General features: G+C 67.0%; 46 protein-coding genes, 2 tRNA genes and 1 pseudogene (2 of these 49 cut by a window edge). 18 read left to right on the plus strand and 31 right to left on the minus strand.

Annotated features, from left to right (window positions below):
* Both GTK09_RS13500 and GTK09_RS13505 read left to right on the plus strand, forming a co-directional pair.
* Positions 1-8,565 carry the 3' portion of an apolipoprotein A-IV repeat region-like domain-containing protein gene (locus GTK09_RS13500; RefSeq protein ID WP_163463696.1) on the plus strand. The gene continues 66 nt to the left of window position 1, outside the view, so 8,565 of the gene's 8,631 nt are visible here — the last part of the coding sequence; the start codon falls outside the window, past its left edge; it ends in the stop codon at positions 8,563-8,565.
* A gap of 406 nt (positions 8,566-8,971) precedes the next feature.
* A complete protein-coding gene (locus GTK09_RS13505) occupies positions 8,972-10,696 on the plus strand; it encodes an extracellular solute-binding protein (RefSeq protein ID WP_163463806.1) in 1,725 nt (574 codons plus the stop codon).
* 223 nt (positions 10,697-10,919) lie between these two features.
* Here GTK09_RS13505 and GTK09_RS13510 read toward each other — a convergent pair whose 3' ends face one another.
* Positions 10,920-12,023: a ribonuclease T2 family protein gene (locus GTK09_RS13510; RefSeq protein ID WP_163463697.1), complete on the minus strand. Its 1,104-nt coding sequence runs from the start codon at positions 12,021-12,023 to the stop codon at positions 10,920-10,922.
* Between the two features lie 205 nt (positions 12,024-12,228).
* Here GTK09_RS13510 and GTK09_RS13515 point away from each other — a divergent pair, with 205 nt between their 5' ends.
* Together GTK09_RS13515 and GTK09_RS13520 are read left to right on the plus strand one after the other, a co-directional pair.
* Positions 12,229-13,185, plus strand: a complete 957-nt coding sequence (locus tag GTK09_RS13515; RefSeq protein WP_163463698.1) for an alpha/beta fold hydrolase — start codon at positions 12,229-12,231, stop codon at positions 13,183-13,185.
* 109 nt (positions 13,186-13,294) lie between these two features.
* The gene (locus tag GTK09_RS13520) at positions 13,295-13,747 is read left to right on the plus strand and encodes an MgtC/SapB family protein (RefSeq protein ID WP_163463699.1); all 453 of its coding nucleotides are present in this window, start codon (positions 13,295-13,297) and stop codon (positions 13,745-13,747) included.
* A gap of 99 nt (positions 13,748-13,846) precedes the next feature.
* On the opposite strand, the gene GTK09_RS13525 is transcribed toward GTK09_RS13520, so the two are convergent.
* From GTK09_RS13525 to GTK09_RS13535, 3 genes are all read right to left on the minus strand, one after another.
* Complete coding sequence (locus GTK09_RS13525) at positions 13,847-14,809, minus strand: COG3904 family protein (protein WP_163463700.1); 963 nt, start codon at positions 14,807-14,809, stop codon at positions 13,847-13,849.
* Between the two features lie 60 nt (positions 14,810-14,869).
* Positions 14,870-16,189: a hypothetical protein gene (locus GTK09_RS13530; protein ID WP_163463701.1), complete on the minus strand. Its 1,320-nt coding sequence runs from the start codon at positions 16,187-16,189 to the stop codon at positions 14,870-14,872.
* Between the two features lie 660 nt (positions 16,190-16,849).
* A complete protein-coding gene (locus GTK09_RS13535) occupies positions 16,850-18,052 on the minus strand; it encodes a pyridoxal phosphate-dependent aminotransferase (RefSeq protein WP_163463702.1) in 1,203 nt (400 codons plus the stop codon).
* Positions 18,053-18,332: 280 nt separating this feature from the next.
* On the opposite strand from GTK09_RS13535, the gene GTK09_RS13540 reads away from it, so the two are divergent.
* Complete coding sequence (locus GTK09_RS13540) at positions 18,333-19,409, plus strand: histone deacetylase family protein (RefSeq protein WP_163463703.1); 1,077 nt, start codon at positions 18,333-18,335, stop codon at positions 19,407-19,409.
* 75 nt (positions 19,410-19,484) lie between these two features.
* On the opposite strand, the gene GTK09_RS13545 is transcribed toward GTK09_RS13540, so the two are convergent.
* The 5 genes from GTK09_RS13545 to GTK09_RS13565 all read right to left on the minus strand — a co-directional run bounded on the left by GTK09_RS13545 (position 19,485) and on the right by GTK09_RS13565 (position 23,456).
* Entirely contained in the window at positions 19,485-19,826 is a 342-nt protein-coding gene (locus tag GTK09_RS13545) for a hypothetical protein (protein WP_163463704.1), read from the minus strand.
* 187 nt (positions 19,827-20,013) lie between these two features.
* Positions 20,014-20,622, minus strand: coding sequence for a GNAT family N-acetyltransferase (locus tag GTK09_RS13550; protein ID WP_163463705.1), 609 nt, complete (start codon positions 20,620-20,622; stop codon positions 20,014-20,016).
* Between the two features lie 14 nt (positions 20,623-20,636).
* A complete protein-coding gene (locus GTK09_RS13555) occupies positions 20,637-21,050 on the minus strand; it encodes a ketosteroid isomerase-related protein (protein ID WP_163463706.1) in 414 nt (137 codons plus the stop codon).
* A 179-nt stretch (positions 21,051-21,229) separates the two neighbouring features.
* The gene (locus GTK09_RS13560) at positions 21,230-21,718 is read right to left on the minus strand and encodes a hypothetical protein (protein WP_246217897.1); all 489 of its coding nucleotides are present in this window, start codon (positions 21,716-21,718) and stop codon (positions 21,230-21,232) included.
* A gap of 190 nt (positions 21,719-21,908) precedes the next feature.
* A complete protein-coding gene (locus GTK09_RS13565) occupies positions 21,909-23,456 on the minus strand; it encodes a bifunctional aminoglycoside phosphotransferase/ATP-binding protein (protein WP_163463708.1) in 1,548 nt (515 codons plus the stop codon).
* A gap of 136 nt (positions 23,457-23,592) precedes the next feature.
* Between GTK09_RS13565 and GTK09_RS13570 the strand changes: the two genes are divergently transcribed.
* Positions 23,593-23,946 carry a c-type cytochrome gene (locus GTK09_RS13570; protein WP_163463709.1) on the plus strand — a complete coding sequence of 118 codons (354 nt, stop codon included), beginning with the start codon at positions 23,593-23,595 and terminating at the stop codon, positions 23,944-23,946.
* Between the two features lie 58 nt (positions 23,947-24,004).
* On the opposite strand, the gene GTK09_RS13575 is transcribed toward GTK09_RS13570, so the two are convergent.
* Positions 24,005-25,915: an ABC transporter ATP-binding protein gene (locus tag GTK09_RS13575; RefSeq protein ID WP_163463710.1), complete on the minus strand. Its 1,911-nt coding sequence runs from the start codon at positions 25,913-25,915 to the stop codon at positions 24,005-24,007.
* A complete protein-coding gene (locus tag GTK09_RS13580) occupies positions 25,912-27,789 on the minus strand; it encodes an ABC transporter ATP-binding protein (RefSeq protein WP_163463711.1) in 1,878 nt (625 codons plus the stop codon). Before GTK09_RS13580 ends, GTK09_RS13575 begins: the two co-directional genes overlap by 4 nt.
* 464 nt (positions 27,790-28,253) lie before the next feature.
* Between GTK09_RS13580 and GTK09_RS13585 the strand changes: the two genes are divergently transcribed.
* The 5 genes from GTK09_RS13585 (at position 28,254) to GTK09_RS13605 (ending at position 33,843) form a co-directional block, all read left to right on the plus strand.
* The gene (locus GTK09_RS13585) at positions 28,254-29,843 is read left to right on the plus strand and encodes a peptide ABC transporter substrate-binding protein (RefSeq protein WP_163463712.1); all 1,590 of its coding nucleotides are present in this window, start codon (positions 28,254-28,256) and stop codon (positions 29,841-29,843) included.
* A 116-nt stretch (positions 29,844-29,959) separates the two neighbouring features.
* The gene (locus tag GTK09_RS13590; protein ID WP_163463713.1) at positions 29,960-30,883 is read left to right on the plus strand and encodes an ABC transporter permease subunit; all 924 of its coding nucleotides are present in this window, start codon (positions 29,960-29,962) and stop codon (positions 30,881-30,883) included.
* Entirely contained in the window at positions 30,880-31,803 is a 924-nt protein-coding gene (locus GTK09_RS13595) for an ABC transporter permease (protein ID WP_163463714.1), read from the plus strand. Before GTK09_RS13590 ends, GTK09_RS13595 begins: the two co-directional genes overlap by 4 nt.
* Positions 31,804-31,820: 17 nt before the next feature.
* Complete coding sequence (locus GTK09_RS13600; RefSeq protein WP_376768004.1) at positions 31,821-32,843, plus strand: ABC transporter ATP-binding protein; 1,023 nt, start codon at positions 31,821-31,823, stop codon at positions 32,841-32,843.
* Positions 32,836-33,843, plus strand: coding sequence for an ABC transporter ATP-binding protein (locus tag GTK09_RS13605; protein ID WP_163463716.1), 1,008 nt, complete (start codon positions 32,836-32,838; stop codon positions 33,841-33,843). Before GTK09_RS13600 ends, GTK09_RS13605 begins: the two co-directional genes overlap by 8 nt.
* A gap of 61 nt (positions 33,844-33,904) precedes the next feature.
* On the opposite strand, the gene GTK09_RS13610 is transcribed toward GTK09_RS13605, so the two are convergent.
* From GTK09_RS13610 to GTK09_RS13635, 6 genes are all read right to left on the minus strand, one after another.
* Positions 33,905-33,979: transfer RNA gene (locus GTK09_RS13610), tRNA-Gly, on the minus strand.
* 72 nt (positions 33,980-34,051) lie between these two features.
* On the minus strand, positions 34,052-34,696 hold the full coding sequence (gene eda, locus GTK09_RS13615; protein WP_163463717.1) for a bifunctional 4-hydroxy-2-oxoglutarate aldolase/2-dehydro-3-deoxy-phosphogluconate aldolase: 645 nt from the start codon (positions 34,694-34,696) through the stop codon (positions 34,052-34,054).
* A 135-nt stretch (positions 34,697-34,831) separates the two neighbouring features.
* Positions 34,832-35,941, minus strand: a complete 1,110-nt coding sequence (locus GTK09_RS13620; protein ID WP_163463718.1) for a cell wall hydrolase — start codon at positions 35,939-35,941, stop codon at positions 34,832-34,834.
* A 176-nt stretch (positions 35,942-36,117) separates the two neighbouring features.
* On the minus strand, positions 36,118-37,581 hold the full coding sequence (gene der, locus GTK09_RS13625) for a ribosome biogenesis GTPase Der (RefSeq protein WP_163463719.1): 1,464 nt from the start codon (positions 37,579-37,581) through the stop codon (positions 36,118-36,120).
* A gap of 44 nt (positions 37,582-37,625) precedes the next feature.
* Complete coding sequence (locus GTK09_RS13630) at positions 37,626-38,813, minus strand: tetratricopeptide repeat protein (protein WP_163463720.1); 1,188 nt, start codon at positions 38,811-38,813, stop codon at positions 37,626-37,628.
* A 116-nt stretch (positions 38,814-38,929) separates the two neighbouring features.
* The gene (locus GTK09_RS13635; protein ID WP_163463721.1) at positions 38,930-39,502 is read right to left on the minus strand and encodes an NnrU family protein; all 573 of its coding nucleotides are present in this window, start codon (positions 39,500-39,502) and stop codon (positions 38,930-38,932) included.
* Positions 39,503-39,651: 149 nt separating this feature from the next.
* Here GTK09_RS13635 and GTK09_RS13640 point away from each other — a divergent pair, with 149 nt between their 5' ends.
* Entirely contained in the window at positions 39,652-40,068 is a 417-nt protein-coding gene (locus GTK09_RS13640) for an MAPEG family protein (protein WP_203561026.1), read from the plus strand.
* 88 nt (positions 40,069-40,156) lie between these two features.
* Here GTK09_RS13640 and GTK09_RS13645 read toward each other — a convergent pair whose 3' ends face one another.
* The 3 genes from GTK09_RS13645 to GTK09_RS13655 all read right to left on the minus strand — a co-directional run bounded on the left by GTK09_RS13645 (position 40,157) and on the right by GTK09_RS13655 (position 44,950).
* Positions 40,157-42,262: a molybdopterin-containing oxidoreductase family protein gene (locus GTK09_RS13645; RefSeq protein WP_163463722.1), complete on the minus strand. Its 2,106-nt coding sequence runs from the start codon at positions 42,260-42,262 to the stop codon at positions 40,157-40,159.
* A 179-nt stretch (positions 42,263-42,441) separates the two neighbouring features.
* Entirely contained in the window at positions 42,442-44,214 is a 1,773-nt protein-coding gene (locus tag GTK09_RS13650; protein WP_163463723.1) for a CHASE2 domain-containing protein, read from the minus strand.
* A gap of 178 nt (positions 44,215-44,392) precedes the next feature.
* The gene (locus GTK09_RS13655) at positions 44,393-44,950 is read right to left on the minus strand and encodes a FecR domain-containing protein (protein WP_163463724.1); all 558 of its coding nucleotides are present in this window, start codon (positions 44,948-44,950) and stop codon (positions 44,393-44,395) included.
* 316 nt (positions 44,951-45,266) lie between these two features.
* On the opposite strand from GTK09_RS13655, the gene GTK09_RS13660 reads away from it, so the two are divergent.
* Positions 45,267-46,805 (plus strand): undecaprenyl-phosphate glucose phosphotransferase, encoded by a 1,539-nt coding sequence (locus GTK09_RS13660; RefSeq protein ID WP_163463725.1) that lies wholly within the window; start codon positions 45,267-45,269, stop codon positions 46,803-46,805.
* 170 nt (positions 46,806-46,975) lie between these two features.
* Entirely contained in the window at positions 46,976-47,176 is a 201-nt protein-coding gene (locus GTK09_RS13665; RefSeq protein ID WP_163463726.1) for a hypothetical protein, read from the plus strand.
* Positions 47,177-47,266: 90 nt separating this feature from the next.
* Here GTK09_RS13665 and dusA read toward each other — a convergent pair whose 3' ends face one another.
* Complete coding sequence (gene dusA, locus GTK09_RS13670; protein WP_246217905.1) at positions 47,267-48,265, minus strand: tRNA dihydrouridine(20/20a) synthase DusA; 999 nt, start codon at positions 48,263-48,265, stop codon at positions 47,267-47,269.
* 518 nt (positions 48,266-48,783) lie between these two features.
* On the opposite strand from dusA, the gene GTK09_RS13675 reads away from it, so the two are divergent.
* Together GTK09_RS13675 and GTK09_RS13680 are read left to right on the plus strand one after the other, a co-directional pair.
* A tRNA-Ile gene (locus GTK09_RS13675) sits at positions 48,784-48,859 on the plus strand.
* A gap of 414 nt (positions 48,860-49,273) precedes the next feature.
* A complete protein-coding gene (locus GTK09_RS13680; protein ID WP_163463728.1) occupies positions 49,274-49,492 on the plus strand; it encodes a hypothetical protein in 219 nt (72 codons plus the stop codon).
* A 309-nt stretch (positions 49,493-49,801) separates the two neighbouring features.
* On the opposite strand, the gene GTK09_RS13685 is transcribed toward GTK09_RS13680, so the two are convergent.
* From GTK09_RS13685 to GTK09_RS13710, 6 genes are all read right to left on the minus strand, one after another.
* Positions 49,802-50,152, minus strand: coding sequence for a c-type cytochrome (locus GTK09_RS13685; RefSeq protein ID WP_163463729.1), 351 nt, complete (start codon positions 50,150-50,152; stop codon positions 49,802-49,804).
* Positions 50,153-50,480: 328 nt separating this feature from the next.
* Positions 50,481-50,885 (minus strand): host attachment family protein, encoded by a 405-nt coding sequence (locus tag GTK09_RS13690; protein WP_163463730.1) that lies wholly within the window; start codon positions 50,883-50,885, stop codon positions 50,481-50,483.
* A gap of 228 nt (positions 50,886-51,113) precedes the next feature.
* Positions 51,114-51,404, minus strand: coding sequence for a hypothetical protein (locus tag GTK09_RS13695; protein ID WP_163463731.1), 291 nt, complete (start codon positions 51,402-51,404; stop codon positions 51,114-51,116).
* 274 nt (positions 51,405-51,678) lie between these two features.
* Positions 51,679-52,326 carry a BON domain-containing protein gene (locus GTK09_RS13700; RefSeq protein WP_163463732.1) on the minus strand — a complete coding sequence of 216 codons (648 nt, stop codon included), beginning with the start codon at positions 52,324-52,326 and terminating at the stop codon, positions 51,679-51,681.
* Between the two features lie 222 nt (positions 52,327-52,548).
* Positions 52,549-53,616 (minus strand): AI-2E family transporter, encoded by a 1,068-nt coding sequence (locus tag GTK09_RS13705; protein ID WP_163463733.1) that lies wholly within the window; start codon positions 53,614-53,616, stop codon positions 52,549-52,551.
* Complete coding sequence (locus tag GTK09_RS13710) at positions 53,613-54,074, minus strand: hypothetical protein (protein WP_163463734.1); 462 nt, start codon at positions 54,072-54,074, stop codon at positions 53,613-53,615. The genes GTK09_RS13705 and GTK09_RS13710 overlap by 4 nt, the downstream gene beginning before the upstream one ends.
* On the opposite strand from GTK09_RS13710, the gene GTK09_RS28000 reads away from it, so the two are divergent.
* Both GTK09_RS28000 and GTK09_RS28270 read left to right on the plus strand, forming a co-directional pair.
* Positions 54,075-54,626, plus strand: coding sequence for a diacylglycerol kinase (locus GTK09_RS28000; protein ID WP_163463735.1), 552 nt, complete (start codon positions 54,075-54,077; stop codon positions 54,624-54,626).
* A gap of 134 nt (positions 54,627-54,760) precedes the next feature.
* Positions 54,761-55,512 (plus strand): annotated as a pseudogene (locus GTK09_RS28270) (short-chain dehydrogenase/reductase).
* Positions 55,513-55,618: 106 nt separating this feature from the next.
* On the opposite strand, the gene GTK09_RS13725 reads toward GTK09_RS28270, so the two are convergent.
* The 4 genes in view from GTK09_RS13725 to GTK09_RS13740 are tightly spaced (each overlapping or abutting the next) and all read right to left on the minus strand, a layout consistent with a single transcriptional unit that may run on beyond the window.
* Complete coding sequence (locus GTK09_RS13725; protein ID WP_163463736.1) at positions 55,619-55,909, minus strand: DsrE family protein; 291 nt, start codon at positions 55,907-55,909, stop codon at positions 55,619-55,621.
* Entirely contained in the window at positions 55,906-56,697 is a 792-nt protein-coding gene (locus GTK09_RS13730) for an ABC transporter ATP-binding protein (protein WP_203561029.1), read from the minus strand. The genes GTK09_RS13725 and GTK09_RS13730 overlap by 4 nt, the downstream gene beginning before the upstream one ends.
* Positions 56,694-57,527, minus strand: coding sequence for an ABC transporter permease (locus tag GTK09_RS13735; protein ID WP_163463738.1), 834 nt, complete (start codon positions 57,525-57,527; stop codon positions 56,694-56,696). Before GTK09_RS13735 ends, GTK09_RS13730 begins: the two co-directional genes overlap by 4 nt.
* Positions 57,524-57,671 carry the end of an ABC transporter substrate-binding protein gene (locus GTK09_RS13740; RefSeq protein WP_163463739.1) on the minus strand. The gene runs 905 nt beyond the window's last position, so 148 of the gene's 1,053 nt are visible here — the last part of the coding sequence; its start codon lies off the right edge, out of view — the gene reads right to left on this strand; its stop codon occupies positions 57,524-57,526. The genes GTK09_RS13735 and GTK09_RS13740 overlap by 4 nt, the downstream gene beginning before the upstream one ends.

The raw sequence follows: 57,671 nt of genomic DNA on the forward strand, positions 1-57,671 counted from the left end.
GCCGGGATCGACATCGCGGACGTCGAGATGGAAGAGGCGTCAGCCCCTGCCGCGGCGACCGGCCATCTCGAAACCTCCACCAGCGAGGAGAACGTCGACGTCGTCCTCTCGCTCGAGGACTTCGAGCGACAGATCAGCGAGACTGCCGGTCAGCTGCGCGACGAAGACGGCGATGCGGGCCCGGCCGCCGACGAGGCGCCTTCGAACGATGGAGCCGGGCATCGCACCGCCGCCGCGGGATTTGCCGCCGCAGCGGCGGCGGCTGCCGCCGAGCCCGCGCGCCCATCCGATCGGGCAGCCGATCGGGCAGAAGCCTCCGCCGCCGCGTCTCAGCGGCCGGAACCGCAGGAAGGTCGGTCTTCGTTCGGCGACCAGCCCCGTGCCTACAGTCAGGCAGCCGCCAATGACGAGGCCCGGCGGAACGCCGTCTGGGCCGAGGCTCTGCTGCAGCGCCGCGCTTCCAGGACACCGATCTGGATCGCCCTCTTCGCCTCGGTTCTGTGGCTTGTCGGGGTCATGGTCGGCGCCTCCTCGATCTACGGGACCGACATCGAGCTCATCGCCAGCGGCGCCGGCGACCCGCTGCGCCAGGGCGAAATGCTCGCCCTCCTCGCCATGGCGGTCCTGCCGCCGATCCTGTTCCTGGTGATCGGCCTGATGGTGCGCCGGTCGGCCGATCTTCGCCTGATGAGCCGCTCACTCGCCGAGGTGGCGATGCGCCTCGCCGAGCCCGAAAGCGTCGCCACCGAGCGGGTGATGAGCGTCGGCCAAGCGGTGCGCCGGGAAATTTCCGGCCTCGCCGAGGGCGTCGAGCGGGCGCTGTCTCGGACCTCGAACCTGGAAAGCCTCGTGCGCGACGAGGTCAGCGCCCTCGAACGCGCCTATGCCGACAACGAGGTCAAGATCCGCACGCTGGTCCAGGATCTCGGCAGCGAGCGAGAGGCGATGCTGTCCCATGCCGAGCGTCTGCGCTCGGCCGTCCTCGGCTCGCACCAGCGACTGGTCGGCGACGTCGAGGCGACGTCGGACGCGGTGCTCGGACGGATCGAGGAGGCTTCGGAGCGTTTCACGGCCCTCATCGACGAACGCAGCGCCAGCTTCATCACCGATTACGAGACTCGCAATCAGCAGCTCTCCGAACTGTTCGACTCGCGCGGTCGTTCCTTGCGCGAACAGCTGACCTCCGAGGGTGAGACGCTGCTCTCGCGGCTCGACCAGGTCGCCGAGAATGCCGGCCGCAAGCTTATCGACGTCGGCGAGAAGGTCGCCGGTGATCTCGACGAGCGCTCGGGCCGGATCGGCGGGGAGTTCGAGGAACGCAGCACGACCCTCGTCGCCCTCCTCGGCGAGCGTGCCGACAGCATCAAGCAGGCCATCACTGCCGATTCCGAATCGCTCATCGAACGGATCACCAGCAGCGCCGACCAATCCGTCCGCCGCCTTGCGGAGACCAACGAGACGCTCGCCCGCGAAAGCGAAGAGCGCAGCCGCGCCCTCGCGGACGGTGTCGAAAGCCGCAGCCAACAGCTCATCCAGGTCTTCGACGAAAAGAGCGCCGCGCTCGATTCCCGCATGACCGACCTCGGCGACCGTCTCGTCGCCGACATCTCCTTCACCGCCGAAAATGCCACCAGCCAGATAACCTCGGCCGGCGACCAGGTGTCCCAGGCTCTGGACGACCGCGCCGCTCGGCTCGCGGCGGACTTCGAGGGCCGCAGCCAGCAGCTGCTGTCCGCCTTCGACGAGCGCACGACGGCCATCGTCGGCGCGGCGAACGGCGCCAGCGAGCGGCTGCTGTCGACGATCACGACGGCGAGCGAATCGGCGGTCGGTCGGCTCGGCGAGACCAGTGCGGTGGTCGCACGCACCTTGTCCGAGAAGAGCGACGAGCTGGCGAACGACTTCGACGGTCGCAGCCGCCAGCTGCTCAGCGCCTTCGGCGGCCAGTCCTCCGCGCTTCTGGAACAGGCGAACGGCACGAGCGAGAGACTGCTCGCGGCGATCACCGGCGCCGGCGAAGTGGCCGTTGGCCGGCTCGGCGAGACCGGCGACACCGTCGCCCGGGCGCTTGCCGAAGAGAATGCCAAGATCGCCGAGGAGTTCTCAACCCGCGGCCAGTTCCTGCTCAGCGACTTCGCCGAGCGGAGCGCGACGCTGCAGTCGAACGTCCGCGAGGCAAACGAACAGCTGGTTCTCGGGCTTTCGCTGGGCGCGGAGGGCGCCGCGGCCAGCATCGCAGAAGCCGGCGAGACGGCGGAGCGCAGCGTCCAGGAGCAGATCGCGCGCCTTTCCGGCGAGTTCGATCGGCATGTCGAACAGGCCGTCGCGACGCTGTCGGAGCGCGGCGAGACGCTGTCCGCTTCCCTCACCGACACCACGCGCACGCTCGTCAACGAGCTCAGCGGGACGTCCGAGGCCGCCGTTCGCCAGATCGTCGCCTCGACCGAAGCCGCCAACGATACGCTCGGCACGACCTCGAGCGCGCTGGTTTCGCGGGCGAGCGATATCAGCGAGCAGATGACGTCGGTCGGAACCGAGATCGTCGGCCGGATGATCGCCTCGGCCGACGCCGCCACCGGCCTCGTGCGCTCGCGCACAGAGATGCTGTCCGAATACGGCGACAAGTTCGTCGAGGCGCTGGCGCAGGCCCTCGACGACCGGACGCTGACGATGCGGCTGCAGGGCGAGACCTTCCTTGACGGTCTCGACAGCCTGTTCCGGCAGCGCCTGGAGGCGATCGAGAAGCATGGCGAGGGTTTCACGGCGGGGATCGCCAAAGAGATCGACGGGCGCCGCGAGCGGCTGGAAGACAGCGCAAACCGCTTCCTGAAGAGCGCCGAAACCGAACTCGGCGAGCGGACGGCGCGGATCGAACACCTGCTCTCGGAAAACAACACTGAGATGCTCGGCGGTCTCGATCGACGCCTCGAGGACATCCAAAAAGCCTTCGGCGAACGCGGCCCGGCACTGCTTGCGGCGATCGAGAACCGGGCCAACGCCATCGAGGTTTCGACCGACCGGGTCTCGGCCGCCCTCACCGATCGCTCGACCGCCTTTGCCCAGACCCTCGCCGACCGTACGCGGGAGATCGTCGGAGCCTTCGACAAGGGCCATTCCGATCTCGCCGGCCTCAGCGACGGCGTCGTTCAATCGGCCAACGAGACCCTGGAGAAGCGGACGAACGAACTGCGCTCGCTCCTGAGCGACCGCCTGTCGGGCCTCGACGCCCTGCTGGTGGAGCGTACGGGCGGCCTCGCCGAGGCGCTCGATCAGCGGCTCCTGTCCTTCGATCTCGCGGCTGACAGCCGCATCGACGCGATCAGCGAACGGGCCGGCGAAGTCGGCACCAAGCTCGACAGCGCGGCCGAGCGGATCCACGGCGTCCTCACCGAGCGCCGCGACGAGATCGAGGTCGTCATGGGCCGCGTCGCGGAAGGGTTCGAGACGAGTTTCGCCAACCGGATGCAGACGCTCGAGCAGTCCTTCGCCGGCCAGACCAAGCGCTTTGCGCAGGCCCTCGACGAAGCGCAGCGTCTCGTCACCGAGGACATGGGCGCGCGCACCGACCGGATCGCCGAGCGCGTCGAAGCCGTTCTGGCTGAGATCCGCGAAGCGGTCGGCACGGCCGAAGGCCTGCTTGCCGAGGGCCTCGACGAGCGGGCCGCGGCCTTCTCGGCGCTGTTCGAGGAACGTCGCGGCGCGATCGAGGAACTGCTGACGATGTCGCAGGACCAGATCGTCAATTCGCTCGATCATCGGATCGACGCCATCGCCTCCACGCTGGCCGAACGCGGCGCCGAGATGCAGCGCACGATGGATGGGGAAAGCTCCAGCTTCATCAACACGATCGACGAGAAGTCTCAGGCGCTCTTCGAAAACCTCGATCGGCGGACCGGCGCGCTCAACACGGGCCTTGCCGACCGCCTGCATGCCAACGAGCGGCTGATGGGCGACGCCCAGGACGCGCTGCTGTCGAGCTTCGACGCACGCAAAGTCGAGCTTTCGGACATCCTCGACGAGCGGTCGGCGTCGCTCAGCAAGATCGGCGACGAGATGGCGGCGCAGGTCGCGGCGGCGATCGACGAACGCCTGCGCAACGTCGCCACCGGCTTCGACGTGGTCGTCGACCAGATCGTCGGCGATCTTTCCGAGCGCATCGCCTCGCTCGGCACGTCGCTGGCGGACACCCGCAACGCTCTGGTCGGGACGGTCGATGCCGAGACCGGGCGGTTCCGTGCCGAGATGGACGAACGGACCCAAGGTTTCGAGGATCACCTGTCGGTCTCCGCCAGCAGCCAGCTCGTGGCGATCGAAAGCGCCCTGTCGATGGTCGTCGAGGGCCTCGACGAACGACTTTCGCGCCTTTCGGCCGCGGCCGAGGGCGCCAGGAGCGATGTCGAGAAGGGTCTTTCGGCCGAGCTCGAAAAGCTCCGCCAGACGATCGCCTCGGGGCTCGAGGGCTTTTCCGGCGAGATCCACGAGAGTGGCCAATCCGTGTCCACCGCGATCGAGACGCGGATCGCCGAGCTCAAGTCGGCGTCCCAGGCTGCCGAGACGGGCGTCCGCGAAAGCCTCGATCAGCGGATCGAGCGGCTGCAGAGCCTGCTGGCGACCAGCCGCGACGAGGTCTCCGGAACCCTCGATCAGGGGATCGGTTCGATCCGCGACGAGATCGGCGAACGGGTCAACCTTCTCGCTGAGAATCTCGACGGCCGCACCGCGACCCTGCGGGCCATCATCGAGGACGCCCGCGGCGTTCTCGTCGAGGGCCTCGACGAGCGGCTCGGCGCCATCCAGCGGGTGGTCGACGGATCGGAAGGCACGCTTCTCGCAGCCCTCGACCAGCGCCGGGACGAGTTCGGCCGGCAGATCGAAAGCGGCCGCTCGGCGCTCGCCGCGACGCTGGAAGAGCGCGTCACCGCCCTTTCCGACGCCCTGTTCGAAGCCGACCTCAAGCTTGCCACCGCCTTCGACGAGCGCCGCGACAGCCTCGCCGCGCTCATCGACGGCGCGGTCTCCTCGGCCGCCGCGACCTTCGAGGACCGGGCGGACGACGTCCGCCGGACCATCGAGCAGTCGGTCGGCGACGTGTCGCAGACCCTCGAGGGCCGCCGCGAGGATCTCCTCGCCGTCCTCGAAAGCGGTTCGTCGAGCCTGGTCGGCGCGCTCGACCAGCGCACCGAAGCGATCGCCACCGCCCTCGAACGCGGGCTCGGCAATGTCGAGCGGACGCTGAACGCTCGTGCCGCGACGGTCGCCGAGTCGATCCGCAACACCATCACCGAAGCGACCACGGCCATGGCGCAGGAGGCCAGCCGCGCCCGCGAAGGCCTGATGGCCGAGAGCGAGAAGGTTTCGACCAGCGTCGGCGACATCTCGCGGGTGTTCGACACCGCCAGCGAAGCGGCCCGAAGCCGCATCGCGGCCGAGGCCGAGCGTCTCACCGCCCGCCTGGAGGAACTGGCGAGCCAGCTGTCCGAACGCACCGAAAGCGCCGGCACGAAGCTCGTCACCGAGGGCGGCCGGATCGCCGAGACGATCACCGGTTCGGCCGAGGCGATCCGTTCCCTGTCGGAGGAGTCGCGTTCGCGCTTCGCCACGGAGGCTGAGGCCCTGGCCAACCAGATCGCCGGGCTCACCCACGGTATCCGCAAGGAAACCGACGAGGTGCGCGAGCAGCTGACGCAGCAGCGCATGGCCTTGGTCGACACGCTGTCCGGCATCTCCGGCGTCGTGGCGGGCGAGTTCGATCGCAACACCGAGACCTTTGCCGAGCGGATCACCACCGCCGCCGACGAGCTGCGGCAGATCGCCGAGGACAACCGCTCGCGCTTTGCCGGCGACACGAACCGGCTCGCCGCTGAGTTCGAAACCGCCATCGCCCGCATGGGCGAACTGACCGAGACCGCCCAGGGCGCACTGAAGGCCTCCGGCGAGGACTTCACCGGTCGGGTGAACCGGGCCGCCGGGTCCATGCGCAACGCCACCGGCGACATCGCCGCCGCACTCGAGGCGCGAGCCGACGCCTTCTCGGCGGAACTCGAGGCGACGACCCAGCGTCTTGCCGGCCTGCTCGCCGAAAACCCCGTCACCGGCGAGATCGACGCCTCGACGGCACGGCTGCGCGACGAGCTCGTTGCCACCACCGAGGCCATCCGCGGCGAGATCGAGGGTGTCGTCGGCCAGCTGCGCGGCGAAGTCGCGACGGTTTCCGGCCAGCTTCTGCAGGACGCTGAAAGCGTCCGCGACGAAATCGCCAATCGGGGCGGCGACCTGTCGACCCAGATCGCGGCGATCTCGGAGATCATCCGGCTGGAGACCGAGCGTGCCCGCACGACCCTCCTCGACAGCGCCAGCTCCGTCGGTGAGGAACTCGCCGACCGGATGAGCGAGACCGAGCGCCAGCTCGCGACCCGCACACGGACGATGAACGACGAGTTGGAAGAGAAGACCCGCAACCTCGCGGCGATGCTGTCGGCCCGCAACGCCGAGATCAGCCGCATGCTCGAAGAGGAAGCCCGGCCGATGCTTTCCCAGATCGGCGAAGGCGGCACGGAGCTGGCGCGGCTTCTTCAGGTCACCACCCGCGACGCGGCCGACAGGCTGCGGTCCGAGAACGCCTCGCTTGCCGCCGCCCTCGGCCGGCGGGCCCAGGAGACGATCTCCGCCCTCACCCAGTCCTCCGACGCCATTCTCGGCGCCCTGGACGAGCGGGCGGCCGCCACGGTCGGCATGGTCGGCGAGATGCGCGAGCAGCTGCAGCGCGACGTCGGCTCGCTCATCGGCCGGCTCGCCCAGACGTCGAGCTCGCTGCGCGGCCTCGTCGAAGAGACGGCCGGCAACCTCGGCGCCATCGACAATATCCTCAAGGAGAGCGGCGCCCGCTTCGCCGAGGACGCCCAGGAGGCCTCGAACTCGATCTCGATGAGCGCCAGGATGCTCGACAGCAACGTCGACAAGCTCGACCAGCTGTCACTTGCGGCGTTTTCGCGGATTGCCTCGATGGCCCAGCGCTTCGAGGAGCACGGGGCGGTCCTGTCGGAGACCGTCGGCCTTCTGGAGACCCGCGAGGACGGCCTGCGCCAGGTGCTCGACGGCGGCCATGCCGGCCTCGACGAGCTGTCCACCAATCTCGTCCGGCGCTCGGAGGAGATCGGCGGCCTGATGCATGCCTTCGAGGAGGTCGTCACCGGCCTGTTCGACCGGACCGAGCAGCGTTCGCGGATGATTTCCGAGCGGCTTTCGGGCGAATTGGGGGCTTCTCTCGGCGACGTCGACCGGCAGTTGCAGGAGGCCGAGGAGCGTTCGCTGCGGACGGGTGCGGTGCTGCGCGAGCAGGTCCAGGCAGCGTTGGGAGACGCCGGCGCGCGGTTCGAACGCTCGACGGAGGAGATCCGCGAGGCGGCCAAGGCAATCCGGACGGAACTCGAGAACGCCCGTTCCGAGATCAAGCGCGGCGTGTTCGAACTGCCCGAGGAGACCCGCTCCAGCACCGAGGCGATGCGCCGGGCCGTGTCCGACCAGATCCGGGCGCTGCGCGAGCTCTCCGACATCGTCTCCCAGTCCGGCCGGGCCTTCGACGTCGCCGACCGTTCGCGGCCCGCTCCGTCGCAGCCGCAGCGCCAGACGCGTCCCGCCCCCCGGGCGGCGGTGGCGGCGGCGAAGCCCGAGCCGGCGGAAAAGTCAGAGTTCGACTTCGACGACGATGACGCTTTGGACGTCGAACGCGAGATCGCCGCGTCCTTCATGAGCGACGGCAATCTGGCCCACGATCTCAGGGGCGGGAGCTACGAGCCGAGCCGAGCCGAGCCGACACGGCCGGCCGGCGAGGCCAAGGCCTCCGAGACCGCGGCGCAGCCAGCCACGTCGCGCTCCGCCCCGCAGGGCGGCGGCCAGCGGCCGGCCTCGACCCAGAGCGGAACCTCGGGCACCGCCCCATCCGCTCGAACCGGCGGTGGCGGATCGGCACCGGCCGCGCCAGCCGCGCAGGGCCCGGCACGGCCTGCTCGCCCGGAGAACGGCAGCCGCATGTCTCCTGACCGCGGCCGCAACGAGGCGGATCGCGGCGGCGGATGGGTGTCGAACCTTCTGCGCCGGGCATCGGAAGACGAAGACGCATTCGGCGACGAATTCGCTCCTTCGTCCGATGTCCCGCAGTCGTCACCGGCCTCGGCAGCCGCCGGGCGGACGCCGGCGACGCCCGAACGTTCGCCCGATCACGTCGTCGAATCGCTGAACTCGCTGTCGATGGACATCGCCCGGGCGATCGACCACAACGCTTCCATCGAGCTGTGGGACCGCTATCGCCGCGGCGAGCGCAACGTCTTCACCCGCCGGCTCTACACCATGCAGGGCCAGCAGACCTTCGACGACATTCGCCGCAAGTATCAGCGCGACCCCGAGTTCCGCGAGGCGGTGGATCGCTACATCGCCGACTTCGAGGCGCTGCTGCAGGACATCGCCCGCAACGATCCGGAGAACCGGGTGTCGCGGACCTATCTCGCCTCCGATACGGGCAAGGTCTACACGATGCTCGCCCACGCCTCCGGGCGGTTCGACAGCTAGCGGCGCATCGCGGGAGCAGGTCCTCTTCGCAACGAAGCCCCGGATCGGCGATCCGGGGCTTCGTCGTTTGCAAAGGCGCTTCTTCGCAAGACCGAAGGCGGCGGCGGAATTGCCAGTGGGCAAATCTCGTCGCCGCAGCTAAATTCGGCATCGCGAATAGGAGGCGGCCGCAAAAAATCGCCGGTTTGTCGTGATCTGACGAGCGTGGAGCGCGAGCGTCTCGCAAGGCCGCCTTGCTGCCATCGAAACTGCCGACGGGAAGGAATCCGGTCGGCAGGAAACATCGAACCGAAACCGGGAATCCTTGATGCGCAATCAATATGCCGCCGTCTGCGCCCTCGTCCTCGCAGCGGCGCCGCTTGCCGCCGCCGATGCCGCCCGCGCCGCGCCGGCCCATGCGATCGCCATGCAGGGAGAGCCGGCCTTGCCTGCCGATTTCCAGGTCCGTCCCTTCATCAATCCGGATGCCCCGCAGGGCGGCACCATGCGCTACTGCGTCTTCGGCAATTTCGACAATCTCAACCCGGTGATCGTGCGCGGCGCGCTGACGACGGCGCGGGGCATCTGGTTCGACAAGGAATTCGGCAACCTCGTCTTCGAGCCGCTGATGGAGCGCTCGCCCGACGAGCCCTTCACCATGTACGGCCTGATCGCCAGGACCGTCGAGACCGACGACAAGCGCTCCTTCGTGGAGTTTCGGCTCGATCCGAAGGCAAAGTTCTCCGACGGCGAGCCGATCACCCCGGAAGACGTCTTGTTCACGGTGCGCATGCTGCGCGAGCACGGCCGGCCGATGTATGCCAACTGGCTGCGCCCGGCGGTGAAGATCGAAAAGGTCGGCGAGGACGGCGTGCGCTTCACCTTCGACGAGACCGCCGACAGGGAGACGCCGCTGCTCATCGCCGGCCTGCCGGTGCTGCCCGAGCACGCCTTCGACGAGAAAACCTTCGAGCAGACGACGCTGAAGCCGGTCATCGGCTCCGGTCCCTATGTGATCGCCGACGTCAAGCCGGGCCAGGAGATCACCTACGAGAAGAACCCCGACTACTGGGCCAAGGACCTGCCGATCCGCAAAGGCATTTTCAACTACGGCACCGTGGTGATCGACTACTATCGCGACACCAACGCGCAGTTCGAGGGCTTCAAGAAGGGCAATTGCCACATCTATCTCGAGGGCGACCCCAACCACTGGCGCACTGCCTACGACTTTCCCGCGGTCGACGATGGCCGGGTCATCAAGGAGACGTTCAAGACCGGCGCCCCGCCGAACATGCTGGCCTTCGTCTTCAACACGAGACGGCCGATCTTCTCCGACCGCAAGGTGCGCCAGGCCCTGTCGATGCTGTTCGATTTCGAATGGGCCAACAAGACGCTCTATTACGACGCCTACGAGCGCACCGGTTCGTTCTTCCAGAATTCCGAACTGTCCGCCCTCGGCCGGCCGGCCGGCGAGAAGGAGAAGGCACTGCTCGCCCCTTATCTGGACGACATCGACCCCAAGGTGATGGACGGAACCTACCGGCCGAGCGTCAGCGACGGTTCCGGTTCGGACCGCAAGGTGATGCGCGCCGCCCTCGATCAGTTCGAGGCGGCCGGCTACCGCTTCGAGAGCCGCCGGCTCGTCGGGCCGGACGGCAAGCCTCTCACCTTCGAGATTCTCGCCCAATCGCCTGAACAGGTGAAGATGGCGGAGGCCTATACCCGTACGCTCGGCCGCCTCGGCATCGCGGCGACCGTCCGCCTCGTCGACGACAGCCAGTACCAGGCCCGCAAGAACGCCTTCGACTTCGACATGATCATCGCTTCCTATTCGGCCTCGCTCTCCCCGGGTGCCGAGCAGACCTATCGCTGGAGTTCGAAGGCCAAGGACATCAACGGCTCGTTCAACTACGCCGGCGCAGCCGAGCCGGCGATCGACGCCTTGATCGACGACATCGTCACGGCCCGCTCGCGCGAGGACTTCGTCGCCGCGGTCAGGGCCTACGACCGGGTGCTGATCTCCGGCCACTACGTCGTGCCACTGTTTCACCTGCCGGAGCAGCGTCTCGCCCGCTGGGCCTTCATCAAGCATCCCGAGACGACGCCGCTCTACGGCTATCAGCTGCCGACCTTCTGGCGCGCACCTCAATGAGGCTGGGCCGGCGCCAGTACCCCGGCCCGTTGCCAATGACGGGAAAGGCTGCGGGCGCTCACCAGAATTCGCGGCAGAACTTTTCCGAGCGTTCTCGCACACTTTCCCCGATTTCGCTTTAGCTCCCAACGCGCAAGCCTTCTCTCCGGGCTGCTGCGGCAGGCCTGACCCAATTGATCAACGCAGCGTGGACGGCGAGCCGCCGACGATCGACCCTTCGTCCCTACTGGAACCCGACCGCGTCGACGATGCCTTCGTTGCAACCGCCGTCGGTGGGTTTGGCAGCGGCGATCAAGGCGGAAACGTCGGGATCGGGCGTGATCTCCCCGACGAGGCCGATGGTCAGTTCGCCGATCAGCTGGCGCTTGCCGTCGCGCGAGCAGGAGATGCGAACCCGCTCGCCCGCTCCGGGACCGAAGGCCTGATCGAAGGCCCCCCGAATCTGCTGACGGGTGAGCGTCTGGCCGACGGCCCCGGCGAAGATCTCACGGACCTTGGAGGCATTGATCTTGCGGAGAACCGCGAGGGAATCGTCGAAATACTCGTCGGCGGTGGTCTCGTAGCAGGTGCCGTGCCGGGTCCATTCGTGGCGATCGAGCATCGATTGCGTGCCGGGCATCGCCTTCTCCATCTCCGCCCGGGTCTCGGCATCGACCTCGACCGGCGGCAGCTTGTCCCAGTCGCTGGCCTTGTCGTCGCTCTTCTGCTTTGCCGGGACGCCGCAATATTCGACGCCGCGCGGCTGCGGCCACAGGCCGTGCAGGGCGAAGTGATCGGCGTCGAAGCGGTCGCCCGTCTGCGACCGGCATTCGGCCTTGGTCTGATGGGTGTCGCAGAATGCCGGCTGCCAGCTGATGGCGAGGATGAGGTCGCGCGGGACCTCGCCGTTGCCGCCGGCGCCCGAAGGCGCCGCGCCACCGTCCGGCGCAGATTCGACCTTTCGTCCATCCGGCTCGGCAAAGTCGCCGCTGGAGCCGTCGTCGCTCTCGAGGGCGATGGATCCGGCCGAACCGGGACGCCGGAAGGCGTCGGCACTCGCCACCAGCTTCACCCAGTCGCCGCAGGTCTTGTCGACCCAGCGCCGATCCGGCGCGGCGCCGGGGACGACGACGTAGTAGTGTGTGCCGTTCGGCCGGTTCTCGCCGATGAGATGATAGGCACGGCCGCTCTCCAGCCTGGCACCGCTTTCGCTGGCGGCATTGCGGATCGAAACGGTGGCCTTGCAGTCCTTGCGGGCGATCAGATAGCCGTCGAGCGGCTCCTGTGCGAAGGCCGCAGAACCGGAAAGGCTCCCGGCGACGAGTGCCGGCAAGACCAGGATTCGCATCGTTCGATCCCCCCTTTGGCATCGGCCGGGCGCGTGCGAGTGGGCGGCCGTGTCGTTGTGATTACAGTTTAGAGTTATACTGCCTCTGGGTAAACGGCCGTCGCGCGCCTGGGAAGGCCGCGGCGACGAACAAAGCTCATGCGATGCCTTCAAGGGAGCCCTATGTAGAGCAGACGAGACAAAACACTCAAGGAGCCGACCAGCCGTGGATTTCGACCATCAGACATCGATCGAAAGCCGCTCCGGCGCGACGCTCCATCTCTATGTGACCCGGGCGAAGGGGGAGCCGCGTGGCACCGTTCTCGTCTTTCATGGTCTTGCCGAACATGCCGGCCGATACGGCCGCTTCGCCCGCGACCTTTCGGCGCTGGGATTTCACGTCCTCGCCCATGACCATCGCGGCCACGGGTCGACCGCGGCGCCCGACGCGCCGCTGCGCCGCTTCGCGACCAAGGGCGGCGCGGAGAAGCTGCTGCGGGACTGCCATGCGGTCCATCTTCATGCCGAGGAGACCTTCGGCGACCTGCCCCTCGTCGTCTTCGGCCACTCCCTCGGCGGGACGATCGCGCTGAACTACGGCGAGCGCTACGGCCGCCAGCTTGCCGGCCTTTGCGTCTGGAACGCCGACGTCTCGCACGGTATCGAGCGGCGCATCGGACGGTTCGCCCTGAAGGCCGAGAAGGCGCTGAAAGGCTCCGACGTCGCCAGCGACCTGTCGCGCCGCGCCATGTTCGGCGCCTGGGCGAAATCGGTTTCGCCGCGTCGCACCGAGTTCGACTGGCTGAGCCACGACGAGGCCGCCGTCGACGCCTATATCCGCGATCCCCTGTGCGGTTTCACGCCGACGGTCTCGATGATGGAGGACATCGCCAGGCTGGTCTTCGAGGCCGGCTCCAAAGCGGGGTTGTCGCTGCTCCCGTCGCATCTGCCGATTCATCTTCTCGGCGGGTCGCAGGATCCGGCGACGCGCGGCGGCAGGGCGATCGTCGAGCTCGCCGAGGCAATGCAGGCACTCGACTGCGACCGGGTCGAGAGCCACGTCATCGAGGGGGCGCGGCACGAGACGCTGATGGAGATCGAGCCGATTCGCGCGGCGGCGATGCGATCGCTCGAACGCTTCCTGGTGGCCGCGACCGAATCGGCCGGAACGAGGGGCGCTTGACAGGCGGTCGGCGGCGAGCCTTGGCTTGGAAGCACGTCGGACCATTGGGGCGATCGTGTCGGGTGCTTCTGAAGGGGAACAATTTCTACCGTCATACGCTCTTCCAGCCATGAGCGACCTCGGCAGCTTCATCGATCTTGAGGCCCTCGGCACCGATGCCCTCCGCCTCGTCCTCGCCGCCCTCCTCTGCGGCGCGATCGGCTTCGAACGGGAACGCAAGGAGCGCTCCGCCGGCCTCAGGACACATATGCTCGTCGGCGTCGGCGCCTGCGTCTTCACGCTGTTGATGACGGTCCTCGTCGGCCTCTACGACGGCGATCAGGTTCGCGCCGACCCGATCCGAATGATCGGGGCGATAACCTCGGGCGTCGCCTTCCTGGCGGCGGGCGCGATCATCCAGGCAAAGGGTGAGGTCCGTGGCCTCACCACCGGCGCGTCCCTCTGGCTCTCGGGCGCGATCGGCCTCGCCTGCGGCCTGGGTGAGTTCCGGATCGGCATCCTGGCCGTCATCGTGACGCTGCTGGTGCTTCGCGGCTTGAAGATCATCGAGCGCCATATTTGAACGCTGCCGGCCTGAGGAAGAGTTGCTCAGGCCGCCCTCTGGCCGGATGGCCATCGGCGCCGGCTTGCCCGGCCCGTGAGGCGCCCGCTCGGGCACAGATCAAAGCAGCGATCCGTTCGACTGCGCTGCCGTGGACGCCTTCTCGTCGGTTTCGGCTTCGGCGGTCGTCGGCGGCTCGAATCGCGGATAGGACGGCGCCGGCGGGCCGACGAAGCTCGGGCCGTCGGGCAATGGCCGGACCAGACGGTATTCGACCAGTTCTTCCGGCGTCAGCACGTAGAGGCTGGCCGACGGTGTCTGCATCGCCTTGATCCACAGGGCCGGATCGACGCCCATCTCGGCGAGCAGCGTCTGGCACTCGGCGGTCGTCGCCTGGATCTCGGCGATCGATCGGTCGACCGTCGACGGCAGTCCCGGCTCCGCGCCCGACACGGCATAGACCTGGTGAACGCCGACCCAGGAATTTTCCCCGGCCCGCCGGGTCAGGCCGCCGGCGAGGACCAGCGGGCAGGCCGAGGCGCAGTAGCCGTCGGCCGGTACGCGGGTGGAGATATCCTGCGAGCGCAGATCGCGGGCCATCGCCATGGCATCGGCGACCGAACCTCCCGGCGAATGCAGGACGAGGGTTTCGACGCCTTCGGCCGCGGGCGAGGCCAGGAACTCGCGCAGCGCCTCACCGGTGCCTACCTCGATCCGGCCGATCGCCGTCGCTTCGCCTTCCGGGCCGACGAAGAAGCGCATCGGTGCTGCCAGAGCCTCGCCTTCGGCAGGGCCGTCATAGCCCGGCAGTGTCGGCTCGCCCCGGTCGGGGCCGACCGGAATGGTGCGCGGCAGATAGGGCCGGATCTGGTCGCCAGGGCTCGGCCGCCTGAGCGGCAACGGCTCGGTGCGGCTCAGCCGCTCACGCTCCGCCGAGCGGCCGGCCATGTCCTGATAGTCGAGAGCGACCATCGCACCGGCGACGCCGAGCAGCGCCAGGAAGACCAATCGCAGCACCGAGCCCTCGGGCAGCTTCAGGACCAGCCGCTCAAGCCGGCCCGGCGATGTCTCGTCACCGATCACGCTACCACCCCCTACCGGAAATGCCGGCGCCAAGCGCAGCGCTGCGGGACAGGGTCCATCCTACCGCGCCGCAGTCTTGGGAAAGAGAGTCGCTCCCGCCGGCCGATTGCGCTGGACGATGTCCGCGTCCTCTTCATCCGGCCCCATGATTTCGCCGTGATAAGTCGAGGAATGCCGCTCGTCCGGCTCGTCGTAACGCTCGGCGGCCTTCAGCTTCTTCTGGATGCGCAGCGCCCGCATCATCTCTCCGGCGCTCATGTCGCCCATTTCCAGCTCTTCGCCCTCCTCGCGGCGGATCACGTCCTGGACGATGCACAGGACGAAGATCAGCACCGCCGGCAGAAGATCGATCGAAATCGCCCCTGCCCAGGACGGCAGGAAGTCGCGGGCATAGCGGATGACCGCCTCTGGCGCCGACAGCGGGGTGAAGCGCAAGGGCTCGACCTTCGGCCGCGCCAGGATCTCGTCGGCGGCCGTCGCCAGCGCCTGGCTCTGGGTCTTCACCGCCGCCTCGATCGTGCCGACGACGCGGCTCTGGCGATCGCGCAGGTCGGCGTCGGTGCCGTCGGAGATCGGGGCGATGAAACTGCGGCCGAGATCCTCGGCGGCGCGGCGGACGGCGGGGGCGACCGAGGTCTGCTCGAGCGAGGTGAGCAGCCCCGACAGCGCCACCGCCTCCTCGCCATAGGCATTCGAGCGATCGGCGACGGGCCCTTGCGAGGAGACCAGCCTGCGCATGGTCGCGAGGTGTTGGCCGCCCTGTTCGAACAGCGTCTTGACCTGCTGCCGCGAACCCTCGATCTCGGCCTGGAGGCCGGAAAGCTGGCTCGACATCTGGCGGAGAAGCTGCACGACCGTCCCGGAGCCCGAAGTTCCGGTGAGGACGCCGGAGCGGGCCTCCTGCTCGGAAAGCCCGGCGAAGCGCTGGGAAGCGAGCTGGATGTCCGGCAGGAGGCTCTGGGCCGCCAGCGCGTTCTCGTGCGCCTCGTTGAGCTTTTGCTGATATTCTTCGGTGGTGACGGCGAGATGCTGTTCGAGCGCCGCCGAGCCGGCGAGAGCCGCGGCGTTCAGCCAGGAGGACATGGCGATGATCATCGCCGAGCCGATCGCCATGGCGAGATAGAGCATGCGCCGGCCGCTGCGCACATGCGGCATGAAGCGCATCAGGTAGGACCAAAAGGCGTAGATCGCCACCGAGACGGCCGAGGAATAGACGAGAGCGCCGAGGAAGACCGTCGTCTCGTCACCGTCGAGAAGCTCCCTGACGCCGAGATAGGTGTAGACGCCGCTGGCCAGCGCCAGGACCGACAGGGTGATGCGCGTCGTCGCGTCGAGCCGCGTGACCTGCCCCCTCAAGGTGTAAGACTGCGATGCACCCATGAACGCGGGACTCCTCACGGACTGACGGCGAGGCGATCTCGCCCCATCGCATTGCGTTAACGGGAGATTAAGACTTTCCCTCGACTGGGGTAAGTACCGCCCGGCGGATTTCCCGGCGATCGCCAGGACGAAGACGGCTGAGGGTTAACGGCGAAAATTCGATCGATCCGAGGAAGCCGGCGGAGGGACCGCAGCCCGGCGCCCGATCTGCACCCAGCGCATAGGCGCCGGCTCTTTGATAGAAACGCTCTATCGATCGTTTGGATATTTCTATGTGTTTTCCGTGTATCGATCAAAAATTGCTATCGTCGAAATGCATAGCTGGCATGCCGGATCGGCATTTGATCCAGCAGCGTGACGAACTAGGTTGGTCGCAGTCGGACGCATCGGCACCTCCTCCCAGTCGATCCGTCTGGCTGTTTCCTCCCATACGGTCTTTCGAGACCACGATTGGCCGGGTTCTTTTGAACCCGGCTTTTTTTTGGCCTCGACACGACGCCCGGCGGCCGCCTTCGCCGCAGTGCGCAAAGAGGTCGGGACGCGGCCGGCTCCGGAGGGGACGGGGGATCCTGCTTTGAGAATGTCAGGACCTGGCAAGCGAAAGCGGGCGGCCCATGGGACCACCCGCCTCTCATTGTCTCGGTCCTTGCGTCGAAGAGATCAGTCGAGGCTGCCGCAGAAGCGCTGGATGCGCGAGCAGGCTTCCTCGAGCAGCGCTTCCGACGTCGCATAGGAGATGCGGAAGTTCGGGCCGAGGCCGAAGGCCGAGCCGTGGACGACGGCGACGCCCTCCGCCTCGAGCAGCTCGGTGACGAAGTCCTGGTCGGTCTCGATCACCTTGCCGCCCGGCGTCTTCTTGCCGATCAGCCCCTTGCAGGACGGATAGACGTAGAAGGCCCCCTCCGGCGACGGGCACTCGATGCCGCCTGCCTGGTTGAGCATGCCGACGACGAGGTCGCGGCGGCCCTGGAAGATCGCCTTGTTCTTCTGAACGAAGTCCTGAGGCCCGTTCAGCGCCTCGACGGCCGCCCACTGGGCGATCGAGCAGGCGCCCGACGTCTGCTGGCCCTGGATCATGTCCATCGCCTTGATCAGCTCCAGCGGGCCGCCGGCATAGCCGATGCGCCAGCCGGTCATCGCATAGGCCTTGGAGACACCGTTGATCGTCAGCGTCCGGTCGTAGAGCGCCGGCTCGACCTGTGCCGGCGTGGCGAAGGTGAAGTCGCCATAGACGAGATGCTCGTACATGTCGTCGGTCATCACCCAGACCTGCGGATGGCGCATCAGGACGTCGGTCAGCGCCTTCAGCTCGTCATGGGTATAGGCCGCTCCCGAGGGGTTGGAGGGCGAGTTGAACAGGAACCACTTGGTCTTTTCGGTGATCGCGTTCTGCAGCGCCTCGGCGGTGAGCTTGAAGCCGGTCGAAATGCCGGCCTCGACGAACACCGAGGTGCCGCCGCAGATCGCCACCATCTCCGGATAGGAGACCCAGTAGGGCGCCGGGATGATCACCTCGTCGCCGGGGTTCAGCGTCGCCATGAAGGCGTTGAACAGCACCTGCTTGCCGCCGGTGCCGACGATCGTCTGCTCCGGCTTGTAGTTAAGGCCGTTCTCGCGCTTGAACTTCTGCGAGATCGCCTCGCGCAGCTGCGGGATGCCGGCGACGGGCGTGTACTTCGTCTCGCCGCGGCGGATCGCATCGATCGCGGCTTCCTTGACGTTGTCGGGCGTGTCGAAATCCGGCTCGCCGGCGCCGAGGCCGATGACGTCGCGGCCTTTCGCCTTGAGTTCGCGGGCCTTCTGCGAGACGGCGATGGTGGCCGAAGGCTTCACGCGATCGAGGGCGGCGGCAAGAAACGCCATTTTCAGATCTCCGATGATCATCAGATGGAAAACGCGGTGCCGGACTCCTTCCGCGCACCTTGACAAACGGCGCGAAACTAGTCCCGGTCGGCCCAAGGCGCAAGCTGGAATGACGGCCGACGAAGCGGCGACGTGCGCCGGCTGCCCAAGGCTTGGAAACACCAGAAGCCGAACGCCCGAAAGCGGGACGACAAGCCGGTCCGGATGGCATATTCCGCCTGTGGGAAGACGCCACTTTCCGTCTGAACGGCGTTGGACGCGGAACCGAACGAGGCAAGCGATGAAGGTCTTTTTCTCAGGGACACAACTGGATCACCAGCCGACCCAGTACGGCGTGCATGGCAAGCTCGTGCGGCCGCTGGAGAACCCGAACCGGGCGGAAACGCTGATCGAGAGCCTCGCGCGGCTGGGGCTGGCGGCAGACGAGCCCCCGGCGGCGGATCGTGCGGCGATCGAGAGGGTGCATCCGGGGCACTATCTCGACTTCCTCGACACCGCCTTCGAGCGGTTCCAGGCGCTGCCGAATGCCGGGCCGGAGGTCATCCCCAACGTCCATCCCTATTTCGCCGCCGACCGGCCCTACGCGCCCTCGCCGCTGGCCTCCGGCGCACGCCCGGCGCCGCGCACCACCGGCATCATCGGGCAGACCGGCTGGTATGTCGGCGATCTCTCCTGCGCGATGACTGAAGGCACCGCCGCGGCAGCCTTCGCCTCGGCGGCGAGCGCGATCGCGGCGACGAGAACCGTGCTTGCCGGCGAAACCAGCGCCTTCGCGCTCTGCCGCCCGCCCGGCCACCACGCCTATCCCGACCGCTCCTCGGGATTCTGCTTCCTGAACAATGCCGCCATCGCCGCCGAGCTTCTGCGGGAGACGTTCGGCAAGGTGGCGATCCTCGACTTCGACACCCATCACGGCGACGGGACGCAGACGATCTTCTATACCCGCGGCGACGTCTTCTTCGGATCGGTGCACACCGATCCATCGGCCTACTACCCGCATTTCCTCGGCTATGGCGACGAGACCGGCGTCGGCGCGGGCGAAGGCGCGAACCTCAACCTGCCGCTCGCCTTCGGCTCGGGCGACGCCGACTTTCTCGGGGCGGTGGAGACGCTTGCCAGGCGGGCCTTGGAGTTCGGCGCCGAGGCGCTGGTCGTCTCCGCCGGCTGGGACGCCCATCAGGCCGACCCGCTGTCGAAACTGGCGGTGACCAGCGCGGCCTATCCGCGCGTCGGGGAGATCCTCGCCCGCCTGAAGCTGCCAACCGTGATCGTCCAGGAGGGCGGCTACTCGCTCACTGCAGTTTCAGAGGCGGCGCCGGCCTTCGTCTCGGCCTTCATGGACGCCAGCGGGGGTTGACGCTTCCGCGCCGATCCGTCCGGGCTTGAGGGAGAGCCGAGGCGGACCGGCGCATGAAGGACGTGGTGAAATCGTTCAGCGATAGGCGATGACCGGGCAACCGCGGACGCGGGCGAAGCGCACCAGCGTGTGGCTGCGGTGCTTGCGGCCGGCGACCGTGATGGAGTGACGGTTGACGCCGCGGATGTGGGCGCGGTGGATGCCGAAGTGCCGGGCCTTGCGCAGCGCGTGGCGCGGGGTGCAGGTGCCGCGGTTCCAATGCCGGCCGTGGCCGCGATGGCGGACGAGCTCGACGCCGCCACTGCCGATCGAGATCGTGGCACGAAGATCGCCGGCGGATGCGGCGGTGGGAGCGGCGGCGCCGGCGGCACCGAGGGCGGCGACGAGGCAGAGGGTCTTTGCGAATTTCTGGAACATGGGGGCTTCTCCTTGGGCTTCGCTGTCTCGGCGCTTTTCCTCCGCCGATGATTTGAAGATGCCAAAGAGCCGCTGAACGATGCCGGAAGGCGACATTCATTTCGCATTCAGATTGTGACGACGGGGAAAGTATCGGGCGGCGGCACAGTCTGACGGCAGGGTGGCGAAAGGTCCGCTTCCCGTCAGCCTAGACCAGCCGGCGCATCCAGAACTGCATCGGCTTGTCGGTTTCGCCGCTTTCGCCGATGTCGCGCCAGCGCATGTGCGAGACGAGGCCGTCGATCCGCTCATAGCCACGCTTTTTCCAGAAGCCGTCGAGCGGCACGTAGCCTTGCGGCCGGGCGGGATGGTCATCGGGTCTGACGACGCCGCAGAAGGCGGCGATCCAATAGCCGCCGGCGCGCCCCGCCTGTTCCCGCGCGTCGAAGAAGCGATGGCCGGCGCCCCGGCCGCGATAGTCCGCCAGAAGCACCGACTCGCCGAGGTAGAACACCTCGGCCGGGTCGATGCCCTTTTTGCGGAAGGCTTCGGAAAGCTGCGGCTGGTGGTCGCCGAGAGGCGCTGCCGTCGCGGCGCCGACGATCTCGCCCGCGCCGCTCCGCGCGATCACCACCATCGCGCCGGGCGATCTCGCATATGAGGCGAGATAGGCCCGCTCGTAGTCCGCATCGCCGTCATAGAGATAGGGATAGGCCCGGAAGACGGTGATGCGGAGCCGCGCGAGATCGTCGAGGATCGGCCCGATGCCTTCGCCCGAGAGCACGTCGAAAGAGAGGTTGCCCGTCGCTCCAGCCATGCCGCCCTCGCCCGTCACGCCTTCGAGACGGCCGCGATCCAGGCCTTGAGGTTGTAATAGGTTGTGACGCGGGTAATTTTGCCGTCCTCAAGCGAGAAGAACTGGCCGGCGGGGATCGAATAGGCCTGGTTCGACGCTTCCGGCAGGCCGGCCGCCGTCTCCCGGTAGCGCCCGCGCACGGTGAACTCGGCTGCCGCCCGCGTGCCGTCCTCGGAGGCGAAGACGACGATGTCGGCGAGGGTCTCGTCGTAGTGGCGGTGCATCGTCGCCATGAAGACGCGGAAACTCTCCTGGCCGATCTCCCGGCCGCTTTCGTTGACGTCGTGGGCGACGTCCTCGTCGAGCAGCGCCAGCATCGTGTCGACGTCGCCCGCGTTGAAGGCTTTGAGATAGCGATGGATCAGGGCTTCGGTGTCGGTGCGGGTCATCGGGGATCCTTCGGGTTGGGCGGACAATCTGTTTCGCTCCGCCCTACCCGTCAACCGCCCGAAATGCCAGCCTTCCCGTTAGAGCGGCATGAGGTGAGCTTCGCTCACCCTTCCGCTCAATCTTCTTGTTGGAGCATGATCTTTCCCGAAAACCGGTTCCCACTTTTCGGGATCATTCTCTAGCTGGTGACGCCGAAGACCTCGGCGCAGCGCGAGAAGCTGAAGCCCTCGCCGTCGGTGTCGCGGCTGGTGCGGATGGTCGTGATGATTCCGGCCGAATTGGTCGAGATCTGCGCCTCGCAGCCGAGCTGTTCCGTGCGTGACGGAGAGAGCAGCACCTTTCCGGGGGGCGTCGCATCCATTCCCATATTGCCGCCGATGTTGATGATCGTCGAGCCGCGCCGCTTCTCCTCGAACTCGCGCTCCTGCTTGGTCATGTCCCGGTATTGCGCCGACACGGTCCGCTCGGTCTCGCCGCCCTGCCACGTGTAGACGGTGCCGCCGTTGTTCAGATCGAAGGCGCTGACCGGCGGGCCGTATTGAGCGAAGAAGGCGTCGCTCGACTGGCCGATCCAGCGCCCTTGGATCGCCTGGTTGGCTTCCTCCGTCGTCGTGCAACCGGCCAGAAGGCCGAGCGCGACCACCCCCATCACCATGCTTTTCTTCATCGATCGACTTCCCGTCATCGCAGCCCTCACCCAGCGCGAGGCCGACGAAACTGGCGATGCGGGCAGAAGCGACGAAAAGTCCATGACCCAGCGTCTCAGGCAGCGTCGTCCCCAGAGATTTTTCTCGCTGACCCGCGATACGTCAGACCGAGGTGGCTGCGTCGACCGTCTCTCCTTTCGGGCGACCCCTTCAAGCGGCGGTCTCGTCGCCCGTCTTCTCCAGCTTCGACAGGACACGGTCCCGCACCGATGCGGTCGAGCCTTCCCCGTCGACGGACGACCAGCCGATCGCGCCGGTCGCCCTTTCGAGCTGGCGGCGGACGACGTCCGGCGTCGCGTCGGACGGATCGCCGGACCGGGCGCCGACGCGGCGAAGCAATTCTTCGGCCGGTACGTCGAGCCAGATGCCGCGGAACGGCACGCCCGCCTCTATCGCCGCCGCCTCTATCGCCGAGCGCTCCGGCGGCGTCGAGAACGTCGCATCGGCGACGACAGCGTGGCCTCCTTCGGTGATTGCCACGGCATGATCGAACAGGTCGCGATAGACGGCCGCCGTCACCTCCCGCGCATAGGCCTCGGCACCCAGCCGCGTCTGCGGCGAAACCCCGTAGCGCGCCTTGCGCAGGCGGTCGCTCGACAGCGTCCGCGCGCCAGGCGCCGGGCCGATCTCCGGCGCGATCATGCGGGCGACGGTGGACTTGCCCGAGCCGGAGAGCCCGCCGACGGCGACGAGGAGCGGCGCCTTGTCGTCCAGAAGCGTCAGAGCGAGATCGAAATAGCTCTTCGCCTCGTCGCGCTTCTCCGCCGCGCCATCCTCCATGTCCACGGAAGCCGTCGCCGCCACATGGGCCCGCACCGCTGCCCGCACCGCCATGAAATACGGCACGAGCGGCAGGCCACCCTCGTCGCCGGTGAGATCGAGATAGCGGTTGAGGACGAGGTTGGCGTGGCTGCGAAGATCGCGGTGCCAGAGGTCCATGAGGAGGAAGGCGAGATCGTAGAGGAGATCGGTGGTGCCGAGATCCTCGTCGAATTCCAGGCAATCGAAGACCGTCGGCTCGCCATCGACGAGGCAGATGTTGCGCAGATGAAGGTCGCCGTGGCAGCGGCGGATCATCCCCTCGCGGCCGCGCCGGTCGAGGAGGTCCGCCAGCTGGGCATGCTTCCGGCGGAAACGGGCGTTGAAGCTCTCGACCGCCTCTTCCGCGAAGACGTCGCCGCCGGCAAGCGCCGCCTCGTTGACGTCGAGAACGCCGGCCATGTGTGCCGCGCCGTCTTCCCGCGGCATTGCCTCGATATCGCGATGGAACTCGGCGATCTGCCGCGCCAGGCTCTCGATCAGGTCGTCCGTCAGGGTTCCGGCGACGGCCATGCGGTCGAACAGCGTGTCCTCGTCGAAGCGGGCCATCTCGACCACCACGTCGGCGAGTTCGCCGGCGCCGTCCAGCGCCAGATCGCCTGAAGCCTCGCGGGTGATGCGCCTGACGCCGCGATAGAGATGCGGCGCGGTGCGGCGGTTGAGTTCGACCTCCCGTTCGGCTGCCCCCAGCCGCAGCGCGGGCGTCGAGAAATCGACATAAGGACGCTTCAGCGCCCGCTTCAGCTTCACCGCGGTCTCGTGCCCGAGGAGGAGATGCGAGATGTGGGTCGTGACCTCCTCGATCGCCTCCGGATCGTCGACGAAGAGTTCGCTTTGCCTCAGGAAGGCGATCACCTTCGCCTGGCTCTCGTCCTTCATCGCCCATCTCCCCCGCATATCGGCAGCCGCGTCCTCATCCCTCGCCGGTGTCCGCTCGCGCCGCCTTGACCGGGATCAAGGCGGCGGCGGCAAGGAGGCGCTACTTCGTCACCTCGACATAGGAGGAGACGGCACGATGACAGCGCAATTCTCGAAATTCGGTCGAGCGTCGGGGCTGGTGGCAGGCTGCGCCCTCCTCTTCGGCGGCGCACTCACGGCCGCGGCGGAGGACCTGTCGCAGCTGGCGGCCGGCCAACGACTTCTCGAAGAGAACTGCGCCCGCTGCCACGCCGTCACGCGGACCGGAGACAGCCCGCACCCCGAGGCACCTCCGTTCCGCACGCTTTCGGAGCGCTATCCCGTCGAACAGATCGAGGAAGCCCTGGTCGAAGGCCTGTCGACGGGCCATCCGGACATGCCGCAGTTCATCTTCACCCCGGCCAAGGCCGCGGCGATCGTCGCCTATCTGAAGAGCATCCAGGCCGAGTGACATACGCGCGGAGGGAGGATGGTGTATCCGCCCGCCAAACGGGGCCGTCCGCGGTCGGTCACTCCGCCGCGGCGCTCTCGTCCTCTCGCGTATCGCCACCGAACAGGAAGCCGCCCGACTGGCGGCGCCACAGGCTGGCATAGAGGCCGTTCCTGGCGAGCAGCGTCTCGTGGCTGCCCTCCTCGACGATCGCGCCCTTGTCGAGGACGATCAGCCGGTCCATCGCCGCGATGGTCGACAGGCGGTGGGCGATGGCGATCACCGTCTTGCCGGCCATCATCCGGGTGAGATTTTCCTGGATCGCCGCCTCGACCTCGGAATCGAGCGCCGAGGTCGCCTCGTCGAGGACGAGGATCGGCGCGTCCTTCAACAGCACCCGGGCGATCGCGATGCGCTGGCGCTGGCCGCCGGAGAGCTTGATGCCGCGCTCGCCGACATGGGCGTCGTAGCCGGTGCGGCCCTTCGGATCGCGGAGACCGGGGATGAAGTCCTCGGCATTCGCCCGCTCGGCCGCGAGCAACACCTCGTCGTCCTCGGCGTCGGGCTTGCCGAAGGCGATGTTGTCGCGGATCGAGCGGTGGAGGAGCGAGGTGTCCTGGGTGACGACGCCGATCGCCGCCCGCAGCGAATCCTGGGTGACCGTCGCGATGTCCTGCCCGTCGATCAGGATGCGGCCGCCTTCGAGGTCGTAGAGCCGCAAGAGGAGATTGACGAGGGTGGTCTTGCCGGCGCCGGAGCGCCCGACGAGCCCGACCTTTTCGCCCGCCCGAATGTCGAGCGAGAGCTTCGAGATGACGCCTTCGCCCTTGCCGTAGTGGAAGGTGACGTCGTCGTAGCGGATGCCGCCGTAATGCGCCCGCAGCGGCTGGGCGTTCGGGGCGTCGACGAGGGTCGGCAGCCGGGTGATCGTCGCCACGGCGTCCTGGATGGTGCCGTAGTTGCGGACGAGACCGTTGATGTTGAACATCATCCAGCCGGACATCTGGTTGAGCCGCAGCACCAGGCCGAGCGCCGTCGCGACGCCCCCGACCGACACCGAGCCGGCCTGCCAACCGGCGACGGCGATGATGCCGACGCCGGTCATCATGAAGCCGTTGAGAACGGCGACGACCGTCCTGACCTCGGTGATCGCCCGGGTCGAGCGGCGGGTCATGTCGACGAGATGGACGAAGCCGTTCTTCACGAATTCGTCCTCCCTGCGGGACGAATCGAACAGCTTGACCGACAGGATGTTGGTGAAGCTGTCGACCACCCTGCCCGAGACGATGGAGCGGGCATCGGCCGAGGCGCGCCCGTATTTGCGGATCTTCGGCAGGAGGTTGCGGACGATCCAGACATAGCCCGCCGCCCACAGGACGAGGACGACGGCCATCCGCCAGTCGATGGCGCCGAGGATCGTCCCGGTCAGGAAGATGAAGGTGACGAAGGACCAGAAAGTCTGCAGGATCGTGGTGATGAAGTCGCCGGTCGCCGCGCCCACCTGCTGGACCTTCTGGGCGAGCCGTCCGCCGAAGTCGTTCTGGAAGAAGGTATAGGCCTGCTCCATCAGCCGGCGATAGCTCTGCCAGCGGATGCGGTTGTAGAAGCTCGGGCTGATCACCTGTTCTTCCAGCACCGAAGAGACGAAGAGCAGCGCCGCGCGGCCGATCAGCGTGACGAAGAGCAGCCCGGCGATCAGCCAGAAATGCTCCGCCAGGAGTGTCTCCGGCGTCGAGCGGCCGAGCGCGTCGACCAGCCAACCGACGCCGGTGAAGAGCAGCGCCTCGACGCCGCCGGTCAGGCCGCCGACGATCAAGAGGCCGACGAGCGGCCCCTTCGCCTGCTTGGCAAAGTGCCAGATGAAGGCGTTGGTGTCGGCGGGAAGCGGCTTCAGGTGACCGGTGCGGTAAACCCCGTCCGGATCTGGACCGGCATCGTCCTCGAACGGGTCGAGGACGTTCTCGAAGCGCTGGAGCAGGCGGTCCATCATTCGGCGGCTCGCATGGCCGACGCCGGGTCCGAATCGTCGTTCTCGCCGACCGGCAGGAAGCCGCCGACCTGCCGCGACCAGAGCGAGGCGTAGAGGCCGCCCCGGGCGACGAGTTCGGCATGGCTGCCCTCCTCGACGATCGCCCCCTTGTCGAGCACGACGAGGCGATCGAGCGCCGCGATGGTCGACAGGCGGTGCGCGACGGCGATGACGGTCTTGCCCTCCATCAGCCGGTAGAGATTTTCGGCGATGGCGGCTTCCACCTCGGAATCCAGCGCCGAAGTCGCCTCATCGAGAAGCAGGATCGGCGCGTCCTTCAGCATGACGCGGGCGATGGCGATGCGCTGGCGCTGGCCACCGGAGAGCTTGACGCCGCGCTCGCCGACCTCGGCGTCGAGGCCGGCCCTGCCGTCCCGGTCCCGCAACTCGGCGACGAAGTCCGTCGCCTCGGCGCGGGCGATGGCACGTTTCAGCTCCGCCTCGCTCGCCGCCGGCCGGCCATAGAGGACGTTGTCGCGAATCGAGCGGTGCAGCAGCGAGGTGTCCTGGGTGACCATGCCGATCTTTTCGCGCAGGGATTCCTGCGGCACGTCGCGAAGGTCGGTGCCGTCGATCAGGATACGGCCGCCCTCGACGTCGTGGAAACGCATGAGAAGGTTGAGGATGGTCGACTTGCCGGCGCCCGAACGGCCGACGAGGCCGACCTTTTCGCCCGGGCGAATGTTGAGGTCGAAGTCGCGCAGCACACCGCCGCCCTTGCCGTAGTGGAACGACACCTTGTCGAAGCGGATCTCGCCCTTCGGCACGGCGAGCGGCCGCGCCTCGGGCTTGTCGGTGATGGCATGGGGGATTTCAAGCGTCGCCATGCCGTCGCGGATGGTGCCGATGTTTTCGAACAGCGCCGAGACCTCCCACATGATCCACTGCGACATGCCGTGGATGCGCAGGACCAGGCCGACCGAGGCGGCGATGGCGCCGACGGTGACGAGACCATTCGTCCAGAGCGCGATGCCAGTCGCGCCGACGGCAAAGAGAAGCAGCGAGTTCAGCGTCTGCAGCGCCACGACGAAGAGGGTGATCAGCCGGCCCTGGCCGTAGACGGTCGTCAGGAAGCCCTGCATCGAGGCGCGCGAATAGTCCGCCTCCCGCCTCGTATGGGCGAAGAGCTTCACCGTCTGGACGTTGGCATAGGCGTCGACGATGCGGCCGGTCATCTCGGCCCTGGCATCGGCCTGGCGCTCAGCCACCCTGTCGAGCCGCGGGATGAACCAGCGCAGCATCACCGCGTAGAGGACCAGCCAGCCGACGAAGGGCAGCGCCAGCTTCCAGTCGGACGCCGCGGCGACGATGAGCACGCCGGTGAAATAGACAGCGACGTAGAGAAAGACGTCGATCGACTTGATCACCGTCTCGCGCACGGCAAGCGCCGTCTGCATCAGCTTCTGCGAGACCCGGCCGGCGAACTCGTCCTGGAAGAAGCTCAGGGAGTGGCCGAGCAGCCAGCGATGCATGGTGTAGCGGAAGCGCATCGGGAAGTTGCCGAAGATCGCCTGGAAATTGACGAGCCCGTCGATCAGCTGGATGCCCGGCAGGGCGACCAGGATGACGATCCCCATCAGTGCCAGCTGCCAGCCGCGCTCGGCGAGGAACTGGTCCGGCGCCGTGTCGCCGAACCAGTCGACGACGTTACCGAGAAAGCCGAACAGCGAGACCTCGATCACCGAGATCGCCGCCGTCAGAACGGCCATCGCGAGCAGCAGCGGCCAGACCGGCTTGGCGAAGAACCAGATGAAACCGGCGAGCGTCCTTGGTGGCGGGGCATTGAGCTCACCCTCCGGGAACGCGTCGACCATCCTCTCGAATTTCGAGAACATTCGTATTTCCTGACATTTCTGGACGGCCGCCGCCCGGCGCAGATCGTGGCGCAGGGGCAGCTCGCAAGGGCCCGTCGTCGCGCGGGTACGAAGGGCCGATCTCGTTGGCAGATATAAGACGGCCGGCGCGAAAGTTCAGGCCCCGCAGCGGCAGCGGCGATCCGCCTCGCCTGCCCGCCCAGGGTGAGCATCGTCAGATCGACACGGACGAGCGGGCCGTCTGACCATGGCCGATACGATCAACTGAAGTTGTCCACAGGACGTCGTACACGTCGCCAACTGACGACGGTGCCGGCCGAAATCGCGCGATTACGCCTGATTTCCCTGCCGCGGCAAGCTTCTGCCTTCCGTTTGGGCACGTCCGCAATCTGTGCACCCCCTCTGGACTCACCGCGGAAAAATGGAGCAATTAAAAGTCCAGCGTGCACGAGCAGGTGCGCCATCCACCAATCTGCGAGGCGAATATGGGTTTCTCCTTCAAGACCTTCACCGGCGCGCTGGCGCTCTCCACCCTGCTGGCCTTGGGCTCCGCCCACGCCAAGGAACTCGTCATGTACAATGGCGGCGACGTCACCTCGCTCGACCCGCACAAGCTGTCGGGCGACTGGGAAGACCGGGTCGAGGGCGACATCTTCGAGGGCCTGTTCACGGAAGACGCCAAGGCCAAGCCGATCCCCGGCGTCGCCGAAAGCTACGAGACCTCCGAAGACGGCCTGACCTGGACCTTCAAGCTGCGCGACGACGCCAAGTGGTCGGACGGCGAGCCGGTGACGGCGGAGGACTTCGTCTTCGCCTTCAAGCGGCTGATGGATCCGAAGACGGCGGCGCAATACGCCTATCTGCAGTATCCCATCAAGAACGCCGAGGCGATCAACACCGGCAAGATCGACGATCTCGACCAGCTCGGCGTCAAGGCCGTGGACGACAAGACGCTCGAGATCACCCTCGAGCAGCCGGTCCCCTATTACCCGAGCCTGCTGACGCACTACACCGCCTATCCGGTGCCGAAGCATCTGATCGACAAGGTCGGCGACGAGTGGGTGCAGATTGCCAACATCGTCACCGACGGCCCCTACAAGCCGGTCGAATGGGTGCCGGGCAGCCACGTCCTCACCGCCAAGAACGAGCACTGGCATGGCGGCACTGAGAAGCTCGACATCGATGGCGTCCGCTTCCTGTCGATGGAGGACGTCTCGGCCGGCTTCCGCCGCTATCAGGCCGGCGAGATCGACCTGATGACGGACTATCCCAAGGACCAGTTCAAGTTCATCCAGGAGAACCTGCCGGGCCAGGGCCACTTCGCCCCATTCGCCGGCCTCTACTACTATGTCTTCAACACGTCCAAGCCGCCCTTCGACGACGCCAAGGTGCGCGAGGCGCTGTCTCTGGCGGTCAACCGCGAGGTCATCGGGCCGAAGGTGCTCGGCTCGGGCGAGCCGGCTGCCTACGGCTGGGTGCCGCCCGGCATGAACAACTACCCGGAGGAAGGCGCCCGCTTCGACTGGGCGGAGGAGCCTTATCCGCAGCGCCTGGAAAAGGCCAAGGCGCTTCTGCAGGAGGCCGGCTACGGCCCGGACAAGCCGCTGAACGTCACCCTCAGCTACAACACCAACGACAACCACAAGCGCGTCGCCGTCGCCGTCGCCGCGATGTGGAAGCCGCTCGGCGTCAATGTCAGCCTTGAGAACACCGAGGTGAAGGTGCACTACGCCAATCTGCGCCAGGGCGCCTTCGAGGTCGCCCGGGCCGGCTGGCTCGCCGACTTCAACGACCCGGTCAACTTCCTCGACCTTCTGAAGTCCGGTATCGAGATGAATTACGGCCAGTGGTCGAACCAGGATTACAACCAGCTGCTCGACGAGGCCGCCAAGACCCAGGATCTGGATCAGCGCGCCGGTATGCTCGAGAAGGCGGAGAAGATTGCCCTCGACGCGGATGCCGCGCTGCCGATCTACTTCTACCTGTCGGAGAACATCGTCTCGCCGAAGATCGAGGGCTTCGAGGACAACGTCTTCGACAAGCACCGCACCCGCTGGCTGTCGATGACCGAGTAGGGTTCGAGGCGCGAGGCCTGCCTCGACCCGTCTGCCGTTTCATGCGGTGACGGACACGCCGTGTCGTACCGGGGCCGATCGACGAGTCCCGGGCCATTCACAGAGACGATCCCGACATGCTCATCTTCGTCCTGAAGCGGCTGGCCTCGACGATCCCGGTCGTTCTGATCGCGATCACCGCCTGCTTCTTCATCCTGCGGCTCGCCCCCGGCGGTCCGTTCGACCAGGAGCGGGCACTTCCGCCGGAAGTCCTGGCCAATCTGCGCGCCTACTACCATCTCGACGACAGCCTGATCGTCCAGTACTTCCGATATCTCGGCCGCCTCGCCCAGCTCGATCTCGGGCCATCCTTCGTCACCAAGGACTTCACCGTCGCGCGGCAGATCGCCATCGGCCTGCCCTACACGCTGATCCTCGGCGGCTCGGCCTTTCTCCTCGCCATCGTCGGCGGCATCGTCGCCGGCGTTTACGGCGCGCTCTATCACAACCGCTCGGCCGACTGGATGATCGGCGCCATCGCCATGACCGGCCTCGTCGTGCCGAACTTCCTCGTCGCACCGATCCTGCAGCTGGTCTTCGGCGTCAGGCTCGGCTGGCTGCCGGTGGGCGGCTGGGGCGACGGCTCGCCACGCTTCCTGCTTCTGCCGGTGATCGTGCTTGCCCTGCCGCACATTGCCCGCATCTCGCGGCTGATGCGCGGCTCGCTGATCGAGACGATGAACTCCAACTTCATCAAGACCGCGACGGCCAAGGGCATCGGCCGCCGGCGCGTCGTGCTCAACCATGCGCTGCGCCCGGCTCTGACCCCGGTCGTTTCGTATCTCGGCCCGGCGGCGGGCTATCTCCTCACCGGCTCGATCGTCGTCGAACAGATCTTCGGCATCCCCGGCATCGGCCGCTATTTCGTCAACGCCGCGCTCAACCGCGACTACGGCATGGTTCTCGGCACGGTGATCTTCTACATGGCGCTGATCGTTCTTCTGAACCTCCTCGTCGATCTCGCCTATGCATGGCTCGATCCGAAGGTGCGTCAACGATGACCCTTTACGTCGGCAAGCGCGAAGCGCTGGAAGACGCGTTCATCGGCCGCGACGACGAGATGCCGCGCGGCAAACCCCGCTCGGTGACCCGCGACGCGATGCGGCGGCTGCGCGCCAACAAGGCAGCGATGGCGGCGCTTTTCGTCTTCGCCTTCATCGTGCTCGCGGCGATCTTCGGCCCCTATCTGATCCCCTACGACTACGAGACGCCGGACTGGAACGCCTTCACCGCGCCGCCCTCCATCGAGAGCGGCCACTATTTCGGCACCGACCAGAACGGCCGCGACCTTCTCGCCCGCACCCTCTACGGCACCCGGGTCTCGCTGCTCGTGGCGCTCATCGCAACCGCCGTCTCCGTATTCGTCGGCGTCCTCTATGGCGCAGTGTCGGGCTTTGCCGGCGGGCGGATCGATGCCGCGATGATGCGCTTCGTCGACGTCATGTACGCGCTTCCCTACATCCTCTTCGTCATTCTCCTCATGGTGATGTTCGGCCGGAACGTCTTCCTGCTCTTCGCCGCGATCGGCCTGCTCGAATGGCTGACCATGGCGCGCATCGTCCGCGGCCAGACCCTCTCCCTGAAGGAGAAGGAATTCGTCGAGGCGGCGCGGGCGGCGGGCGTTTCCAGCTTCCCGATCATCCTGCGCCACATCGTGCCGAACCTCGTCGGCCCGGTGGTGATCTACGCCTCGCTGACCATTCCGGAGATCGTCATCACCGAGAGCTTCCTGTCCTATCTCGGCTTCGGCGTACAGGAGCCGCTGACTTCCCTCGGCACGCTGATCTCCGAGGGCACCGACGCCATCGGCGCCGCCGACTGGCTGCTGTTCTTCCCCGGCGGCGTGCTGGTGACCATGCTCCTCGCGCTCGCCTTCATCGGCGATGGCCTGCGCGACGCCTTCGACCCGAAGGACCGGTAATGGTGATGGCGACACGCATGGACACCCAAGCCCTCCTCGCGCTCTCCGACTACACCATCCGCTTCACCACGCCCGACGGCACGGTGAAGGCGGTGAACGGCCTCGACCTGACCGTCGAGCCGGGCGAAACCGTCGCTGTCGTCGGCGAATCCGGCTCGGGCAAGAGCCAGACCTTCAACGGGGTCTTCGGGCTTCTCGCCGGCAATGCCGAGACTTCCGGCGAAGCCCTCTTCGAGGGCCGCGATCTCCTCAAGCTCTCGCCGAGGGAGCTCGATAAGGTCCGCGGCGCCGACATGGCGATGGTCTTCCAGGACCCGATGACGGCGCTGAACCCGGCGATGAAGATCAAGCACCAGCTGGCCGAGACGCTGAAGGTCCACAAGGGATTGAAGCGCCGCGAGGCCGAAGCGCAGGCGCTGGCCATGCTGAAGACCGTCGGCATCCCCGAGGCCGAGCGGCGCATCGAACAGTATCCCCACCAGCTCTCCGGCGGCATGCGCCAGCGCGTCGTCATCGCGATGGCACTCCTGTGCCGGCCGAAGCTGATCGTCGCGGACGAGCCGACGACGGCCCTCGACGTCACCATCCAGGCGCAGATCCTCGACCTTTTCCGCGACCTGACCGCCGATGCCGGCACGGCTCTCGTCCTGATCACCCACGATCTCGGCGTCGTCGCCGGCATCGCCGACAAGGTGGTGGTGATGTATGCCGGCCGGATCGTCGAGGAGGCCGGCGTCGATGCGCTCTTTGCCCGGCCGGCCATGCCCTATACCGCCGCCCTCATCCGCTCGATCCCGCGGGTCGACCGGGACGCCGAGGCGGTCGAGCCGATCGGCGGGCGGCCGCCGGATCTCATTCACCCGCCAAGCGGCTGCCCGTTCCATCCGCGCTGCCGCTTTGCCGAGGACAAGTGCCGCCGCGAGCGGCCGCCGCTCGCCGAGATCGAGCCCGGACGCCGCGCCGCCTGCTGGTTCCCCTTCATCGACGCGACCTCCGCGACCGGCGAGGCCATACGATCCTCGGAGACGCTCGATGGCTGAGACTTTGCTTTCGGTGGAACATCTCTCCACCGTCTTCTCGCTGCGCGGCCGCTCGCTGTTTGCGCCGAATGTCGAGCTCAAGGCGGTCAGCGACGTCTCGTTCAGCCTCGAAAAGGGCGAGACCCTCGGCATCGTCGGGGAATCGGGCTGCGGCAAGTCGACCCTCGGCCGCTCGATCCTCCGGCTGATCGAGCCGACCGAGGGGCGAGTCGTCTGGCAGGGCAAGAGCCTCACCGACCTGTCCGCCGGCGAGATGCGCAAGGCGCGACGGGATCTCTCGATCATCTTCCAGGATCCGGTGGCCTCGCTCGATCCGCGGATGAATGTCGGCCAGATCATCGCCGAGCCGCTGAAGGTCGCCGAACCGTCGCTGTCGCGCAAGGAACGGCGCGAGCGGGTGGAAAAGGTGATGGAGGAAGTGGGCCTCGCGCCGGAGATGATCAACCGCTATCCGCACGAATTCTCCGGCGGCCAAGCCCAGCGCATCGGCATCGCCCGGGCGATCGTGACGGAGCCCAAGCTGATCGTCTGCGACGAGCCGGTCTCGGCCCTCGACGTCTCGATCCAGGCGCAGATCGTCAATCTTCTGAAGGCGCTGAAGCAGCGGATGGGGCTGACGCTGATCTTCATCAGCCACGACCTCTCTGTCGTGCGTCTCGTCTCCGACCGGATCCTCGTCCTCTATCTCGGCCGCGTGGTGGAGATCGGCCCGCGCCGCGATGTGTTCGCCAATCCCGGGCACCCCTACACCAAGGCGCTGCTGGCAGCCGCGCCGATCCCCGACCCGAAGATCGCCCGGCAGCGTGAAAAAACCCCGCTGAGAGGCGATCCGCCGTCGCCGATCGATCCGCCGTCCGGCTGCGCCTTCCGCACCAGATGTCCGATCGCCCGGGACGTCTGCGCCGAGGAACGGCCTCCGCTGGCCGAAGTCGGCGCCGGGCATCACGCCGCGTGTCTGTTCTGGGAAGAGGTGCGGGCGGATCCGGCGATCGCGGGCTGACGGGATTCGAAGCCGAGCGCCCTCGGATGAAAGCGCAGCTTGGGCCAAGAGCTGAAAGGGCTGGAGCGGGCGATGGGGATTGAACCCACGACATCAAGCTTGGGAAGCTTGCGTTCTACCACTGAACTACACCCGCAGCAGAGCGGACATTGCCGCCGCGCCGCCGCGCCGTCAAGCGATTTTCGCCGGACGGCCCGACTTCTCGGTCTCAGTCGCCGCCGTTCAGGCCGGCCGCCTCCCTGGCGAGTTCGGTGATCCCGGCCCAGTCGCGGGCGGCGACTTTGTCCTTCGGCGCCAGCCAAGAGCCGCCAACGCAAAGAACGTTCGGCAAGCTGAGGTAATCCTTGACGTTCTTCATCGAGACGCCGCCTGTCGGACAGAACTTGATCTGCGGGATGACCGGGGCGATCGACTTGAGCAGCGCGGCGCCGCCGATCTGCTCGGCGGGGAAGAATTTGAGGATCTCGTAGCCCTCCTGCAGCATCGCCATCATCTCGCTCGGCGTCGCGGAGCCCGGCAACAGGGGCACGTCGGAGCCACGGGCCGCATCGAGGATCTCCACCGTCGCACCCGGCGAGACGATGAACTCGGCCCCGGCCTTCTCCGCCTCGGCGAACTGCCTGGGGGTGAGGATCGTGCCGGCGCCGCAGACCATTTCCGGCACCTCGGCCTTGATCGCCCGGATCGCCTCGAGCGCCGCGGGCGTCCTCAGTGTCACCTCGATCGAGCCGATGCCGCCGGCGACCAGCGCCCGGGCGAGCGAGACGCCCTCGGCGGCGCTGCCGACCGCGACCACCGGAACCACCGGCTGGGCCGTCAAGATGGCAAGTAGACGTTTCGTATCCTGGCTCATGGCACTGACGCGCTCCAAACATCGTGAATCGCGCGAAGGCTTAGACCATCGCCCGTCATGGTGGGAAGCGGCGCGGCGCAAAAAAGCAAAAGGGCGCCACGCGGCGCCCTCACACTCGGCTTCAGGCGAACCAGATCAGAGTCCGCCGTTATAGGTGCGATAGAAGATGTGGCGGCCGATCTTGTCGACCCTCTCCATCGCCCGGGCCCAGCGGGGCCGCACGTAGTTGGCGTGGTAATGGGTCGCGGACCCGACCTCGGAGATCCAGATCTCGCCGGTCGTCACCTTCTTGGCGATGTCCTCGGCCTCGGCGTAGGAGCCGGCATCGCGGATCCTGTCCTTGTGGCCGTCGCAGGCGAAGGAGAACTGGCAACGATTGCGCCAGTTCTTGTTCTGGTAGACGACGCCGCAAATGGTGTTCGGATAGGCAGGGTTGCGCACGCGGTTGAGGATAACCTGGGCGACGGCCGCCTGGCCTTGCGAAGATTCGCCGCGCGCCTCGAAATAGATGCCGTTGGCAAGACAGGTCTGTTCGGACTCGCTGCTGGCCTCCTTCGGCAGAGCCGTGGCGGCCCAGGCGTGGTCGTTGTCGTCGATCGGCGGGATGAAGGCTTCCGGCTGATCCTTGAGGACACGCTCGAACATCGACGAGGCCCTGCCGCCGACACCGCCATCGGCGGGCGCATAGCCGAGGGCTCCGGTGTCGTCGGACGACTTCAGCGAGGCAAGCATGACCTTGTCTTCCGCGGCCTGACCGATCTTGCGCTTGTCGAACTTCGGCGGCCCCATCAACTGGAAGCTCGCGGCGATGGCGACGGAGTCCTTGGTCGAGGTGGAAAGCTGGGCAAAGGCGGTACGGATGCGCGCTTCACCGCCGGCAACCCTCGGACCGATGATGCCCTTGCCGTCGAAGACCGATCCGGCGGCGAGGCCGAAGCGGAACATCTCGTTTGCCGGACGGCGCTCGACGACGCGGCTCGCCTTGCCGGCGCGCTGGACGCGCCCTTCGTCGCCCTCGGCCACCATCGCCATCCGCCGGGCGAGCATGTCTGCCGCCTTGCGCTCCGCGGTGACGCGAGCCCCTTCTTCGGACGAATAGACGAGATCGACCGCGGACATCTGGCCGAGGCCGTTCGGCACGAGGAAGGCATGCGCCCGCTCCGCGACGTCCGGCCCGGCGACGAGCCGGGTGATATCCTGATGATCGATCCGGGAAGTGCTCGCCCCCGCGAGCAGGATCCCCATGATTGCGATCGTGATCGCTCGTCCGGCATTGCGATTGCCGCGACGTTGCCTGCGGCTCTTCGCCGCCTGCCCCTCAGCCCCCATCAAGCCCCCGCTTGCGTGTTACAGTTTTCCCACAGATGCTGCTAAAACATCCCCCATTAACCTTGTCCAATGGTTAACAAAATTTGGTCATTTCAAGACGAGCGCCGCTTTTTCCCAGCATAAGGGTTGGCGGCCTTGCGAAGCGCCAGCCTGATCGGCACGCCGGGGAAATCGAAATCCTCCCGTAACCCATTGATCAGATAGCGCGTGTAGGAGGCGCCGAGCGCCTCTGGCCGAGCCGTCGATATGATGAAGCTCGGTGGCCGCGACTTCACTTGGGTAATATACTTGATGTTAACGCGTCGTCCAGCCACGGCCGGCGGCGGATGTCTAGCGACTGCTCGCTCAAGCCATTGATTGAGTTTGGCGGTGCTGATTCGGCGGTTCCAGATCTCATGGGTGTCGGCCGCCGCCCGCATCAGCCGGTCGATCCCCTCGCCGGTCTCGCCGGAAACCGGCACGGCCTTGATCCCGCGCACCTGCGGCAGGAGGCGTTGGGTCTTCTCGTGCAGGTCCTTGAGCAGCGCCTGACGGTCTTCGATCAGGTCCCACTTGTTGAAGGCGATCACCGGCGCCCGTCCCTCGCGCACGATCAGGTCGACGATCGAAAGGTCCTGGCGCTCGAAGGGGATGGTCACGTCGAAGACGATGACCACGACCTCGGCGAAGCGGATGGCCCGAAGACCGTCGGCGACGGAGAGCTTCTCGAGCTTTTCCTGGATGCGCGCCTTGCGGCGCATGCCGGCGGTGTCGAAGACCTTGATCTTGCGTCCCCGCCACTCCCATTCGACGGAGATCGAATCCCGGGTGATGCCGGCCTCCGGCCCGGTCAAAAGCCGGTCCTCCCCGAGGAAGCGGTTGATCAGCGTCGACTTGCCGGCATTCGGCCGCCCGACGATGGCAAGCCGCAGCGGCTTGGTCTCGTCATAGTCTTCGATCGGCTCTTCCTCGTCGGCAAGAGCGGCCGCTTCCGCCGCATCCATCTCCGCCTGCGTCAGCTCGCCTTCCGGCCGGTCGCCGTCCTCACGGGGCCTGCGGGCCGTGCCGTGCGGGCGAAAAGCACCGCGGCCGAGGGTCTCGACCATGGCGTCGCGCAATTCGGCCATGCCCTCGCCATGCTCGGCGGAAATCCCCACCGGCTCGCCGAGGCCGATGGCATAGGCGTCGAGAAGGCCGGCCTGAGAGCCCCGTGCCTCCGCCTTGTTGGCAACGAGGATCACCCTTTTGGCGGAGCGCCGCAGGAGTTCGGCGAAGTCCTGGTCCTGCGGCGTCAGGCCGGTCTTCACGTCGATCATGAAGAGGCAGAGGTCCGCCGCCTTGATCGCCTCCTCGGTCTGGGCGCGCATGCGGCCCTCGAGCGTATCGGCCCCGGCCTGTTCGAGACCCGCCGTGTCGACGATCTCGAAGGCGAGATCCATCAGCCGCGCCTCCCCGAGCCGGCGGTCGCGGGTGACGCCCGGCTGATCGTCGACGAGAGCCAGACGACGGCCGACGAGGCGGTTGAACAAGGTCGACTTCCCGACGTTCGGTCGACCGATGATTGCGATGGTGACCATGTCGGGTGTCGCTCCTTCGTGAATGGGGGCCGGCAGCCTCCGGCTCAGTTGCCGGTGGGGCCGCCGGGTGGCGATGCCGGCGGGACGCCGGCGTCGCTGGTGGCTTCGGCCGGCGTGGCAGGCGCCTCGCCGTTCGGCGCGGCGGTTTCTGAGCCGGCCTCGCCATCCGCCGGCACATCGGCGGCTGGGGCGGAGCCGGTGGTTCCGGCGGAAGGCGCCTGTTCTTCGGTCACGGGCGAAGCCGGTGCCGCCGTTTCTGCGGGTTGGGCAGAAGACGACGGTGCGGTGGGTGCGGTTTCGGAACCGGCCGGAGCAGACGCATCGCTCGGCTGGGCTGCCGCAGGAGCCGCTTCCCCGGACTGAGCCGCTGCCGGCGCTTCGTCGTCGCTCGACTGGCCAAGGCCGGTGGTCGACATCGTAACACCAGAGGCTCCCGCCTCGCCATCCCCGGCACTCGTTTCCTGGCCCTGCCCGCCGTCGAGAAGGCCCGGCAGATCGACGGTGCCGAGACCGTTGTCGGCGCTGGCCGGCGGCGGCGTCGTGCCGCCCTCCGTCGGCGGCAGCGCATTTGGGCCGGTGGCGCCGGCATTGATCAGATCGAGCAGGATCCGGGCGCGGCCGGAAACGTCCGACGGCGTTCCGGGATCGGTGACGAGCCCCTGCAGCAGCGGCTTGGCCGTCTCGGTGTCGCCGGCCTTCCAGGCAGCGAGCGCGATCGCCTCGCGGGCCGGAAAACGCAACGGATCGCTGTCGCCCGAAAGCCGCTCCACCCTCTGGCGAACGTCGTCCAGGCTGCCGTTGTCGACCAGGACATAGGCGGCGCGGATCGCCGCCATGTCGCGCAGGCCGGCAGGCACGTCGGCGTCGTTCGCGACCGCATCATAGGCCGCGACCGCCTGCTCCGGCTTGCCGGCCTTGGCCTCGATTCCTCCGATCGAAAGCCTCGCCAGCGCCGGATAAGCGCCGACGCCGTTGCCGGCGATCTCCTGCAGCGCCTTGATCGCATCGTCGGACTTGCCCTCGTCGGCCAGCCGCATCGCGGCGGCATAGCGGTCCCCGGCGGCATTCGCCTGGTTGGTCTGGTAGTGCTCATAGGCGACGACGCCGGCGGTGACGCCGATCACGACGATCGCGCCGCCGAGCAGCCAGGCGCCGAACCGCGTCCACACCGCCTTGACCTTGTCCTGGCGAAGCTCTTCGTCGACTTCCCTGAAAAAACTGTCGTCGCTCATCCGCTCGCTTTCCTCCTTTTCCGCCGCCGCGGCTTGCGAAGGGCCAGAGCGAGGGAAATCAACGCGTCTTCTAACGATTTTTCACGGCGACGAAAGAGCGGGGTGCGTTCGAGCCGTCAAACGAGCGGCGAAACGCCGACGAGCCAGCGATGCAGGCCGGCGACGAATGCCGCCGAGACGACAAGGCCGGCAACCACCGCCAGGACGTCGCCCTTGGCCCGCGGCCGCTCCGCCAGAACCGGAGCATGGCGCCCGAGGGAGTTCAGATAGTCGACGACCGCCCAGACGAAGAAGGACCCGAACAGCACGACGTCGGCGGTGCCGCCATTGGCGATGACATGGGCGAACGCCCAGACGGCGACCCCCAGCACCATCGGATGGCGGACGGTTTTCTTGATATGCCCCGCCGGCACATAGGCCGCGGCGGCGAGGATGAAGGATATCGGCACGAGGACGAGCGCCAGATGCCCGGCACCGGCGAAGGGATCGTAGAGGACGCCCTGTCCGGCCCGCGCCCAGCCGTAGCCATAGACGACGAGGACGAGGCCGATCAGCGAGAGGAGCGAGTAGGCGCCCTTGAAGCGCCCCTCGCCGAGCCGCCGCACCATCGCCCTGTAGCCGGTCTCGGAGACGATGCGGAAGGAATGGATGCCTAGAAAGATGAAAAGTCCGATGATCAAAGTGGTCATTCTGCCCTCGCCCCATCCGGCGCTGCGACGCGCGGGCCGACTGCCGGTTCGCGGCGCGCAACTTCGCCGTGACCTTTGCCTCAGCACGTTACACGGATAATACGTCTGCGGCGCCCGGAACGACGCGTCACCGCGCAACGAAGGATGAAATGATCATGAATGCCGCAGGAATTGCCGCCGTCGCGATCTATGCCGGGCTGAACGGCGCCGTGCTCTTCTGGCTCGCCGTCCAGACCGGCCGGATCCGCCAGCGCGAAAAGGTTTTCATGGGCGACGGTGGAAATCCGCGGATGATCCGGGTCATGCGCGGCCACGCCAACGCCATCGAGTTCATTCCGATCACGCTGATCGCAATGACGCTCGCGGCCCTTCTCGGCACCTCGGCGCCGATCATCCACGTCCTCGGCATCCTGCTTACCGTCGGCCGGGTTCTCCATGGGCTGCACTTCGCCGCCGCCGACGCGCCGATGTGGCAGCGCATGGCCGGCACCGGGCTGTCGTTCCTGGCGATGGCAGGGGCGTCTCTCGCGGCGATCGTGTCGGGGGTCATGGTGCTGGGAGGGTAAGGCGGGGTAGCCGCCGGCGGCCGGAGCCAGAAACTGCGCCATCTTCTGTTTGGCCCAACTCCGGCTCAGGAGCCAGCCCCCGCATCACCTATGCCCGCAACCAAACCCGGTTGTCGTGAAACGCCGCTCCGCCGAAGGGGGCGACCGGGTCGGCGCCGGTGAGGACGTTGATGCCCTCGCCGTCGAGGAAGTCCCCGTTCGCCCACAAGCCCTCATGGACGAGGACGCCGGGCTTCACCGTGTCGGTCACCTTCAGAGTGAGCCGCACCTCGCCGCGCGGATTGCCGATCGACACGACGGCGCCGTCCTGCAGGCCCTCGCGCACGGCATCCTCGGGGTGGATCATCAGCGCCGGCCCGCCTTCCCGCTGCCGCGAGCCGCCGGTTTCGGCGAAGGTGGAGTTGAGGAACTGGCGCGCCGGCGACGTCGCCAGCCGGTAGGGATGGGCAGCATCCGCCGTCTCGATCAGCTCGACATGGTCCGGAAAGACCGGCAGCGCGGCATGCGGGCCCTGTGGCCCGAGGCTTTCGGGCGGGCGGTTCGGCGCCATCGAGCCCGTCCAGTCGGGCTTGAAGCGGAATTTTCCGTCCGGCCAGGCGAAGCCTGACAGGAAATGCGCCGTCTCGAAATCCGGCTGCTTGTCGATCCAGCGGCCGGCCTTCAGCGCGTCGTATCCGCCGACGTGGCCCCCGGCCTTCAGCATGTTGTCGATCAGCTGGCGCTCGGTCAGGCCGAAGCCGGCATGGCGGGAGACGCCGAGGCGCCTCGCCAGTTCCTCGACCACAAAATGATTGGTGCGGACCGTTGCCGGCGGGTCGACGAGCTTCGGGCCGAGCACGATGTGGTTCTGGCCGCCACCGCGATAGATGTCGTCATGTTCGAGGAACATCGTCGCGGGGATGACGAGATCGGCGAGCTTCGCCGTGTCGGTCATGAACTGCTCGTGGACGGCGACGAAAAGATCGTCGCGCATCAGCCCCCGATTCACCAGCCGCTGCTCCGGGCAGACATTGGCCGGATTGGTGTTCTGGATCAGCATCGCGGTCACCGGCGGGCCGCCCGACAGGGCCTCGCGGTCGCCGGTCAGCACCGCGCCGATGCGCGACTGGTCGAGATGGCGGACCGACGGGTCGCGATAGGCCGAGCCCATGATCTCCGACTTGTCGAGACCGAAGATGTCGGAGTTGGAATGGAACGCCCCGCCGCCCTCGTGGCGCCAGTTGCCGTAGACCGCCGGCACGCTCATCGCCGCGTGCATGGCGACAGCGCCGTTGCGCTGCCGGGTGAAGCCGTAGCCGAGGCGGAAGAAGGTCTTCGGCGTCCGCCCGATCAGCGCGGCGAAGGCCTCGATCTCCTCGGCGGGCAGGCCAGTGATCGACGCAGCCCATTCCGGCGTGCGCGAGGCCAGATGCGCCTCCAGCCCCGCCGGATCGTCGGTGTATCGGGCGAGATAGTCGCGGTCCGCCTTGCCGTCCCGGAACGCCACATGCATCAGCGCGCAGGCGAGCGCCGCGTCGGTGCCGGGGCGAAGCTTCAAAGCCAGATCGGCCTGCTTCATCGTGGCGTTGTCGTAGATGTCGACGACGACGATCTTCGCCCCGCGCTCCTTCCGGGCCTTGGCCGCATGGGTCATGACGTTGACCTGGGTCGCCACCGCATTGGTGCCCCAGATCACCACGCAATCCGACTTGGCGATCTCGCGCGGATCGGCGCCGCGCATCGCGCCGGCGCCCGCGAACCAGCCGGTCCAGGCCATGTTGGTGCAGATGGAATCGAACTGGCCCGAATAGCGCTTGGCGTGGCGCAGCCGGTGGATGCCGTCGCGCTGCACGAGGCCCATCGTGCCGGCATATTGATAGGGCCAGACGGCCTCCGACCCGTGTGCGATCTCGGCCGCAAGGAACTTCTCGGCAATCAGGTCGAGCGCGTCGTCCCATTCGATCTCGCGCCACTCGCCAGCGCCCTTTTCGCCAATACGCTGAAGCGGTTTCAGCAGTCTCTTCGCGTGATGGATGCGCTCGGCGTAGCGCGCCACCTTGGCGCAGATGACGCCGGCCGTATAGTCGTTGTCCTCGGCGCCGCGCAGGCGGCCGATCTCGCCGTTGTCGAGGATCTCGACGTCGAGGGCGCAGGTCGACGGGCAATCGTGGGGACAGGCACTGTGGCCGATGGCGATGGGAAGCGGCTTGTTCATCGCGCCACTTTAGCGACATTCGTTGCAGCGCGACAGAACCGGATTGTGGCCGGGACAACTGCGTGTGTCTCGGCGGCACTACATTGCGGTCGCCCACAGACCGATGTCCGGCCGCGACGGAGACCGGACGCCCGGCATCGTCGATGTCCGACGTTTGCTCGCGTCGACGTCTCTTGGTCTCAGGACCAGAGAGCGACCTTCATCGCTTCCCCACGCCCGCGGATCGGAACGACCTCCCACCGAGCCGGCAGCTCGACGCCAGCGGTGTCCGCGACGTCCCACAAGGCCGCGGAGATGACGATGTCGGCGTGCTGCGCCTTGCCGACCTCCATCAGACGGCTGGCGACGTTGACGCTGTCGCCGGTGGCGGTGATGTGCTGGGCGTCGTCGTGGCCGAGCCGGGAGAGGACGACCGGACCGTAATGGGCGCCCAGCCGGACGCCCTGGAGCGCGGTCTCGGTTCGGCTTTCGGCGATCCAGCGGCGCACCGCCGCGATCACCCCGAGGCTGGCGCGAACCGCATTGGTGGCATCCTGCGGGCTCGGCTCGGGCAGGCCGAAGACCACCATGGCGCCATCGCCCATGAAGCTGAGGACCACGCCGCCCCGCGGCAACAACTCCTCGACGACGAGGCTGTGGAACTCCTTCAGGAGGTCCCGACTGCGCGCCGCGCCGAGCCGCTCGCTCATGCCGGTAAAACCGGCGAGATCGACGAAGAGAACCGCGACGTCCCGTTCCTCCGGAACCGTCAGATAATCCGGATTGCGGGCGATGTGCTCGGCCAGCGCCTGCGGTTGAAAACGCCGCAGCGCCGCCTCGGCCGCCGCCAGCCTGCGTGAAATCTGCCGGTCCCGCCGAAGCCGCAGGAGGGCGGCGAGCGCGGCGGGCGGCACGACGGCGACGATCGGCAGGATTGCGGCCAGCCAATAACCGCTCGTGATGGCGAGGAACGTCGCGCCCAGCCAGGCGACCAGGGCACCGAGCGAAGCGACGAGCGCGATCGGCAGGGGCAACAGGGCTACCGCCGCAACAGACAGAAGCGTCAGCGAGACGGCTGCCACCGCGTCGATCCGCCGGACGGCGCCGTCGCGGATCAGCTGGGTGCCGTCGACGAGGTTGGCCGCCGCCGTCGCCAGGACTTCCACGCCCGGCATCTGCGGATCGAAGGGGGTGGCGAAGTTGTCGCCGATCGCCGTCGCCGTCACGCCGAGGAAGACCAGCCGCCCGTCGAGACGTTCGTCCGCCTCGCCGCCGAGAAGACCCGATGCGCTGACGGTCGTGATCGCCCCGGTCGGACCGTAGAAACGGATTGGCAGGTGCCAACCGATGTCGAGCCGCCGCGTCGTCTCGCCGAGCTGGAGGGTGTCACCCGCCAGAGACGGCGGGATCTCGACGCCGAGCCCGGCCGCAGTCAGGACGATCGAAGGCTGAGGACCAGTCGGGGTCACGACGACGAGGGGCATCTGGCGCGGCGTCCCGCCGGCATCCGTCGCGACGTTGACGAGGCCGACCTTCGCGCTCGCGGCGAAAACCGCCGCCGGCGCCAGGACGTCCTTCGCCACCGGGACGAGGGAGGAAAGGCTCTTGTCGAAGCTCGCGGCGGCGGCGATCACCGACGGCAGACGCGCCAGAGCCTCGGCCAGCGCCGCGTCTTTCGGGTCTGCGGCCGCGCCTTTGGCGAAGAGCATGTCGATGGCGATGGCCTTCGCCCCGCTCGCGGCGATGGTGTCGACGATCCGCGCCAACCGGTCACGCGCCAACGGATAGCCGGCCTCCGCCGCAACGGTCGCGTCGTCGATGGCGACGATGGCGATCCCGTCCGGCGGCGCCAGCGGCCCGGCCGCGATCACCCGCCAGTCGAGCGCCGCCGCCTCGATGCGGTCGACGACGCTTCCGGTGCCTTGAAGATGCATCCGCGCGAGAAAGCCGCTCCACCCGAGGGCGAGGATCATCAGCGCGGCGGTCGAGAGCCAGGGCAGCCGGTATGTCCAACGGCTCGGCCGCCGCGGTATCGATCGCGGCGAAACAGGCGGCTTCACGCCGCACCGATCGGGCACGCCACGCCGCGTCGCACGACCGTCGTTGCCAAGCGCCGGCGACAGAACAGCTCCGCCATGGCCACCCGCTTCGTCACCGGCCAAAGCGGGCCAGCAGCGCCCTCACCCGCGGCTGCGGCCACGCCCGGACGACGAGCGGCTCGCCGGGGCTGACGTCGACGCCCTCGCCGGGCCCGAGCAGCACGGCGGCGGAGCCTTCGCGGCGGGCGACCTCGACCCGCCCTTCGACGACGAAGACGGAGGTGACGCCGGCCCCGACGTCGACGGCAAAGCGCGTTCCGCGCACTGTGGCGATCGCGTGCGGGGTCAGCACCTGGAAGGAATCGCGTGGCGACACCTCGATGAGGATGGCCCGCCCCTCGAGATCGACCCCACTCTGCGGAGCCTGGGCGGTCAGCGCCGCGGCGGCCTCCTGTTCGATCACGAGGCCATTGCCGCAATCGAGCACCTGACGCGGCGGATCGTCGAGGCTGGCCGCCGCGCAGCCGGGCAAGGTCTGCGCCCGCGCCTCTCCCGGCAGAAGCGTGAGCGGCACCGTCATGACGAGCACCGCCGCCATGACGACGGCCCGAGCGGTGGCTCGCGCTGCCACCCGGCAGCGGGAGGCACGCCTCGTGACGACCTTGTCCATTACCTCATCTCCCTTTCCGGTGGAGCTCGCCATCAATCTTGCCGCGCTTCACCGGGGCCGGCGGAGCGCCTTCCGATCGCACGCTTCGAGGGCCCTCGGCAGTGACCTGCGACACAGGAGCGTCACGCAGATGGCCAACGAAGCGCCTCGATATCCGCGCGCCAGTTCCTCTCCTTCGCTTACAGTGCAACGTTTTCTTAGCGGCTGGAAGTCATGATTGCCCCGCGGCGGCCGCAGACGTTACGGCGGCGGCTGAACGAGAGCGTTCGCGCGGCCTTGATCGTCGGCCGGCGGCGCCGAAGCCGGCGCGGGTCAGATGAACGAGCAAATCCCCCACAGGTTCTATTCGCCACGCGCGATCCAGGGGGCCAGCGCAGGCGGTCCGGCCGCCTCCGGCCCGGTCGAGCTCAACCCGCAGGCGCTCCAGGCTCTCGCCCATCTTCGCAACGACTTCATCAGCCCGCGCATGCTGTGCGGCCTGTGGAGGCTCGGCGAGGCGGTGCTGATCTTCCTCGTCGGGACCGTCGTCTGGAGCCTGCAAGCCGAGCCGGCTGCCCATGGCACCATGACGTGGATGGGCGCGACCCTTGCCGGCACGCTCGCCGCCAGCGCGATCCTCGCTTCGGCCCATGCCTATGAACTCGCCTTCCTGCGCCGGGCCGGACTGCGACTGTGGCGTCTCGCGGCCGGCCTCGGGCTTTCCTTCGGCTTCGTCGCGGCCGGGCTGGACTTTCTTCGTCCCACCGGGCTCGAAGGCTTCCCCATCCTCACCTGGTATCTTTCCAGCCTCGCACTCCTCGTCGCGGCCCGGCTGATCCTCGGCGTCAATCTTCGCCGCTGGGCGCGCAACGGGCGTATGGAGCGGCGGGCGCTGATCGTCGGCGGCGGCAAGAATGCGGAGAGCCTGATCCGTGGCCTCGAGCTGCAACCGGGCAACGACATCCGCATCTGCGGCATCTTCGACGACCGCGGCGACCGCCGCTCGCCGCCGCTCGTCGCCGGCTATCCGAAGCTCGGGACGATCGCCGAGCTCGTCGAATTCGCCAGACGCACCCGCATCGACATGCTGATCGTCACCTTGCCGTTATCGGCCGAAGAGCGTCTGCTCGCCTTGATGAAGCAGCTCTGGGTCTTGCCGCTCGACATCCGCCTCGCCGCCCATGCGGGCGAGCTGAAGTTCCGCCCCCGGACATATTCGTATGTCGGCACGGTGCCGCTGATCGACGTCGTCGACCGCCCCCTCGCCGACTGGGACGGCATTGCCAAGCGCTGTCTCGACATCGTCGCCGCCACCGTCGCGATCGTCCTCCTGTCGCCGGTGATGATCGCCGCGGCGCTTGCCGTGCGCCTCGACTCCCCGGGCCCGGTGATTTTTCGCCAGAAGCGCCACGGCTTCAACAACCAGGCCGTCGAGATCTTCAAGTTCCGCTCGCTCTATCACGCCATGAGCGATCCCGAGGCCAGGCAGATCGTGACGAAGAACGACAAGCGCGTCACGCGTGTCGGCGCCTTCATCCGCAAGAGCTCGATCGACGAACTGCCGCAGCTGTTCAACGTCCTGCGTGGCGATCTTTCGCTGGTCGGCCCGAGGCCCCACGCGATTCACGCCAAGTCGAGCCGCGACGAGACCTTCACGGAAATCGTCGACGGCTATTTCGGTCGGCACAAGGTCAAGCCGGGCATCACCGGCTGGGCGCAGATCCACGGCTGGCGCGGCGAGATCGACGAACCCGAGAAGCTGGTCAAGCGGTTCGAATACGACCTCTACTACATCGAGAACTGGTCGCTGCTGCTCGATCTCTACATCCTTGCGATGACGCCGCTCAGCCTGCTGCGGACCAAGGCGGCCTACTGAGCCCACGGCCCGCCTCCACCTCCATGCCCCCGCGGCCACGGGCCGCGCCGCGACGTCGCAAGTGTCCTGCGTCACAGCCCATGGAGCCGGTCTCGTGCTTCCACTTCTCCCGAAGTCTTCGCTGATCACGGCGGCCATCCGGCCCCCGGCGAAGACCGGGAGGAGACGAGATGGACCGCCGCCGCACCCACACGCACCGGATCTTTCTGGCGGTATTCCTCCTCGCCCAGACGACCGGCTTCAACGGCGAAGGCGCCAGCGGCGCGCGGCGGGCGATCGAGATCCTCGCCGGCCAGAAATCCGACGCGCTCATCCCGCCGCTGCAGGCCGCCGTTTCGGCGAACGGCGATACCATCGCGGATGTCGACTGAGCCCGGCATTCCGCGGCCATCAGGCCCTTGCCGTCCACCCCCGGCTCGCTACGGCTGGCCGGACGTTCTCCCCGCCGGTCGAAGGCCGGTTCAGGCTGCCGCGCTGGCCGGCTCCAGCCGAACGTGCCCGAAAGCCTCGCGGATGAGGTCCGGCGACGCCCCTGGCCGGCTCGCCCCCTCGGAGAGGACCTGACGCCAGCGCCGCGCCCCCGGGCGGCCGGAAAACAGCCCCGTCATGTGCCGGGCGACTTTGCCGACCTTGCCGCCGGCGGCGACGTGCCGGGCAGTGTAGGCGACCATCGCCTCGATCAAGGCGCCGTAATCGAATTCGCTCTCGACCTCGTCGTAGAACGCCGCGTCGACCCCGATCAGAATGTCCGGCGTCTGATAGGCCGCGCGCCCGAGCATGACGCCGTTCAGATCCTGGGCCTCGCCCAGCGCCCGATCGAGCGTCTTCAGCCCACCATTGAGCCCGACGAACATCGGCCCCAGCCGCGCCTTCAAGCGGTGGACGCGGTCGTAGTCGAGCGGTGGAATTTCGCGGTTCTCCTTCGGGCTAAGGCCGTCCAGCCAGGCTTTTCGCGCGTGCACCCAGAGACCTGCGACGCCCGCCGAAACGGCGGCGTCGGCCAGTGCGTCGAGCGCTTCTTCGATGTCCTGCTCGTCAACGCCGAGCCGGCACTTCACCGTGACCGGCGTTTCGCCGGCCGCTCCGACCATCGCGGCGAGGCATTCGCCGACGAGCGCCGGATCGCGCATCAAGCAGGCACCGAAGGTGCCGGACTGCACCCGGTCCGACGGGCAGCCGACATTGAGGTTGATCTCGTCATAGCCGAAATCGCGGGCGAGCCGTATCGCGCGATCAAGCTTGTCGGGGTTCGATCCGCCGAGCTGCAGCGCCACCGGATGCTCGGTTGCGTCATGTCCCAGCAGCCTCTCGAGATCGCCATGGAGCACCGCCTCGTCGACGATCATCTCGGTGAAGAGCTTGGCCCGTCGGGTCAACTGGCGATGAAAGAACCGGCAATGCCGGTCCGTCCAATCGATCATCGGCGCAATGGCGAAGCGCGAACTCTCTCGAAACGGCATGTTCTCGGACACGGGAAAACTCGATTGGGATAGGGACTGCGACATGGCTTCGTCCGGATGGCGTCGAGCGGACGGCGCGTCTTCACGCGTCCCGACCATTCCAGCGCGGTGCCGGACCTATCGCGGAAACAGGACGCGATGCGCAAGCCAAAGGTGGGTTTTCAGGCCTTCCGTTCCAAGGTCGTTTCGGACCCAGGGCGGACGGAAAGCTCTCCTGCGAAGGCAGATCGATCCGACGCGGGCGAAGGATGCGAGGCGATACGCCCATCCTCGCCCAGCAGTTCAACGGCGGCAGGTCTACCGAGACCGCGTCGATCGAGCGAGGGCACGACCGCTCATGAGCGCGAGATGGGGCGAGCCGCTCACTGTGCACATTGCCCTCCTTTCCCCGAAAAGCCAGGGCGCGTTTGCCTCGCTTTTGTCTAGCGCTCGCCGAAAAGAACGGCTATCGGTTCGAGGTCGTCGATTCAGCCACCCTCGCCAGGCCAGATCAGTGTCATGGGACGGGCGAGCGCGACGGGCCTGTAGCTCAATGGTTAGAGCCGGCGGCTCATAACCGCTTGGTTGGGGGTTCGAGTCCCTCCGGGCCCACCATTTTCCTTGCAAGTCATTGCAGACAACTCATTGCAGACAACGGATTGCAATGGACATTTCGGACTGGACACAGGCCGAAGTGCATGACGACGAATCGGTATCCCTGCCAGCTGATATGGCTGCATGCCCGACGCTCCCGCTCCCCCCCGCATTTGTCGTCGGGCCTGGCCGGCGCGCTGACACTCCTTGGGCACCACTTCTGCGGAGAATAGCAGCAGATGTCAGCTTATGTTGACTGTGTTGTGTCAATATCATTTGGCAATCCGATAGTAGTCGCCGAACATTATTCCCAATGATGAAATATCATCGGTGACTCTGTTGCCAGGGGTCGGTCTCGATGATCTAATGACCGGACGGTGGCGCCGGAGCGCGCCGCACGGGCGTCTTTCCCATATCCATTGGACTGGTGTCACCGTGGACAAGATGATCGCCGAGCTCAACATCGAGAACTTCCGACGCCAGTTGGGCGGCGAAGAAGATCCGATCAAACGCGCGACCCTCCGACGCTTGATCGTCGAGGAAGAGAGACATCTCGCAGCGATCGTTCAGGACGAGCGAATTCAGCGTGGCAGGTGCCCTGGCGCTGCATCGAGTGTTTCCGGAGGGCTCTCTCCGCGGCACGACAAGACGTGACGGGACCGCCTTACGGTCGCCGGTAGACGTCGCGGCGGTAAAGCAGCTGGCGTCGCGTCGGCAGATCCGTCGCATCTCATTGCGCTCGATTGGAGCGACGAGCGGCACGCGAGGCATGCCGCCCACAACCCGACAATGTGGCAATTCGAAAGACCGGGCAGCGCCCAGAGCTTCATCATGCCGGTCCTGTCAGCCGATAGCTGCAACGATTGCCGGTGAAGCGCTCCGTCGTGGTCGGCGTCGCGTCATCGACCACTCGAACCGCGTCCACGGCCACCACCTGTGAGAGGTCGGCGACTTCTGCAGCGGCTACTCCATCACCGACGCGATATAGGCGATGATGTCGTCGATCTGGCTCTGGTTCGCGGTGAAGACCGGCATTCCTTCATGTCCGGTATCGATCGTCCCGATGAAGGTCTCTTCGAGCGCGTCGATCGGAAAGCGCTCCGAGAGGGTGCGGAATGGCGGAGCCTTGAGGTTCGGGCTCGCGCCCGTCGCTCCCACGGCATGGCAGCGGGAGCAATTGGCGACGGCCAACTCGTGCCCCCGGGAAACGGCATCTTGGGCATAGCCGCCGTCCTGAGCCTGACCCGTTTCGATGGCGCAGACCGTGGCGATGGCCGCAAGTCCAGCGGCAAGACGGACACGAAGATGATGCATGCCGGCCTCGTCTCCTTCGCTTCGCTTCTTGCGCCGCCCCCTTCGGCAGGGCCATAGCGGCGCAGCTCGTTTCTATGTGCCGAACTGTATTTCCGGGCCGAAGCCGCCCTCATATCCGCCCCGGTCTTTTTCCCATGCCCATCGTGAGCAGGGCGATGTCGTCGGCGTCCGTCTTCGGTCGTCTGTCGACGCGGTCCGAAGCTCGTCGAAGGCGGCCACAAGGGCCTTCACAGGCACGCGGTGGCAGGCCCGAGCAAGACACAGAGCAGGACGACAGCGAAGCGTCGCATGGCGTTCCCGGAAATGGCCTCGCCTGGTGGAAAGCCGTTCAGGCGTGGCGGATCGCATTGGCGATATCGCCGATTGGATGGGCGGTCAGGTCCTTCGGCAATTCCCCGACGATCCGGCCTGCGAGCTGCGGGTGGATGTGGCGCCGGATCTCACCGAGTGTCCGCGGATCGGCGATGAGAAAGACTCGGTCGAGCGAGCCGTCAAGCGCCAGATGGTTCAGATGGTCGGCGACCGCCGCGGCAAAATCATCCTCGGCGCTGCGGTCGGAATCGGGGTTCGCGGAGCCTTGCCGGTGATGCGCGCCCGAGCCGGAGTTCTTGGAGACGATGTGGGGGGTATCGCATGCGACGAGGTCGATATGCGGCTCTGCGCCGCGATTGCGGAAGAGTTTCAGGGCCGCGCCGTCAGCGACTGCGACGAGGGTGCCATTCGGCAGGATCATGGACCGTTGCTCCTTTCGGGGCGCCTTTGCGCCGTCCACCACAGGGCGCCACAGCCGCCGGCGATCCGCATTGCGCCAGATCAAAGTGGGCACGGAGCGGCGGCGGCGAAATCGCATTTCCGCCCTTGACGTTCGGCATCTCGAAGGGATCCCGGGCCAAAGTATGATCGTGGATTCCTTGACGCTGCGGCCGCCCCTCCGACTTGTGCTGCCACGGACCTGCGGGCCTCAGCCGGCCTCGGTCGATCCTTCGGTCAGCGCCGGCTCCCGCCCAAGCTCCTGCACGACCGCCGGCTCATCACCGTCGTCCGGCCCCGAAAGGGTCCAGGCCCCGGAAAATTCAGTGGCCAGCAGATCGGTGGTCTGGTCGTTCAGTCGCGTGATCGCTCGTCCGAGTTCCGAATACTGCCGGAGCGCCGTCGCCAGCCAATCGCGTTGCAGCTTCTCGACGCGGGGATGATCCCAACAAGCCATCAACTCCACGAAGGTCTTCTGATCCTGGATCATGCGCTCGGCCATGAATCCCAGGCTTCCTGCTGCGAAGGCCGCGGCGCTCTGACATGACATCGTCGCCAGTCTCAGGGGAACGTGCCAAGCCTGATAGTCCATGAATATCAATTCTGCGGGCTGGACCGCATCCTCGAAGGAGCCTTGGATCGATGAAGATTGCATGATGACGTCTTTCGCCTGGCGGAAACCGATGGGTCGTGCGGGTCGCGTCACCCGCGATCTCCGCATGCGGATCGAAGGACGGAAGGGCAAGCCGGCTGCGACGGCTTCCCCTCCACGCTGCTCAGGGGATGTGAAGGTGGTCGTTCACGGCCTTGACGCCGGGCGCCGACCATGCCGCGCGCTCGACAGCCGTTCGTTCGGCCCAGTCGTGGACATGCCCTTCGAGCTTCACCGTTCCGTCGACGACGCTCACGGTGATCGCCCTGGCCTCGACCTCGGCATTGCGCTTGAGAGCCTCGTCGATCCGCTTCTTCACGTCGGCGGAAGTCGCGTGAGGGGCCACCTCGATCATGTTGGTGATGCCGAGGACGCCATCGAGATCGCGCACAGCTTCGGCGGCGGCGTTGCGCTGATACTGCCACTCGACCGTGCCGGAAATCGTCACCCAGCCGTTCTCGACCTTCACCTGGACCTTGTCGTCCGGGATCATCGTGTTCCAGCCGATGACGTTGAGCGAACGCCGTGCGATCTCGTCGTCCGCCGTCCGGTGCGAACCGAGGGGGCGCACCTCGATCTCCTCGGCGATGCCGCGCACGCCCTTGACCCGGCGAACCACCTCCTCGACCTTGCGCTTCTGCGCGTAGGTCGGCACATGGCCCGTCAGCGTGGCGACGCCGTTCTCGACGGCAACGCCGATATGCGCGGCCTCGATGCTGGGCTCGAATTCCAGTTCGTCCAAAATATCTTGCCGCAGAGTGATGCCGTTCATGACTTTCATCCTCCAGGACGTGCGGGATCCGTCCCGCCGACCAGATGATGATGAGAGCTTGCTTGCTTGCCGACTTTGACATGAATCAATCGTCGGATGATTTGCTTCCGATGATCATTTTGGACACATGCAATCCCGAACACGTCGATGCATCCGTCCGGGTGCATTCTCGGTTTCGATGTGGCTGCTTTGATCGTTCGCTGAAGGCGAGGATGATCCGGTTCAGGGCGCGACCTCGGGTGGACCGCCGGAAGGTCGGGCGGCTTCCTCCCGCAGTCGCCATATCTGCAGAAGCGCAAGCAAGACGGCAACGACGAGCGGGCCGAGCACCAACCCGGTCGTCCCGAAGACGAGCAGACCGCCGACGACGGCGGTAAAGGTCACCGCGCTGTGGATCATCAGCTGTCGCCCGACCAGGATCGGATAGACGAGATTGTCGACCAGGCCGACGACCAAGGTCCCCCATATGACCAGGACGATCGCTGCCTGAAAATCGCCGACGAGTGCCAGATAGGCCGCAGCGGGAAACCATATGACGAAGGCGCCGAGGAACGGGACGATGCCCAGAAAGCCCATGACGACGCCCCAGAAGATCGGCGCGGGCAGACCGAGCCACCAAAAGCTCAGCCCCCCCAGGACCCCCTGCAGCATAGCGACGAAGGCGGTCCCGAGGACAGTGGCGCGAACGGTGGCGATCACGCGTTCGGAAAGAAGCGCGAATTCTTCCTGCGAAAGGGGAAGCGCCGCCTTCAGCGTCGTTCCTGCCTGCTCCTCGTCACGCAGCAGATAAAACAGGAAATAGAAGGTCAGAAGCAGGTTGATGGAGCCGGTGATCGAGCCCTGCAGGAGGGCGGCGCTCCAGCGCCCGAGCCAGGCGGCGACAGACTGGAGAAAACTCTGCATGTCGAACTGACGGTCGACCCAGTCCGCCGCCGCTGCGACGGACGGATGTGCATCGAGGAGCCCGGACCAGGGATCGGCGGCGACCACGGCTTCCAGATTGGTTGCGCTGCGGACGGCCTCCGACAAAAGCGCGCTGCCGAGCATCAGTCCGGGAAAGACGACCAGGGCTGCGACGAGAGCGACCGTCACGCTGGCCGATACCGCGTCGCTTCCGGTCGCTTGGCGAAGCCTGCGATGCAGCGGCCGAATGAGGGATGCCAGGACGAACGACCAGACGATCGCCGGCAGGAACGGCGCCGCCATGAGAAAGCAGAGATAAAGCCCGGCGATCACTGCCGTGATCAAGATGAGCGACGAGAGCGTCCGCCGGTCCCGCAACGACATCATCGCTGACGCCTCGTCGGCCGGGACTTTGCCGGACCATCGGCATCGACCTCACCGCGAACCGGCAGTTTGGAAACCGCCCGTCGAACGACGCCGTCCCGGAGGACGCGGGCGAAGCTGCGGATCGGCCCTGCGTCGCAGAAGGCATGCTTGCCCGGTTGCAGGCGGTGGACCGAAGCCGGCTCACTCACTTTCACCCAGATCGGCCGTTCCGGCGCACCGATCTGCCAGAAGAGGACTTCGTCCGACCCCTGCGCCGGCAGTTCCATCGGCATCTGCACTCCCATCGCCTGGGCGACGCAGGCAAAGGCTGCATCCGCATGTTTGCCCATCGCGATGACGAACCTTATACGGCGCAGCGCATCCGCGGCAATCGCATGCGGATAGGCCTTGACGAGGATCACCCCCTCGTTGCCGTGGCGGATCGAAGCTTCGCCTCTCGCCTTCGCCGGCCAGACCACGTGCGCCTCGTCGATCAAAAGCCGATGTGGCCGCCCCGTCCGACGCCTGGGTCGGGCGACTTCAACCAGCACCGCTTCCGCAAGCAGGCGTCGCTCGTTGGGAGGGTGCGCCTGCGTGTTGACGACGGGATCGACGGCGTCCTCGCGAAGGAGCTTCAGGGCTTCATCGGCCGGGGGGGGGGACTGCGGAGCGTGCCGATGAGGACCGCGTGCTCGAGATCGACAGGGTCACCTTCCGGATCGGTGATGCAGAATTCGATGCGCTTCTCTGCCATGCGCCAGCACGAACTGGTCGGCGGCGGGCTGGTCATCTCGACCGATCGGGCGATCGGCGTCTCGGCTCTTTTCATAGCCGGACAACGCCTGGCCATTGCGATGCTCCTTGCTGCGGAGGCGCTGAACGCCGCGATCGAGAAGATCGTCGATCGCCTGTCGCCCGAGCGCAGTTCCTTCGCTCGCGATAGCCAGGATCTCTGTTTGGCCGCGATGCTCTTTCTCATCATCGCGAATGGGATCTTCGTTGCCATCGCCTCGAAGTCAGCCTGGGCGTGACCGTCGCAGGTCTCTGTCCGAGCGGCGCGGGTTTGGCTGTGAGAACCGACGATCCACCGACAGCGACGCGTGCCACCGCCCGATGCGGCGGTCGAACCGGCGCCCGGTCGCGCCGGTGGAGAGGTCTGATGGATATGAACCTTACAGAACAGCGCGTTCTGGTCACCGGCGGCTCCAAGGGTATCGGCTTCGCCATTGCTGATGTCTTCGCGGCGGACGGCGCTGACGTCATGGCCGTCGGCCGTGACGAGGCCCGGCTTGCCGCTGCGAAAGCCCATGGAACCGCGATCATCGCCCATGCCTGCGACATCGGCGATGCGGCTGCCCGCAAGGGACTTATCGAGATCGCCGGCGATATAGACATCCTCGTCAATTGTGCCGGGGCGATCCCCGGCGGCGATCTGTTCGCTCTGCCGATCGAGACCTGGCAGGAGTCCTGGCAGCTCAAGGTCTTCGGCTATATCGACCTGACGCGGCTGCGCTGGAAGGCATGAAGACGCGCAGCAGCGGCACGGTCGTGAACATCATCGGCGATCTCGGCCGCTCGCCACGCTTCGACTATGTCTGTGGCTCGACCGCCAATGCCGCGCTCATCGCCTTCACCGAGGCGGTCGGCGCGAAGAGCACCGACTGGAACGAGCGGGTCTTCGGGGTGAACCCGTCCGGCACGAAAATCGATCGGGTGGTTCAGGTGGCACGCAAGAGGGCCGAAAGCGCGCTGGGAGACCCGGAGCGCTGGCCCGAGATCCTGTCGAACCTGCCTTTCGGCCGCCTAGCGGAGCCAGACGAGATCGCCCGCATGGTCGTGATGCTGGCATCTCCGCTGGCAGGCTATTTGTCAGGCACCGTCGTCGACATCGATGCGGGGCTTCGGCACCGGAAGTGAGACTGCTCGCGCCTCGAAGGGTGTTCGATCGCAGACTATACGATCTGGTGTCGCGAGGGTTCTCGATTCCATTTGAGCCGTCCAGGCGACCCTCGCCCAGCACGGCTCACGCTCTCACATAGGCCCAGCCATCTCCCTGCCTGCGGACAAGATGAAGGATCGCGGCGGGTACGCGAACGAGCCCCTCGCGGGGCTCGCGCCCCAGCCTCTTCAGCGTGTTCGAGCACAGGACGAGATGCCCATCCGTTTCGTCGGGCGCATCGAGGGCGGCGGCGACCGCGCCGGCATTGACGACGATCTCGATCGCGGCATCCGGCACCGCGCGGATCAGGTTCCGAGCGTTGGATCGCGCTCGCTCCAGCGAGTCTGCATCCACGGCGTGGATCAGGACCTTCATATTCCTTCTCCGTCGATGCCGCCCATCGCCGACGAGATCCGTTCCGCCGCCGCCTCCTGAGCGGTGTCTTCATGGGCTCGATCGCGACTTCGCCGGCCCATCGGCTCGTCATGCACGACCCGCGCCGGCGACCCGCCCATCACGAGGATGCGGTCGGAGAGATAGGTCGCTTCGCGAATGTCGTGGGTCACGAACAGGACGGCGAGCTCCCTCTCTGACCAGATACCCAAGAGCTCGTCCTGCAGATGGCGCCGCGTCAGTGCGTCGACCGCGGAAAACGGCTCGTCCATCAGGACGATCTTCGGCCGCACGGCGAGCGCCCGGGCGATGCCGACGCGCTGGCTCTGACCGCCGGAGAGGTCCGACGGCCAGCGATCGCGATAGCCCAGCATGTTCACGAGTGACAGGACCTCGTCGACCCGGTCGGACCGTTCGCCTTTCGACAGGCCGAGCCCCTCGACCCCATAGGCGATGTTGCCGCCCACCGTTCGCCACGGCAGCAGCCGGCTGTCCTGGAACACGACCGAGCGTCGCCGGCTGCCCTCGATCCGTTCGACGTCCAGATGAAGGCGTCCACCATCGAGCGGCAGCAGGCCGGCAAGACAGCGCAGCACCGTCGACTTGCCGACCCCCGATCCGCCGACGAGCGAGACGAATTCGCCCGCCCGCAGTGACAGATCGAGGTCGGAAAAGACAGGCGCCGCGCCCTTGCGATAGCGATAGCTCGCGTTCTCGACGCCGAGGACAACGGCGCGCGTAGCCTCTCCCGTCACGGCTGGCGAGCTCAAGCGGGCCTCCATCGCAGCAGCCATCCCTCTCCGAGCGAGAAAGCGAAATCCATCAAGCCATAGATCAGCGAGATGATCAGCATATAGACCACGACCGCGTCATAGGCGCCGACGCCCGCAGCCGCGTTCATCTCCTGCCCGATGCCGGGAACGCCCAAAAGTTCGGCGGCGATCAGCGTCATCCACGCCTGCCCGACGCCGGTCCTGATACCCGCCAGAATTCCGGACGCCGCGCCCGGCAGGGTGATGGCGAATGTCACGTCGACAAACCGGTTGCGGCCGAAGGCGCGCGCGAGCTCGTAAAAGCGCGGATCGACATTGCGGACCGCGGAATAGGTCGCGAAGTAGTTCACCCAGAAGACGCCGATCGAAATGACGAAGGCCGCGCCGGCATGGCTCACCTGAAACCAGGCGATCGCGAAGACCACCCAGGCGAGCGGCGGGATCGGACGGAGGATCCGGGCGAGCAGCCGCTGCATGTCGTCGAAGATGCGGTTGACGGCCGCCAGGAGACCGACGACGAGGCCGAGAACCGTGCCCATCGACAGGCCCCAGGCGTAGTGGATCAGGCTCGATCCGACCGCGGGAAACAGCCGTCCGCTCTCGATCTCGCCTCGCAGAGCCGGAAATATGGCGGAGGGATCCGGCAAGGTCCCGCGCGGCGCCCAGTTGAATTCGTAGGCGAGCTTCCAAACGCCGACGGAAACCACCAGCCCCGCAAGGCCGAGCACAAGCCGCCGGGCATGGATGAGCAGATTACCGGTCTGGACAGAGTGCTCATCCTCTGACGTTTTTCCCGCCGGGGCATGGATCGCCGAGATGCGTTTCATTGCGCCACGGCTTCAGGCTTTGCCGGCGCCCCCTGCCCGTCCTTCGGCGACAGCCGATCATAGAACGAGGTGTCGATCAGCTTTTCGACGTCGACGTCTTCACGGAGCGTGCCTTCCGCCTTCTGGAAGTCTCGCATCGCGACG

Origin of the sequence: Jiella pacifica (assembly GCF_010500815.1) — a bacterium.
Lineage (GTDB): Bacteria > Pseudomonadota > Alphaproteobacteria > Rhizobiales > Rhizobiaceae > Jiella > Jiella pacifica.

What these genes read in the sequence shown, in the direction of transcription:
- GTK09_RS13505 (WP_163463806.1), top strand. Translation starts at nt 8,972, where the DNA reads ATGCAGGGAGAGCCGGCCTTGCCTGCCGATTTCCAGGTCCGTCCCTTC.
- GTK09_RS13510 (WP_163463697.1), bottom strand. Translation starts at nt 12,023, where the DNA reads ATGCGAATCCTGGTCTTGCCGGCACTCGTCGCCGGGAGCCTTTCCGGT.
- GTK09_RS13520 (WP_163463699.1), top strand. Translation starts at nt 13,295, where the DNA reads ATGAGCGACCTCGGCAGCTTCATCGATCTTGAGGCCCTCGGCACCGAT.
- GTK09_RS13530 (WP_163463701.1), bottom strand. Translation starts at nt 16,189, where the DNA reads ATGGGTGCATCGCAGTCTTACACCTTGAGGGGGCAGGTCACGCGGCTC.
- GTK09_RS13535 (WP_163463702.1), bottom strand. Translation starts at nt 18,052, where the DNA reads ATGGCGTTTCTTGCCGCCGCCCTCGATCGCGTGAAGCCTTCGGCCACC.
- GTK09_RS13540 (WP_163463703.1), top strand. Translation starts at nt 18,333, where the DNA reads ATGAAGGTCTTTTTCTCAGGGACACAACTGGATCACCAGCCGACCCAG.
- GTK09_RS13545 (WP_163463704.1), bottom strand. Translation starts at nt 19,826, where the DNA reads ATGTTCCAGAAATTCGCAAAGACCCTCTGCCTCGTCGCCGCCCTCGGT.
- GTK09_RS13550 (WP_163463705.1), bottom strand. Translation starts at nt 20,622, where the DNA reads ATGGCTGGAGCGACGGGCAACCTCTCTTTCGACGTGCTCTCGGGCGAA.
- GTK09_RS13555 (WP_163463706.1), bottom strand. Translation starts at nt 21,050, where the DNA reads ATGACCCGCACCGACACCGAAGCCCTGATCCATCGCTATCTCAAAGCC.
- GTK09_RS13560 (WP_246217897.1), bottom strand. Translation starts at nt 21,718, where the DNA reads ATGAAGAAAAGCATGGTGATGGGGGTGGTCGCGCTCGGCCTTCTGGCC.
- GTK09_RS13565 (WP_163463708.1), bottom strand. Translation starts at nt 23,456, where the DNA reads ATGAAGGACGAGAGCCAGGCGAAGGTGATCGCCTTCCTGAGGCAAAGC.
- GTK09_RS13570 (WP_163463709.1), top strand. Translation starts at nt 23,593, where the DNA reads ATGACAGCGCAATTCTCGAAATTCGGTCGAGCGTCGGGGCTGGTGGCA.
- GTK09_RS13575 (WP_163463710.1), bottom strand. Translation starts at nt 25,915, where the DNA reads ATGATGGACCGCCTGCTCCAGCGCTTCGAGAACGTCCTCGACCCGTTC.
- GTK09_RS13580 (WP_163463711.1), bottom strand. Translation starts at nt 27,789, where the DNA reads ATGTTCTCGAAATTCGAGAGGATGGTCGACGCGTTCCCGGAGGGTGAG.
- GTK09_RS13585 (WP_163463712.1), top strand. Translation starts at nt 28,254, where the DNA reads ATGGGTTTCTCCTTCAAGACCTTCACCGGCGCGCTGGCGCTCTCCACC.
- GTK09_RS13590 (WP_163463713.1), top strand. Translation starts at nt 29,960, where the DNA reads ATGCTCATCTTCGTCCTGAAGCGGCTGGCCTCGACGATCCCGGTCGTT.
- GTK09_RS13595 (WP_163463714.1), top strand. Translation starts at nt 30,880, where the DNA reads ATGACCCTTTACGTCGGCAAGCGCGAAGCGCTGGAAGACGCGTTCATC.
- GTK09_RS13600 (WP_376768004.1), top strand. Translation starts at nt 31,821, where the DNA reads ATGGACACCCAAGCCCTCCTCGCGCTCTCCGACTACACCATCCGCTTC.
- GTK09_RS13605 (WP_163463716.1), top strand. Translation starts at nt 32,836, where the DNA reads ATGGCTGAGACTTTGCTTTCGGTGGAACATCTCTCCACCGTCTTCTCG.
- eda (WP_163463717.1), bottom strand. Translation starts at nt 34,696, where the DNA reads ATGAGCCAGGATACGAAACGTCTACTTGCCATCTTGACGGCCCAGCCG.
- GTK09_RS13620 (WP_163463718.1), bottom strand. Translation starts at nt 35,941, where the DNA reads ATGGGGATCCTGCTCGCGGGGGCGAGCACTTCCCGGATCGATCATCAG.
- der (WP_163463719.1), bottom strand. Translation starts at nt 37,581, where the DNA reads ATGGTCACCATCGCAATCATCGGTCGACCGAACGTCGGGAAGTCGACC.
- GTK09_RS13630 (WP_163463720.1), bottom strand. Translation starts at nt 38,813, where the DNA reads ATGAGCGACGACAGTTTTTTCAGGGAAGTCGACGAAGAGCTTCGCCAG.
- GTK09_RS13635 (WP_163463721.1), bottom strand. Translation starts at nt 39,502, where the DNA reads ATGACCACTTTGATCATCGGACTTTTCATCTTTCTAGGCATCCATTCC.
- GTK09_RS13640 (WP_203561026.1), top strand. Translation starts at nt 39,652, where the DNA reads ATGATCATGAATGCCGCAGGAATTGCCGCCGTCGCGATCTATGCCGGG.
- GTK09_RS13645 (WP_163463722.1), bottom strand. Translation starts at nt 42,262, where the DNA reads ATGAACAAGCCGCTTCCCATCGCCATCGGCCACAGTGCCTGTCCCCAC.
- GTK09_RS13650 (WP_163463723.1), bottom strand. Translation starts at nt 44,214, where the DNA reads ATGATCCTCGCCCTCGGGTGGAGCGGCTTTCTCGCGCGGATGCATCTT.
- GTK09_RS13655 (WP_163463724.1), bottom strand. Translation starts at nt 44,950, where the DNA reads ATGGACAAGGTCGTCACGAGGCGTGCCTCCCGCTGCCGGGTGGCAGCG.
- GTK09_RS13660 (WP_163463725.1), top strand. Translation starts at nt 45,267, where the DNA reads ATGAACGAGCAAATCCCCCACAGGTTCTATTCGCCACGCGCGATCCAG.
- GTK09_RS13665 (WP_163463726.1), top strand. Translation starts at nt 46,976, where the DNA reads ATGGACCGCCGCCGCACCCACACGCACCGGATCTTTCTGGCGGTATTC.
- dusA (WP_246217905.1), bottom strand. Translation starts at nt 48,265, where the DNA reads ATGCCGTTTCGAGAGAGTTCGCGCTTCGCCATTGCGCCGATGATCGAT.
- GTK09_RS13685 (WP_163463729.1), bottom strand. Translation starts at nt 50,152, where the DNA reads ATGCATCATCTTCGTGTCCGTCTTGCCGCTGGACTTGCGGCCATCGCC.
- GTK09_RS13690 (WP_163463730.1), bottom strand. Translation starts at nt 50,885, where the DNA reads ATGATCCTGCCGAATGGCACCCTCGTCGCAGTCGCTGACGGCGCGGCC.
- GTK09_RS13695 (WP_163463731.1), bottom strand. Translation starts at nt 51,404, where the DNA reads ATGGCCGAGCGCATGATCCAGGATCAGAAGACCTTCGTGGAGTTGATG.
- GTK09_RS13700 (WP_163463732.1), bottom strand. Translation starts at nt 52,326, where the DNA reads ATGAACGGCATCACTCTGCGGCAAGATATTTTGGACGAACTGGAATTC.
- GTK09_RS13705 (WP_163463733.1), bottom strand. Translation starts at nt 53,616, where the DNA reads ATGATGTCGTTGCGGGACCGGCGGACGCTCTCGTCGCTCATCTTGATC.
- GTK09_RS13725 (WP_163463736.1), bottom strand. Translation starts at nt 55,909, where the DNA reads ATGAAGGTCCTGATCCACGCCGTGGATGCAGACTCGCTGGAGCGAGCG.
- GTK09_RS13735 (WP_163463738.1), bottom strand. Translation starts at nt 57,527, where the DNA reads ATGAAACGCATCTCGGCGATCCATGCCCCGGCGGGAAAAACGTCAGAG.